The following is a 56,268-nucleotide window of genomic DNA, read 5'->3' as shown; positions in this document are numbered from 1 at the left end:
TCGAGGACGTCGACGCGGACTTCGCGCACGCGGAGGGCGAGGACGACCGGTCGCTGGAGTCGTGGCGCGTCGAGCACGAGAAGTACTTCCGTCGCGTCCTGTCGCGCGAGTTCGCGCCGGACATGCCGCTGGTGTGCGAGCGGTTCGAGCTGCGCTACCCGCGCTGAGCGCGGCGAGGATGAGCGGTGGCCGGCCGTGCCACGGTCGGCCGGCCACCGCTCGCGAGGTAGGTGAAGAGGACTACCCCGGGACGGAGGGCGCGACGACCGGGTGGTCCGGTCGTCCCGCGGCGGCGAGCAGGAGGGTGCGCACGTCCTCGGCGACGACGGAGCGCGCGCCGCGCAGGACGGCGAGCTCGGGGACGGCGCTCGCGACGACCGCTCCCGTCCGCTGGTCGGTGCCGCGCAGGACGGCGGCGGTCGCCTCGGCGAGCGGCGCACCGCACGCGACGCCCGTGGGCCCGCCGAGCACGACGGCGTCGGGCTCGAGGATGGCGACGACGGGCTGGAGGACGATCGCGACGCGGAGCGCGAGGTCCTGCACGAGGTCGTGCACCGCGGCGCTGTCGCGGTGCGCGGCGAGGGCGGCGACGGCGTCGCCGTAGGAGGAGCCCGCCTCGGTGATGCCGGGGACCCCCGCGCGGGCGCACAGCTCGACGAGGCGGAGACCGCCGACGAGGTCCTGCACGTTGACCGAGTCGTCGATGCCGGCGGCGGGCACGGGGAGGTAGCCGATCTCACCGGCGCCACCCGCGGTGCCGTGGTGCACGCGGCCCTCGAGCCACGCGCCCATGCCGATGCCCTCGCCCAGCCACAGCAGCGCGAAGCTCTCCTCGTCGCGGCCGGCGTCGCGCTCGGCGATCGCGGCGAGGTTGACGTCGTTCTCGACGTGGACGTCGATGCCGAGCGCGTCCTCGAGGTGTGCGCGCAGCCCGCGACGCGGCCAGCCGGGGAGCTCTCCGACGAGGGCGATGTCGCCGGTGCGCGGCGCGACGGCGGCCTGCACGCCGACGACCGCGGTCGCGACACGGGAGACGGGGATGCCGGCGTCGGCGCAGGCCTCGTCGCGCGCGGCGAGGACATCGGCGGCCGCCGAGCGCTCGGGACCGGCGGCGACGGTCGTCTCGCCGAGCGTGCGGCCGAGCGCGTCGACGACGCTGGCGCGCACCCCGCCGGGCACGACGTCGAGCGCGAGTCCCACGACGACGTCGGTCCGGGCGGCGTACTGCGTGGCCTGAGGGCCGCGCGCGCCCTGCACGGAGCCGGTGGGCTCGATGAGTCCCGACTGCTCGAGCCGTGCGACGATCTGGGAGGCGGTCGGTCGCGAGACGCCGGTGCGGTCACCGATCTGGGACCGGGTCAGCGGCCCGACGTCGAGGAGGAGCTCCAGGGCCGCGCGGTCGTTGATGGTGCGCAGGAGCCCCGGGGTGCCGGGAACCCTCGACGTGGCGGGCGCGGTCATGGTCGGTCCTTCGACGGGCTTTAGGAAAGTTTACTAATAGTGGACCGGCTGCGCGCGGAACGCAACTCGACGCCCGTCCGAGACGTGAGACCACCGTCCCGAAGGGTGGCGGCGCGGCGTAGGCTCGCCGGCATGACGCGCACCATTGATCTGGCAGTCGTGGCCGGCGACGGCATCGGGACCGAGGTCGTCGAGCAGGGGCTCGCCGTGCTCGAGGCCGCCGTGGCCGGCTCGGACGTGAAGGTCTCCACGACGCCGTTCGACCTGGGTGCGCGTCGCTGGCACGCGACGGGGGAGACGCTCACCGACGCGGACCTCGACGCGATCCGCGCGCACGACGCGATCCTCCTGGGCGCGATCGGCGACCCGAGCGTCCCGTCCGGCGTCCTCGAGCGCGGCCTGCTGCTCAAGCTGCGCTTCGCGCTCGACCACTACGTCAACCTCCGCCCGGGCAAGCTGTACCCGGGCGTCACGTCGCCGCTCGCCGACCCGGGCGAGATCGACTTCGTCGTCGTGCGCGAGGGCACCGAGGGCCCGTACGTCGGCAACGGCGGCTCGCTGCGCACCGGCACGCCGCACGAGATCGCGACCGAGGTCTCCCTCAACACGGCGTTCGGCGTCGAGCGGGTCGTGCGCGACGCGTTCGCCCGCGCCCAGGCGCGTCCGCGCAAGCACCTCACGCTCGTGCACAAGCACAACGTCCTCGTGCACGCGGGCCACCTGTGGCGCCGCACGGTGGAGGCCGTCAACGCGGAGTTCCCCGACGTCACGACCGACTACCTGCACGTCGACGCCGCGACGATCTTCCTCACGACGAAGCCCTCGCGCTTCGACGTGATCGTCACCGACAACCTGTTCGGCGACATCCTCACCGACCAGGCCGCCGCGATCACGGGCGGGATCGGCCTCGCCGCGTCCGCGAACATCAACCCCGACCGCACCGCGCCGTCGATGTTCGAGCCCGTGCACGGCTCGGCACCGGACATCGCCGGGCAGGGCAAGGCCGACCCGACCGCCACGGTGCTGTCGGTCGCGCTGCTCCTCGACCACCTGGGCCTCGGCGACGAGGCGCAGCGCGTCGAGGCGGCCGTCGCCGCCGACCTCGCCGAGCGGGGGAGCCGAGTACGCTCGACGGCCGAGGTAGGCCGCGAGCTCGCCGCTCGCGTCGCCGGCTGACACGCCGTCACGGGCCCCGCGCGGGCCCGGGCACCGGTTCGTCGCAGTCCCCGCACCTCGGTCGTCATCGCCCCAGGACCGGATCCCTCCCGTTCTGACCCGGTGGCGCCCCGCGTCGTCGTGCCCTCGCGCGGATCCCCGCACGAGCCGCACCGGCGTGGAAAACTAGGCGGAGACCACCCGGGTCGCCAGGTGAAAGGCCTCATGATGAGCACCCTCGCAGCGCAGCACCAGCCGTCCTCCTCGGCGGAGGACCTCGTCGCCCTGTTCGACGTCCGCCCCACGGACTCCCCGACGCCGCCCGCCGAGCGCGAGGCCGCCATCGCGGCCCCGAAGTTCGGCACCGTCTTCACGGACCACATGGCGCGGATCAGCTGGAACTCGACCGACGGGTGGGTCGACCGCCGCGTCGAGAGGTACGGCCCGCTCCTCCTGGACCCGGCGACCGCCGTCCTGCACTACGCGCAGGAGATCTTCGAGGGCATGAAGGCGTACCGCCACGCCGACGGGTCGGTGTGGACGTTCCGGCCCGAGGCCAACGCCGCGCGCTTCGCCCGCTCGGCGCACCGCCTCGCGCTGCCCGCGCTGTCGGTGGACGACTTCGTCGGCTCGATCACCGCGCTCGTGCGCACGGACGTGGACTGGGTCCCGTCGGGCGAGGAGGCGAGCCTCTACCTGCGCCCGTTCATGTACGCCTCGGAGGCGTTCCTCGGCGTGCGCCCGTCGCTCGAGGCGGAGTACCTCGTCATCGCGTCGCCCGTCGGCCCGTACTTCTCGGGCGGCGTGAAGCCCGTGTCCATCTGGGTGGACCGCGAGTACAGCCGCGCCGGCGCGGGCGGCACCGGCGACGCGAAGTGCGGCGGCAACTACGCCTCGAGCCTGCTCCCGCAGGTGGTCGCGCAGCAGCACGGGTGCGAGCAGGTGTGCTTCCTCGACTCCGCGACGCGCACGTTCCTCGAGGAGCTCGGCGGCATGAACGTGTTCGTCGTCAAGGCGGACGGCTCGGTCGAGACGCCGGAGCTCAGCGGCTCGATCCTCGAGGGCGTGACGCGCTCGTCGATCATCCGCCTCCTCACCGACCGCGGGCACGAGGTCGTCGAGCGCCGCATCCCGCTGACCGACGTCCTCGCCGGGATCCGGGACGGCTCCGTGACGGAGGTCTTCGCGTGCGGCACGGCCGCCGTGATCACGCCGATCGGCCGGCTCGCCGGCTCGGACTTCGACCACACGATCGGCACCGGCGAGGCGGGCTCGCTGACCATGACGATCCGCACCGAGCTCACGGACATCCAGACCGGTCGCGCCGCCGACCGCCACGGCTGGCTGCGCCGGCTCGCCTGAGCGCCGGCTGCGTCGGCTCGCCTGAGCCGGCCCGCACGACACGGGGCGCCCCTCCCGCGGGAGGGGCGCCCCGTCGTCGTACGGACTGCGGCGCGGTGGGTCTGCCCGGGTGCTCCGGGTCAGACGACGGGCGCGGGCCGCGCGACGATCGTCCGCCCCGCGACGCCCGCGAGCAGCGACCACACCGCGACGCCGATGAGCAGGTTGATGAGCCCGGACAGCGCCGCCGCGGTGACGTCGCTCGACCACGCGAACGGCAGGACGGCGATCGCCACCACGACGAGCGCCATGATCCAGCCGAAGAACGCGCGCGGCCGGGGCGTGCTGAGGATGAGCAGGTGCAGCACCCCGGCGGCGAGCAGCGCGAGGATCGCGCCGTCGATCGCCCACGCCGCCTGGCGCGACCCCGTGGCGAAGAGGTCGGGCGGCGGGACGAGGGTGATCGCGAAGATGCGCTCGAAGATGATCACGCCGAGCAGCCCGATGAGGGCGGCGACGAGCGCGGTCGCGGCGGCTCCCGCCCAGAACCGGCCGGCCTCGACCGTGAGGCGCGGGTCCGCCGGGCTCACGGGGGTGCGGGGCTCGGGGAACTGGGCCTGCGGGTCCGTCGGGCGGATCGCCGGGGGCGGGGACTGCGGGGGGACCGGCGGCTGGCCGTAGCGCCGCGTCGGAGGGTTCTGCGGGTCGTAACCGCCCGGGGTCGGGTCGCTCATCGTCACTCCTCGCTCGGTCGCCGTCGCGCCGACGGGCGGCGGGCGGCTCAGTGGATGGACGCTCTGGTCCATCCTGGCGGAACCTGTGGCACCATGTGCCCTGTGACACACCTCGTCTCCCAGCTCATTATCGAGTAGCGCGCCCGGTAGCACCCACCGGACGCGCAGACCTCCCGCACCCTCGGGGGGTTTTTTTGTTGCCGGGCACCACCTCCGCCCGGCGGCACGGACGCCGGGCCCACCGCCTCACGAGGGCCCCGCCCGGCGTCGGGAGACGCACCGCAGGGGCGGGCGCAGCGACGCCCGCGACACGACGAACGGCAGGAAGAGGCACCATGACCTCGGCGACGACCCCCGTGACCGGCCCCCACGAGCCCCGGGTCTTCCACGTCTACGACACGACCCTGCGCGACGGCGCGCAGCAGGAGGGCATGAACCTCTCCGTCGCCGACAAGCTCGCCATCGCCCCGCTGCTCGACGAGCTCGGCGTCGGCTTCATCGAGGGCGGCTGGCCGGGCGCCGTGCCCAAGGACACCGAGTTCTTCCGTCGCGCGGCGAAGGAGCTCGACCTGCGGCGGGCGGTGCTCGCGGCGTTCGGCGCGACGCGCAAGGCCGGGCTGCGCGCGTGGGACGACCCGCAGGTGCGGGCGCTCGTCGACTCCGAGGCGCCGGTGGTCACGCTGGTCGCGAAGTCCGACGTCCGGCACGTCGAGCGCGCGCTGCGCACGACGCCCGACGAGGGACTCGCGATGATCACCGACACGGTCTCGTTCCTCGTGGGCGAGGGGCGCCGGGTCGTCGTCGACGCCGAGCACTTCTTCGACGGCTACCGGTACGATGCCGCGTTCACGCGCGCGGCCGTGCAGGCCGCGTTCGAGGCGGGCGCCGAGGTCGTCGCGCTGTGCGACACCAACGGCGGCATGCTCCCCACGTGGGTCGCCGAGACCGTCGCGGAGCTGCGCGACGCCGTCGGGCTCCCGCACGGGCGCGACGCGCTGCCGGGGGACGCGCTGCTCGGGATGCACGCGCACAACGACTCGGGCTGCGCCGTCGCGAACACGCTCGCCGCCGTCGAGGCGGGCGCCGCGCACGTGCAGGGCACGGTGAACGGGTACGGGGAGCGCACGGGCAACGTCGACCTGCTCACGGTCGTGGCGAACCTCGAGCTCAAGCACGGGGTGCGCACGCTCACGGGCGAGGGCCTGGAGGAGGCGACGCGCATCTCGCACGCGATCAGCGAGATCACGAACATCTCCCCGTACGCGCGCCAGCCGTACGTCGGTGCGAGCGCGTTCGCGCACAAGGCGGGCCTGCACGCGAGCGCCATCAAGGTCGACCCGGACCTGTACCAGCACATCGACCCGACGGCGGTGGGCAACGACATCCGCATGCTCGTCTCCGACATGGCGGGCCGGGCGTCGATCGAGCTCAAGGGCCGCGAGCTCGGGTTCGACCTGTCGGGCCAGGGCGACCTCCTCACCCGCGTGACGAACCGCGTCAAGGACGACGAGGCGCGCGGCTACACGTACGAGGCCGCCGACGCGTCGTTCGAGCTGCTGCTGCGCGAGGAGATCGCGGGGGAGCGCCCGCCGTACTTCCGGGTCGAGAGCTGGCGCACGATCGTCGAGCGCGCCGGGTCGCGCGGCACCGAGGCGACGGCGGAGGCGACCGTCAAGCTGCACGCCGGGGGCGAGCGCATCGTCTCCACGGGCGAGGGCAACGGCCCCGTCAACGCGCTCGACCACGCGCTGCGGCTCGCGCTCGGGCGCGTCTACCCGGAGATCGAGGTGTTCGAGCTCATCGACTTCAAGGTGCGCATCCTCGACACCGAGCAGGGCACGGACGCCGTCACGCGCGTGCTCATCGAGACGACCGACGGCTCGACGTCGTGGTCGACGGTCGGCGTCGGGCCCAACCTCATCGAGGCGGCCTGGGAGGCGCTCACCGACTCGGCGATCTACGGGCTGGTCCACGCGGGCGTCGAGCCGCGCTGAGCCGGAGGTGCGCGCGTCGGGCTTAGGGTGGACGCGTGCGTGGTGAGTACAAGGTCCCCGGTGGCAAGCTCGTGGCGGTCGACGTCGAGGTGGAGGCCGGGCGGCTCGCCCGGGTCGCGGTCAGCGGCGACTTCTTCCTCGAGCCGGACGACGCGCTCGAGGACATCGACGGCGCCCTGACGGGCATGCCGGAGACGGCGACGGTGGCGCAGCTCGCGAGCGCCGTGCAGGCCGCGCTCGGCCCTGACGTGACGATGGTCGGGTTCTCGCCCGAGGCGGTCGCGATCGCGGTGCGCCGGGCGCTCGGCCGGGCGACGGGGTGGGGCGACCACACGTTCGAGATCGTGCACGAGGGGCCCGAGGAGCCCGCGATGCACCTCGCGCTCGACCAGGTGCTCACGGAGGAGCTCGACGAGGGCCGTCGTGGCCCCACGCTGCGGATCTGGGAGTGGGCGTCGCCCGCGGTGATCATCGGCTCGTTCCAGTCGCTGCGCAACGAGGTCGACCCGGAGGGCGCGGAGCGGCACGGGGTGACGGTCGTGCGGCGCATCTCGGGCGGGGGCGCGATGTTCGTCGAGCCGGGGAACACCATCACCTACTCGCTGTACGTGCCGGGGTCGCTCGTCGAAGGGCTCAGCTTCGAGCGCTCGTACGCGTTCCTCGACGACTGGGTGCTGGGCGCCCTCGCCGACCTGGGCGTGGAGGCGACGTACAAGCCGCTCAACGACATCGCGTCGCCGGCCGGCAAGATCGCGGGCGCGGCGCAGAAGCGGCTGCGCGGGGGAGCGGTGCTCCACCACGTGACCATGGCGTACGACATCGACGCCGACAAGATGACCGAGGTGCTGCGCATCGGGCGCGAGAAGCTCTCGGACAAGGGCACCACGAGCGCCAACAAGCGCGTCGACCCGGTGCGCTCGCAGACGGGCATGGCGCGCGAGGACGTCATCGAGGCGTTCAAGGACCACTTCCGCTCGCGGTACCGCACGGTCGAGGGTGCGGTCACCCCCGAGGAGCGCGAGCGCGCGCAGGAGCTCGCGCGGACGAAGTTCTCCACGCCGGAGTGGACCGCGCGCGTCCCGTGACGCGCGGGGTGCTGCGCGGGGACGTGCGCGGCCGGCGCGGGATTGTGACGCCCGCCCGCGGGCAGGGCCCCGCGGCCTGAGCGGTCGCCAGAGCCGGGCGACGCCCGGCGATTGTTAAGAACGTGCAACGTCTGCCGTCGTGGCTTCCGTTCGCGCGCGCGTGGCAGTAATCTCCACGCATACGTCCACTGATGGAAGTAAGTTTCACACCGCGGGAGCCGACCGGCCGCGCGGGACCGTCAGGACACACGACACGGCCGTTCCCCCGACGGCCGACCAGAAAGGAAGTGTCACGGCATGCAGCGACGCAGCACGGTGGCCGTCACGGGCACCCTCGTCCTCGCGCTCGGCCTGGCCGCGTGCAGCTCCGGCGGCGGGTCCGGCTCCGAGGGGACCGGTGGCGACGACGCGACCGACTTCTCGGGCGAGACCCTCACCGTCTGGATCATGGAGGGCACCAACCCCGACGCGGACGCGTTCTTCGACGAGGTGACGACCGCGTTCAAGGACGAGACCGGCGCCGACCTCCAGATCGAGTTCCAGCCGTGGGCCAGCGCCCACGACAAGTTCACGACCGCCATCGCCGGCGGCACGACGCCGGACGTCGCCGAGGTGGGCACCACCTGGACGGGCGAGTTCGCGGACGTCGGCGCGCTCGCCGACCTCTCCGACCGCATCGCGGACGCCGGCCTCGAGGACGACCTCGTCCCCGGGCTCGTCGAGTCCGCGACCCTCGACGGCGGCGTCTACGGCATGCCGTGGTACGCGGGCGTGCGCTCTGTCGTCTACCGCGCCGACCTCTTCGAGGCCGCGGGCATCGAGACCCCGACGTCGTGGGACGAGCTCGTCGCCGCGGCGGACGCGCTCAAGGCGGCGAACCCGGAGATCATCCCGTTCCCCGTCGCGGGCGACAGCCAGTACGGCGCCATGCCGTTCGTCTGGGGCGCGGGCGGTGACCTCGCGGTGAAGGACGGCGACACCTGGACGTCGGAGATCAGCTCGCCGGAGTCGGTCGAGGGCCTCGAGTTCTACACCGGCCTCGCGACCGAGCACGGCTTCTCGACCGCCGCCGCGACGACGTGGAAGGAGACGGACCTCCTCGCCGCGTTCGAGCAGGGCCAGGTCGGCATGATGATCTCCGGCAGCTGGACGCCGGGCAAGATCCTCGCCGACGTCCCGGACATGGAGGGCAAGATCGGCGCCTTCCCGATCCCCGGCCAGACCGAGGGGCTGTCCGACTCGTTCCTCGGCGGCTCGCACCTCGGCGTCTTCGAGGCCAGCGAGAAGCAGGACCTCGCGTGGAAGTTCGTCGAGATGATGACGACCGGCGAGTTCGCGCAGGCGTGGGGCGAGCAGTCCGGCTACTTCCCGGGCCAGACGTCGCTCCTCGAGAAGGTCATCGAGGAGGACGACCCGATCGTCGCGCCGTTCGCCCAGCAGATGGTCGAGGCCGGCCGCTCGGTCCCGGTCACGCCGCTCTACGGCCAGATCCAGGGCAAGAAGACGCTGGAGACGATGCTCCAGTCCGTCCTGTCGGGCAGCGCGACCGTCCAGGAGGCCGCCGACACCGCGGCCGCCGACATGGACGAGACGTTCGGCTCCTGACCTGACGCGTCCGGCCGCGGGCAGCACGCCCGCGGCCGGACGCCGCCCTCCGTCGGCACCCCGACCGCCGGCGCCCGCACCACGCCCCGCACCCCGCGACAGGACCTCTCCCATGGCAGACCTTCGAGCCGCGCCCGGCGCCTCGCCGGCCCCGGCCACCCCGGCCGACCGGCCGCCGTCGAGCACCGTGCCGACCGCCGCACGACGGCGCCGCACGGGCCTCGGCCACCGTTCCCCCCTGCGCCCCTGGCTGCTGCTGGCCCCGGGACTCGTCGTCCTCGGCGTCCTGCTCCTGTGGCCGCTCGTGCGCGTCGTGCTGCTCTCGCTGCAGGACTACGGCCTGCGGCAGATCGCGAGCGGCGAGTCGAACTGGATCGGGCTCCAGAACTACGCCGACCTGCTCGGCGACAGCTATCTGTGGACCACGGTCCTGCCCAACACCGTGCTGTTCGCCCTCGCGTGCGTCGTGCTCACGGTCGCGCTCGGGACGGCGGTCGCGCTGTTCCTCAACACGCTCGGCGGGTTCTGGCGGGGCGTCGGCGCGACGGCGATCATGGTCGCCTGGGCGGTCCCGGCGATCACGGGCACGTACGTGTGGGTGTGGATCTTCGACCCGCTGAACGGCCTCGTCGCCTCGGTGCTGGAGGGCGTGGGCGCGATCGAGCCCGGCACGGTCAACTGGTTCACGGAGCGCCTGTCGTTCTACGCGATCGCGACGCTCAACGTGGTGCACCACGGGTTCCCGTTCGTCGCGATCACCGTGCTCGCGGGGCTCATGACGATCCCGCACGAGCTGCAGGAGGCCGCCAAGGTCGACGGCGCGACGGCGTGGCGCCGGTTCTGGGCCATCACCGCGCCCATCCTGCGCCCCGTGTTCGCGGTCGTGACGATCCTGTCGACCATCTGGGATTTCAAGGTCTTCACGCAGATCTACCTCATGCCCGGCGGCAACGGCGGGAACAAGGACGTCTTCAACCTCGGCGTGTGGTCGTACATCCAGTCGTTCGCGCAGGGCAAGTACGGCATGGGCGCGGCGATCGCGGTCCTGCTCACGCTCATCCTGCTCGGCATCACGCTCGTGTACATGCGCACCCTGTTCAAGGAGGAGGAGCTGTGAGCGCCGCCGTCGTCGACACCCGCGCCACCCCCGGGCCCGGCGCCCGCACCGAGCAGGTGCTGCGCGCCCGCCGCCGCCGACCTGGCGTCGCGGCGGCCAAGACCCTGGGGATCGTCGCCCTCCTCGTCTTCTCGCTCTTCCCCGCCTACTGGATGTTCTCCTCGGCGATCGACCCGGAGGCCGCGACGCGCGGCGCCCGGCTCCTTCCCGCCGGCGTCACGTGGGACAACTTCGTCACCGTGATCGACGACGGCGGGTTCGGCCACTACCTGCGCAACTCGGTGCTCGTCGCGCTCGGCACGGTGCTCGCGTCGTCGGTCGTGGCGCTGCTCGCCGCCGTCGCGGTGAGCCGGTTCCGCTTCCGGTTCCGCAAGTCGATGCTCGTGCTCATCCTCATGGTGCAGATGGTGCCGCTCGAGGCGCTCGTCATCCCGCTGTTCATCCAGATGCGCAACCTCAACATGCTCAACTCGCTCCTGGGCCTGGCGGTCGTGTACCTCGCGTTCGCGCTGCCCTTCGCGATCTGGACGCTGCGCGGCTTCGTCGCCGCGGTCCCGGTCGAGCTCGAGGAGGCGGCGTTCCTCGACGGCGCGTCGTGGGGGCGCATGTTCTGGAAGGTCCTGGTGCCGCTCGTCGCGCCCGGGGTCGTCGCGACGAGCGTCTTCTCCTTCATCACCGCGTGGAACGAGTTCATCTTCGCGCTGACGTTCCTCCAGCAGTCGAGCAAGTACACCGTGCCGATCGGGCTGCAGAAGTTCTTCGGCGAGAACACGACCGACTGGGGCGCCGTCATGGCCGCGTCGACGATCATCACGCTGCCCGTGCTCGTGTTCTTCGTCCTCGTGCAGCGCAACCTGTCCTCGGGCCTCACCGCCGGGTCGGTGAAGGGATGAGCGGCGCGACGCCTCCGGCCGCGGCCCCGACCGGGGCGCAGCGCGCGGCCGACGTGGTGCGCTCCGTGAACGGCGTGCTCCTGCCCGGGTTCACCGGCACGGACGACCTGCCGGCGTGGCTCGTCGACGCGGCGCGCGACGGCCTGGCCGGGGTCGTGCTGTTCGGGCACAACACGCCCGACGTCGCGACCACCGCGCGGCTCACCGCGCGCCTGCGCGGCGCGTCGCCCGACCTGCTCGTCGCGGTCGACGAGGAGGGCGGGGACGTGTCCCGGCTCGAGGCCGCGACCGGCTCGAGCCTGCCCGGCAACGCGGCCCTCGGGCTGGTCGACGACGTCGCGGTCACCGAGGAGGTCGGCGCCGCGCTCGGTCGTCTGCTCACCGCGACCGGTGTCGACCTCGACCTCGCGCCCGACCTCGACGTGAACTCCGACCCCGACAACCCCGTGATCGGCGTGCGCTCGTTCGGCGCGGACCCCGCGCTCGTCGCCCGCCACGGCGCGGCGTTCGTCCGCGGACTGCACGCGGGCGGCGCGGGTGCGTGCGGCAAGCACTTCCCAGGGCACGGCGCGACAAACGTCGACTCGCACCTCGCCCTCCCGGTCGTGGACGCGAGCCTCGACGAGCTCCGCGCGCGCGACCTGCCCCCGTTCGTCGCGACCATGGCCCCGGACGCCGGACCCGGCGACGTGCTGCTCGACGCCGTGATGACGGCGCACGTCGTCGTCGCCGCGCTCGGCGCGCTGCCCGCGACGCTCGAGCCCGCCGTCGGCGCGCTCGTGCGCGAGCTCGGGTTCGACGGCCCGATCGTCACCGACGCGCTCGACATGGGCGCGGTCGCGACGTTCGCGGCGGACGGCGCGGGCTCCTCGTCCCGTGCCGACGACGCCGCGCCGCACGGCATCGGCGAGGTCGCGGTCCGCGCGGTGGAGGCCGGCGCCGACCTGCTGTGCCTGGGCACGACCGTCGGTCGCGACGACGAGGTCCTGTTCCGCCAGGCGCAGCGCGCGCTCGTGGACGCCGTCGCGTCCGGCCGGGTCACGGTCGAGCGCCTGCACGCGTCCGCCGCGCGCACGGCGCGCACCCTCGCCGCGGTGCGCGCGCGCCAGGCCGCGAGCGGCGTCGTCCCCTCGCCGGAGTCCGCGCGCGCCGCGCTCGACGCCCTCGACCAGGTGGGTGCCCGCGTCGCGGCGCGCGCCGTCCGGTTCGCCGGGCCCGCGCCGCAGGATCCGCCCGTCCCCACGGCACCCGACGTCGTCGACCTGCGCCTGCGGTTCGACCACGCCGCGGGCCGCACCGCGCAGCACGTCCAGCGCGCGCTCGACGACGCGTTCGGCCCCGACGTGCGGCACCTGCGCCCGGCCGACGCCGAGGCGTGGGCGCGCACGCTCGACGCCGTGCGCGCGGCCGACCGCCCGCTCGTCGTCCTCACGCGCGAGCCGGTCCCCGGCTCGGGCGAGCACGAGCGGCTCACCGAGCTGCTCGCCGCGCGGCCCCACGCCGCCGTCGTGCACACCGGGTTCCCCGGTGCCGTCGGCGCGTGGTTCGGCGCGGACCGCACGGTCGTGGTCGCGTGCGGGACGGGGCGCGCCAACGCGCGCGCCGCCGTCGCGCTCCTGCAGGGGGCCGCGGGCCCGCGCACGAGCCCGGACCCGGAGACGCGTGGCGCCGACCTGACCGTCGGCGCGGCGGGGGAGGGAGAGCGATGATCGTCCTCGGACTGTCCTCCGGCACGTCGGTCGACGCGATCGACGCGGCCGCGGCCGACCTCACGCTCGGCGACGACGGCGTGCTGCGCATGCGGCCCCTCGGCCACACGGAGTACGCGTGGCCGCGCGCCCTGCGCGAGCGCATCCTCAAGGCGTTGCCGCCCGCCGCCGTCGACGTGGCCGAGGTGGCCCAGCTCGACACCCTCATCGGGCAGGAGCTCGGCCGCGCCGGTCGGCGCGCGATCGACGACGTCGCCGGCGGTGACGTCGACCTCGTCGCGTCCCACGGCCAGACGATCTACCACTGGGTCGTCGGGGCGCGGGCCCGCGGCACGCTCCAGCTCGGCAACGCCGCGTGGGTCGCCGAGCACGTCAAGCGCCCGGTCATCAGCGACTTCCGCGTGGCCGACGTCGCGGCGGGCGGCCACGGCGCGCCGCTCGTCAGCGTGCTCGACGCGCTCTGGCTCGGGCGCGAGGACGCGGGCGCCGACGCGACCGCGGACGCCGGGCTCACCGCGGCGCTCAACATCGGGGGGATCGCGAACGTGTCCCTCGTGGGGCGCGTCGACGACCCGGTCACCGGCTGGGACACGGGCCCGGGCAACTGCCTGCTCGACGTCGCGGTCGCGGCGCTCACCGACGGCCGTCTCGCGTACGACAAGGACGGCGAGCTCGCCGCGCAGGGCACGGTCGACCCGGTGGCGCTCGCCGCCCTGCTCGACGACCCGTACTTCGCCGCGCCGGCCCCGAAGTCGACGGGCCGCGAGCTCTTCGACACGACGTACACGGCCCGCCGGCTCGCGTCCGTGCGCCCGGGGCTCACCGGCCCCGACCTCGTCGCGACGCTCACCGAGCTCACCGCGGTCAGTGTCGCCGACGCGCTCGCGGGCCGCGACGTGCGCCGCGTCGTCGCGTCCGGCGGGGGAGCACGCAACCCCGTGCTCCTCGACCGGCTGCGCGCGGCGCTCGCCGAGCGCGTGCCGCACGCGTGCGACGTCGTGACGTCCGAGGCGCTCGGCCTGCCGGTCGACGCGAAGGAGGCGTACCTCTTCGCGCTCCTCGGCTTCCTGTCGGCCCACGGGCTGCCGGGCACCGCCGCCGGCGAGCACCGCCGTCGGGCGACGGGGGCCCGCCGCGCGGTCGTCCTCGGCTCGCTCACCCCGCCCACGCCGCTGCCGTGGCCCGCCGCGAGCGGCCCGGTGCGCCGTCTGGCGCTCGCCAACACCCCGCACGGCCTGCACCCGGGCCCGCGCACCCAGGGTCCGCTGCCGGACCCGACGAAGGGAACCTCCCGATGACCGACCCGACCGTCGCCACGAGCGGCACTCCGAGCGGGGCTGCGAGCACCACCTCGAGCCCCGACGAGTGGCAGGAGCTGGTGCGCCTCGCCTCGCCGACCGAGGAGCGCAACCCGCGCACGACCGACGTCGACCTGCTCCCGACGGCGGACGTCGTCCGGCTCATCACCGAGGAGGACGCCGTCGTCGCTGACGCGGTGCGGGCCCAGCGCGGCCGCATCGCGCAGGCCGTCGACCTCGCCGTGGAGGCGCTGGGCTCCGGCGGCCGCGTGCACTACGTGGGGTCGGGCACGTCGGGCCGCCTCGGCGTGCTCGACGCCGTCGAGCTCCTGCCGACGTACGGCGTGGGCGAGGAGTGGTTCGTCGCGCACCTCGCGGGCGGCGTGGGCGCGATGATGCTGGCCGTCGAGGGGGCGGAGGACGACGTGGCGCTCGGGCGCGCCGACGTCGACGCGGTCGGCCCGCGCGACGTCGTCGTCGGGCTCGCGGCGAGCGGCCGCACCCCGTACGTGCGCGGGGCACTCGACGTCGCGCGCGAGCGCGGGGCGCGCACGGTGCTCGTCTCGGCCAACCCCGACGCGCCGCTCGCGGCCGGGGTGGACGTCGCGATCCTCGTCGACACGGGCCCCGAGGTCGTCACGGGCTCCACGCGCATGAAGGCGGCGACGGCCCAGAAGCTCGTGCTCAACACGTTCTCGACCGCGACGATGATCCGCCTCGGCAAGACGTACTCGAACCTCATGATCGACGTGCGCCCGACCAACCAGAAGCTGCGCGCACGCATCGTCCGGATGCTCGTGCAGGCGACCGGGCTGGGCTCGGCGGAGTGCGAGGACGTGCTGCGCGCGGCCGACGGCGAGGTGCACGTCGCGCTCGTGATGCTCCTCGCGGGCGTCGAGGCCGACGCCGCGCGCGAGTCGCTGGCCGGCGACGGCGTGGCCGGCGTCCGCGGCGCGCTCGCCCGGCTGGGCGCACTCCCCGCGCGATGACCACCCTGCCGAGGGAGAGGCCGGGTACCGCGAGGTAGAGCCGTGGTCGCGACCAGGCCTCTACCTCGGTCTACCTGGCCTCTACCTCGGCGTGCCGGGGCTCTCCCTCGGCGGGGTGGGGCGGGGGCCGAAGACGGCGGTGCCGACGCGGACGATCGTCGCGCCCTCGGCGACCGCGAGCTCCAGGTCGCCGCTCATGCCCATGGACAGCGCGCGGGCGTCCGCGGTCCCGGGCGCGCCCGACCCCACGACGGCGTCGCGCACCGCGCGCAGGCGCGCGAAGCCCGCGCGCACCACGGCCTCGTCGGGCGAGTTCGCACCGATCGTCATGAAGCCTGCGAGCCGCAGCCCGTCGAGCGCGGCGACCGCCGTCGCGAGGGCGGGCGCGTCGTCGGGCCGCACGCCCGACTTCGACTCCTCGCCCGAGACGTTGACCTGCACCAGGACGTCGAGCGCGCGGCCGTCGCGCGCGCAGCGCGCCGCGAGCGCCTCGGCGAGCGCGAGCGAGTCCACGCTCTCGACCCCGGTCGCGGTGCCGAGGACCTGGTTGACCTTGTTGCGCTGGAGGTGGCCGATCATGTGGACCTCGACCCGCCCCGCCGCCACGAGGTCGGCGAGGTCAGGCGCCTTCGCGACGAGCTCCTGCACGCGGTTCTCGCCGATCAGGTCCGCACCGGCCTCCACGACCGCGCGCACGGCGTCGGCGGGCTGGGTCTTCGTCGCCACGAGCAGCCGCACGTCCGACGCCGCACGCCCGGCCGCGCGCGCGGCGTCGTCCACCCGGGTCCGCACCCGGGCGAGGTTCTGCGCGATCTGCGCGGGCAGCACGGACGACGGCTCGGGGAGGGGCATGCGGCCAGTCTAGGTAGCCACTCCTCGTGCATCGCCAAGCGACTGGATCGAGCCCTCCTCCCTCCACGCGCCGAGAGAGATGGTGAGTATGGGTAGCTGTCGAGAGGCCGCTACGTCCGCACACAGCGCTCCGCCGAGTGCATGGCAGACGTTCTCCCATGTCCCGTCCCGCGTCCAGTCGGCGAAGTGGTGGGACGCGGTGCTCGTCGAGCCGTAGGCGGCGCGCAGCGTCGGCCAGGAGGCGCCCGTGCGGACCTTGGCAAAGATCGCGTCAACGCTCCTGCGGGCGCGGTCTCCTCGCCCTCGGGAGAACAGAGGAGCGATGGCCCCCCACTCCTCATCCGACAGATCCCGGGGCAATACGCCGATTCCGTGCTCTCTGTGCCACACCTCGGCGGCACACGGGGCTCCTCCGCGACGGGCTTCGCGGTCCTCGAGGACCGCCACGGTGGCGTCCAGTACGTTCAACGCGACGTGGCGGAGCTCGGGCCGCTTGACCGCGCGCAAGGACCCGAGCGTCCCGTCGTCAGCTGCAAGACTCGACACGTGCTCAACAAGGTCGTCGGCACCACGAGCTTCCACCATGTCGCAGACTGAGAGCCAGACGTGGTCTTCCACGAGGTCGGCATCGAGTGACGCGCATGCGCACGGAGGAACGTCGGCCTGGTAGCGGCCCCTGCAGCGATATCCACGGTAGCCCCAGGAGAGTGTGCTCGAGTCGGCGCCCGTGTACGTCCTGCCGCACGGAGAGGTCATCCTCCCGGAGAGTGGGTACGCCGAGCGCCTTCGCGACGGGGTTGTTCGACGAAAGCGTGCTACGAGCGCGTCCGCGTCGCTCTCGCTGACGATTCTCGGTAGAGAGATCCTGACGCTCTCGCCCCAGAGCGGCTCGCCGTCCCGTCCACGGAGAGCATGCCGCCCCCGGAAGTGGATGACGGCGTCGATGGTCGCGGTGGAGAGGACCCTGCTCCGCAGGTTGCCCTCGGTCCAGGGGCGTCCCGAACGGGTTGGTCGACCCTCGATGTTGAGCCTGGCTGCCGCCGCGGCGAACGACACGCCGTCGCGGAGAACGAGGTCGACCGTCTCGGTGATCGTCCGAGCCTCCGACTGGTCGATCTCGAGGTGCGGTGACGAGAGCTGGTCTCTGGCGACGCGGTACCCGAAAGGCGGTCTTCCGCCGATGTGAGGGGCGCCGGTCGATTGCGCCTTTGCCTGAAGTCCACCTTGCGTCCGACGGCGGATGTCATCCACCTCGGCAGCAGCGCGTGCAGCGAGGACCTCCACCACCGCGCGCCCCAACCGGCACAGATCGTCGACCCTCAGCGACGACACGGCGAGCGCGACCCCAGCGGCGGCCAACGCGTCCACGGTGTCCCAGATGTCTCGTCCTGAACCGAGCCGGTCGATGCTGTCGATCACCACGACCTCGAAGTCGTGTCGCTCGGCAGCGGTCACGAGCGCCGAGAACCCAGGCCGTCGGGAGGGCGCGGAGAGTCGTGAGACACCGAGGTCGACGAAGGATCGAAGGTAGCGCCAGGAACTGTCGTCCGCGTAGGCACGGACTGCGTTCTCCTGGCGAACGAGGCCGAAGCGAGCTGCCTGACGCCTCTGACTGACTCGTTGATACCCGACCGCGCGCGAGCCCGCTGACACGTTGGATGAAGACTCCACGGTGCACCCCTGCTGCTCCTGAACGGCCGACCATCGGCACATGTGTTGGTCGGGAGAGTAGCCATCGCCCCCGACACGCGCGGTGAGCCGCAGGAGTGCTGTACTACCTCGCGATCGGGGCGGCCGTGCCCGCGGTGAGGCGCAGCAGGTCCGCGGGCGCCAGGCCCAGGTCGAGCCCGCGGCGCCCGCCCGAGACGTAGACGGCGTCGAACGCGAGCGCGCTGTCGTCGAGGAACGTGCGGTGGGGCTGCTTCTGGCCCAGCGGCGAGATCCCGCCGACGACGTAGCCCGTCGCGCGCTCGGCGGCGGCAGGCTCGGCCATGCTCGCCTTCTTGCCGCCTGCGGCCTTGGCGAGCGCCTTCAGGTCGAGCTGTCGGTCGACCGGCACGATCCCCACCACGAGCGGGCCGCCGTCGACCACGGCGAGCAGCGTCTTGAACACCTGCTCCGCGGGCACCCCGATGGCCGCGGCCGCCTCGAGCCCGAAGGACAGCTCGCTCGACGGGTCGTGCTCGTACGGGTGGAGCGTGTGCGCGACCCCCTCGCGCTCGAGGAGGGCGACCGCGGGCGTGCCGGCGTGCGCGGAGGACTTCGACTTCTTGGCCACGGCCCGATTCTGCCGCAGCGGCGAGCTAGACGTTCACGTCGAGCAGCGAGCCGATCGCGTACGTCACGCCCATCGCGACCGCGCCGCCGACGACGGTTCTCACCGTCGCGCGGCGCGTCGGCGCGTTGCCCAGGCGCGCCGACCCCCAGCCGGTGAGGACGAGCGCGAGCACGACGGCGACGAAGGTGAGCGGGATGCGGATGGTCGCCGGGGCGAGGAGGATCGCCGCGAGCGGCAGCAGCCCGCCGACGGTGAACGACACGATCGAGGCGACCGCGGCCTCCCACGGGCTCGTGAGCTCGTCGGGGTCGATGTGCAGCTCGGCGTCGGCGTGCGCGGCGAGCGGGTCGCGCTCGGTGAGCTGGACGGCGACCTGGCGTGCGAGGTCGGGCGTCAGGCCCTTCGCCTCGTAGATGCCGGCGAGCTCGTCGAGCTCCGCGTCCGGCATCTCCGCGAGCTCGCGGCGCTCGGTCGCCAGCAGAGCCTTCTCGGTGTCGCGCTGCGTGCTCACCGAGACGTACTCGCCCGCCGCCATGGACAGCGCGCCCGCGAGCAGCGCCGCGCCGCCCGCCGTCGCGATGACGGGGATCGACGTGCTCGTCGCCGCGACGCCCACGACGACGCCCGCCGTCGAGACGATGCCGTCGTTCGCGCCGAGCACCCCCGCCCGGAGCCGGTTGAGCCGCGAGCCCGTGCTCTCCGGGTGGTGGGGCTCGCCGGGGTGCCGACCGGTACGGGGCGTGTCGCTCATGGTCTCACCGTAGGGTGCCGCCGCCGAAGCGCGACCGGTGGCGCGAGACCGTCGACCGCGACCGCCGCGCGTCCTCTACCCTGCTCCGCGTGACGCAGGGGAACTCCACGGACGACCGGCCGACGACGCGCGCGGAGCGCTACGAGCACGGGCGGGCGGTGTTCGGCGCGGTCAACGAGGCGGCGCCCGGCGCCATCGCCGAGGCGCTCGCCGACGTCTCGCCCGAGCTCGAGCACCAGATCTCGGCGTGGGCGTACGGCGAGATGTACGCGCGCCCGCACCTGGAACCGCGGGACCGCCAGCTCGTCACGCTCGGGATGCTCGCCGCGCTCGGCGGGTGCGAGGCGCAGCTCGACATCCACGTGGGGACCGCGCTCGACGTCGGGCTGACGCCCCGGGAGATCGTCGAGGCGCTCCTCCAGTCGGCGGTGTACTGCGGCTTCCCGCGCGCGCTCAACGCGACCGCGGTCGCGAAGGACGTCTTCGCGCGGCGCGGGCTCCTGCCGGTCGAGTGAGGGCGGCGGGGCGCGGTCTCGCCCGGCCTACAGCGGCCCGACGGCGAGCACCGTCACCACGGGCTCGCCCGCCTCGTCGCTCGCCGCGAGGTCGACGCTCGCCGTGATCGCCCAGTCGTGGTCGCCCGCCGGGTCGTCGAGCACCTGCCGCACGAGCCACGTGCCCGCGGGCACGACGCCGCCGGGGGCGTGCTCCGCCGTCGGGCCCTCGTGGCCCGCGGGCAGCTCGGCGCCCGCCTCGACGACGCGGAACAGCGCCGCGGAGCGGGCCCCGGGCCCGATGCCGATCGCGTCGTCGCCCTGGTCCTCGAAGAGCGGGTCGAGCGCGTCCCCCCACGCGTCCGCGTCCCAGCCCGCGCCGCCGTCGAGCGCGCCGAGCGCGCGGTAGTCCTCACGCGCGGCGAGCTCCACGCGCTTGAACAGCGCGTTGCGCACGAGGCGGCGGAACGCGCGCGGGTTGCCTGTGACGGGACGCGACGGCGCCTCGGCCCCCGCCCCGGAGAGCGGGCCGTCGCCCACCTCGGTGTCCGCGTCGTCGTCGACCGGGTGCGCCAGGCGCTCCCACTCGTCGAGGAGCGACGAGTCGACGCCGCGCACCAGCTCGCCGAGCCACTCGACGATCTCCTGCACCTCCTCGGTGCGGTGCTCCTCGGGGACGACCTGGCGCAGCGCGCGGTAGGCGTCCGCGAGGTAGCGCAGCACCACGCCCTCCGTGCGCTCGAGCCCGTAGACGGACACGAACTCCGCGAACGTCATGGCGCGCTCGACCATGTCACGGACCACGGACTTGGGGGAGAGCTCGGCGTCCGCGACCCACGGGTTGGACCGCTTGTACATCGCGAACGCGGGCGCGAGCAGCTCCTCGAGCGGCTTGGGCCACGTGATCTCCTCGAGCAGCGCCATGCGCTCCTCGTACTCGTACCCCTCGGCCTTCATCGCGGCGACGGCCTCGCCCTTGGCGGCGCTCTGCTGGGCGTAGAGGACCTGGCGCGGGTCGTCGAGCGTCGCCTCGATGACGGAGACGACGTCGAGCGCGTGGGTCGCGCCCTCGACGTCGAGCAGGTCCAGGGCCGCGAGCGCGAACGGCGACAGCGGCTGGTTGAGCGCGAACTCGCGCGGCAGGTCGCCGACGAGGCGCACGCTCGGGCGGTAGCCCGCGGGGCGCGACGGGTCGGGGACGCGCACGCGCTCGACGATTCCCGCCACGCGCAGCGAGCGGTAGATGCGGAACGTCTGGCGCACGTGCTCGCGGCGCTGCGACTCGGTGTCGTGGTTCGCGAGGAGCAGGTGGCGCATGGCCTCGACCGGGTCGCGACGCGGGTCGCTCGCGTCGGCCTGGCCGCCGCGACCGTGCTGCGCGGTGCGCGCGAGGACGTTGAGCACCATGGCGTGCGTGACGGTGAAGTGGCTCGTCAGCGGCTCGGGCTCGGCGTCGCGCAGGCGCTCGAACGTCGCGTCGGTCCAGTTGACCGAGCCCTGCGGCGCCTTCTTGCGGACGATCTTCTTGAGCTTCTTCGGGTCGTCGCCCGCCTTGGCGAGCATCTTGCGGTTCTCGATGACGTGCTCGGGCGCCATGACGAGCACCTCGCCCACGGTGTCGTACCCGGCGCGGCCCGCGCGCCCCGCGATCTGGTGGAACTCGCGTGCCGTGAGGTGGCGCATGCGCTCGCCGTCGAACTTCACGAGGCTCGTGAGCAGCACGGTGCGGATCGGCACGTTGATGCCGACGCCGAGCGTGTCCGTGCCGCACACGACCTTGAGCAGGCCCGCCTGCGTGAGGCGCTCGACGACGCGCCGGTACTTGGGCAGCATGCCCGCGTGGTGCACGCCGACGCCGTGGCGCAGGAACTTGCTGAGCGTCTTGCCGAACCCGGTGCCGAAGCGGAAGTCGCCGAGCTCGGCGGCGATCGCCTCCTTCTCGGACTTCGTCGCGACGTTCATCGACAGCAGGGACTGCGCGCGCTCGACCGCGTCCTTCTGCGTGAAGTGCACGACGTACACGGGCGCGCGGCGCGTGCTGACGAGCTCCTCGATGACCTCGGTCAGCGGCTCGACGACGTAGCTGAAGTGCAGGGGGACCGGCCGCTGCGCGGTGGTCACCGCGGCGACGGGCCGGCCGGTGCGCTCCTCGAGCTCCTCGACGAACCGGGTCGTGTCGCCGAGCGTGGCGGACATGAGCAGGAACTGGGTGTTCGGCAGCTCGAGCAGCGGCACCTGCCACGCCCAGCCGCGCTGCGGGTCGGCGTAGAAGTGGAACTCGTCCATGACGACCTGGGAGATCGCGTCCTCGTCGTCCGCACCGGCGTTCTCGCCGCCGCGGCGCAGCGCGATGTTCGCGAGGATCTCGGCCGTGCAGCAGATGATCGGCGCGTCGGGGTTCACGGCGGAGTCGCCCGTCGTCATGCCCACGTTCTTGGAGCCGAACGCCGCGACGAGCGCGAAGAACTTCTCGCTGACGAGCGCCTTGAGCGGCGCGGTGTAGTAGGTGCGGCCGCCGCGGCCCGAGCGGTGCGCGGCGAGCGCCGCGAACTGGGCGCCCATCGCGACGAGCGACTTCCCCGACCCGGTGGGCGTCGAGAGGATGACGTGCGAGCCGGTGACCAGCTCGATGAGCGCCTCGCTCTGGTGCGGGTAGAGCTCGAGGCCCTGCTCCGTCGCCCACGTGGTGAACCCCTCGTAGAGCGCGTCCGGGTCGGGGGCCTTGCCCGTCGGGGCGGGCACGTGCGCGAGGAGAGCCGGGGTGCGGCCGGTCGTGGTGGTCACTGGACGAGTCTGTCAGGTGTCGCGCAGGCGGGTCGCCTGGCCGCAGCCCGGGGCGATAGGCGAGGAGCGAGACGGGGGTTGATAGCGCTGTCAACGTGTGCGAGGGTAGCCCCGGACGTGCACGGGACGCGCGTCCGGCCTCCGCGTCACCGACGACCACCGAGCCCACGCCGCCGTGGGACGGAGGGAGCACCCCTTGCGGTCACCCGCAGATCACCCGCTCGTCACCTGCCCCTGACAGGGTTGCGCGGGCCCGCCCCGGCCCTCCGCGCCATCCCACCCCCTGACCGACCCTGCCGCCCCGGCGCCCCCGCCGGCGGCCCCTGCCTGAGGACACCATGGCCCCCAGCCTGCCGACCCCCCGATCCCTGCACCCCAGACCCGTGACCCCCGCGACCCCGGACCGCCCGCGCCGACCCGCCCCGCGGCTGGTCGCGGGCGCGCTCGCCGTGGCGCTCGCCGTCGTCGGCCTCGCGCCCGCGACCGCCGCGAGCGCCGCCCCCGAGCCGCCGTCGGCCGACTACGCGTCCCTGGTCGACGTCTTCGTCGGCACCGAGGGCGACTACGGCAACGACATGCCCGCCGCGCAGGCGCCGAACGGCCTCGCGAAGGTCAACCCGCGCACGACCCCGGGCCGCAACAACACCGGGTACGACTACGCGCAGTCGAAGATCTCGGGCTTCACGCACACCAACCTCGACGGGGTCGGGGGCTCCGGCGGCGGTGGTGACCTCCTCGTGGTGCCGACGTCCGGGTCGTACACGGCGCGCCCCGGCACGGGCACGTACGCGCACCCGTTCTCGCACGACGACGAGCAGGCGGGTCCTGGCTTCTACTCCGTCGGGCTCGGCAACGTCGCGGGCAGGGACGGCGCGATCACCGGCGCGCCGGGCACGATCGAGGCCGAGGTCGCCGCGACCACACGCTCGGGCGTGCACCGCTACGCGTTCCCCGCGGGCTCGACGCCGAGCCTCGTCGTGGACCTCGAGACGAACAACACGAGCCGCCGGTCGTCGTCGGTGCAGGCCGAGACGCGCGCGGACGGCACCGTGGAGCTGTCCGGACAGGTCACGGGGTACTTCTACAACGCGGCCTACACGCTGTACTACACCGCGCGCACGCTGCAGCCTGCGACCGTGCAGACGTGGGGCGACGACGACAAGCTCGTCGACGCGACGTCCCAGGACGGCGTCGACACCGGCGCGATCCTCACGTTCGACCCGGCCGACGCCGAGGAGATCGGGCTTCAGGTCACCCTGTCGCCGGTGAGCGTCGAGCAGGCGCGGATCGACCAGCAGGTCGAGCTCGGCGACCTGTCGTTCGACGCGATCCGCGACCGCACGCGCGCGGAGTGGAACGCGACGCTCGGGCGGGTCGCGATCGACGCGTCGACGGCGACGGACCCGACGGGCGAGCTCCAGCAGCTCTTCTACACGCACCTCTACCGCATGTTCGCCATGCCGATGAACGCGACGAGCACCTCGGGCACGTACCGCGGCGTCGACGGCGCGGTGCACGCCGCGCAGGGCTTCACGTACTACGACTCGTGGGCCACGTGGGACGACTTCCGCAAGTTCTCCGTCATCGCGTACATCGACCCGGCGCTGTACCGGGACATGGTGCAGTCGCTGATCTACCTGTTCGCGGACGCCGAGGCGACGGGCACCGGCGGCGATCTCGGCGGGTTCGTGCACTCCGTCCCGACGGTGCGCTGGGAGCGGTCGTCGGTCGTGGTCGCGGACGCGATCGCCAAGGGCTTCGACGGGTTCGACCGCCTCGACGAGGCGTACCCCGCGCTCCAGCGCCTCGTGGGGCAGTACAGCGCGGACGAGCTCCGGCGCGGCTACGTGGCGGGCAACCCCGGCGCGTCGGTGCAGCGGGGCTACGACCAGTACGGCCTGTCCGTGATCGCGGACGAGCTGGGGCTGACCGACGAGGCCGAGACGCTGCGCGAGCAGGCGTCGTGGCCGATCGAGAAGCTCACGAAGCCGGGCGCGTGGACCGCGGCCGACGGCACCCCGGTCGGCCTCCTCACCCCGCGTGCTGCCGACGGCTCGTGGCAGAGCGCGGACCACGAGCGCTTCGAGGCCGCGAGCCTCTACCAGGGCACGCTCTGGCAGTACCACTGGTACGACGCGTACGACATGGACGCGCTCGTCGAGGCGATGGGCGGCCCCGAGGCGGCCCGCCTCGCGATGCGTCACATGTTCGGGGAGCACGCACCGGACGACGGCAAGGCCATGCTCCACTCGAACGCCAACGAGATCGACCTGCAGGCGCCGTACCTGTTCAACTACACGGGTGAGCCGAGCCTCACGCAGAAGTGGGCGCGCGCGATCTACACGAAGGAGACCTGGAACCGGTACATCGCGACGGGCTCCTCGAGCGCCGTCCCGAGCGGCGGCGGCGAGTTCACGCCGCCCGTGAGGACGAAGGTCTACCGGCTCGACCCGCGCGGGATGCTCCCCACGATGGACAACGACGCGGGCACGATGTCGACGATGTTCGTCGCCGCGGCCGTCGGGCTGTTCCCGGTGACCGCGGGCTCGTCCCAGTTCCAGGTCGGGTCACCGTTCTTCGACTCGACGACCATCACCTACGACGACGGCAGCGCCTTCACGGTCACGGCCGACGGCGTCTCGGAGGACGCGTTCTACGTCCAGTCCGCGACGCTCGACGGCGCGACGTTCGGCAACACGTGGGTCGACTACGCGACCGTGGTCGGGGGCGCGGACCTCGCGTTCCGCATGGGCGAGCAGCCGAGCGACTGGGGCACGGACACCGCGCCCGCGTTCTCGATGAGCACCGCGACCGACGAGCCGGCCGAGGGACCGCGCGTCAGCGCCGAACCGACCACCGTGCAGACCGGCGACGGCGGCGCGCTCGACGCGACCGTGACGCTCACGCTCGACGGCGCCCGCCTCGCCGCGCCCGCCGGTACGGACCTCGTCACGAGCGGGGCGGCGAGCGTCGTCGGGCTGCCCGACGGCGTCACGGCGGCCGTGACGGTCGCGTCGCCGACCGCGCTGACCGTCTCCCTGACGGGGACGGCGTCCGCCGACGCGCGCTTCTTCGTCCACCTGGGCGACGCCGCGCTCGCCGACGGCGTCGCCGCGGCGTCGCTCCGAGGGCAGGGCGTCTCGGTGCGCTCGCCCCTGCGGCTGTCCGTGGCGTCCGCCGAGCGTGACGCGCTCGCCGCGCTCGTCGACGACGCCGTGCTCGTGCGGCACGGGAACTACTCCTCGGTGACGTTCGACCGGTTCTCCACCGCGCTGACGAAGGCGCAGGAGGCCCTCGGTGACGAGGCCGCGACGAGCATCGCGCTGCGGTTCGCGGCCGACCGGCTCGGTGCGGCGGCAGACGCGCTCGACCTCACGGGCGGCGGGTACCGCACGCTCGAGGCCGAGCAGTCCGAGGCGTGGTCGGGCGGGGAGCTGAAGAACGAGGCGAACAGCTCGTCCGGCAACCTCGGCGGCGTGCGTTCCGGGTCGTGGGTGCAGTACCGCGACATGACCTTCGAGACCGCGGCCGGGGACACCTCGCCGCGCTTCCTCACGGTCCGGTACGACACGAGCTTCGCCCCGACGGACACGCCGAGCACCGTGCGCGTGCACGCGGGCGACGTAAGCGGCCCCGTGGTCGCGACCGTCGACCTCAAGGGCACGAGCGGCTGGGGCAGGTACGCCGAGGTGACGGCGGAGCTGGGCGACGTGCAGGCGCTCGTCGACGCGCAGGTCGTGACGTTCGAGCTCCTCGCGCCGTCGGGGCGGAGCTGGGTCGGCAACTTCGACTGGTTCCGGTTCAGCGCCGAGGACCCGGCGACCCCGGGCCAGCCGGGCGAGTCGCCGACGGTGACGATCGAGGCCGAGGACTGGACCGCGAGCTCCGGTCGCGGGCTCAAGAAGGAGTCCTCGACCTGGACGAGCGGTCCGGTGACGAACGTCGGCGGCACCGCGGACGGCGACTGGATCGCCTACGGCGAGGTCGACCTCGGTGAGCTCCCGCTCGGCGAGCTGTCGGTCCACTACGTGCACAACGCCAACCGGTCCGGGAACAACTCCGCGCTGTCGGTGTACCTCGACGCGTTCGACCCGGCGAACCCGGGCGAGCCGTTCGTCACCGTCCCGCTGGCGACCACCGGGTCGAGCTGGACCGCGGACGGGACCGCGACCGTCATCCTGCCCGAGACGGTGCAGGGGACGCACGAGGTGTTCGTGCGCCTGTCGACCGAGCCGTACGCCGACCACCCGTACGTCGCGAACCTCGACAGCCTGACGTTCGCGCCGGGCGGCCCGACGTCGGTCGTCGTCGAGTCCGAGGCGTGGACGTCGCACTCGGGCCGGGGGCTCAAGAACGAGAGCTCGACCTGGACGAGCGGGCCGGTGACGAACGTCGGCGGCACCGCGGACGGCGACTGGCTCGCCTACGGTGAGATCGACCTCGGCTCCGCCGCGCTCGACCAGCTCTCCGTGCGCTACGTGCACAACGCGAACCGGTCCGGGAAGAACTCGGCCCTGTCGGTGTACCTCGACGCGTTCGACCCGGCCAACCCGGGCGAGCCGTTCGTCACCGTCCCGCTGGCGAACACCGGGTCGAGCTGGACCACGGACGGGACCGCCGTCGTCGACCTGCCGAGCACGGTGCGTGGCAAGCACCAGGTGTGGGTGCGCCTGTCGACCGAGGCGTACGCCGACCACCCGTACGTCGCGAACCTCGACAGCATGCGCTTCTTCACGGACGCGTACGACGTCGAGGTCCCGCCGACCGACACCGCGGCGCTCGCGGCGGTGGTCGACGCGGCCGGGACGCCCGAGGCGGAGATCGCGCGGTACGGCCGGATCGACGCGCGCGTCTTCACGCGCGAGCTCGCGGCGGCACGGTCCGTGCTCGCCGACGCCGGCGCCACCCAGGCGCAGGCCGACGAGCGGGCCCGGCGCCTCGGCCTGGCCACCGACCAGCTCGTGCCCGCCGAGCGCCGTCGGCTCGAGAACCTCGTGGCGAGCGCGGAGACCCTGACCGACGACGGGTACAGCCCCGAGTCCTGGCAGGCCTTCCGCACGGCGCTCGCCGCGGCGACCGGGACGCTCGACGACGCCGCGGCGTCCGACGGGGCGCTGCACGACGCGCGGCTCGCGCTCCAGGGCGCCGTCGACGCCCTGGAGGAGCCGGCCGACATCGTGCTCGTCGAGGTCGAGGTCAGCCCGCGCTGCCTCGCCGGCAAGCCCTACGTCGCGGTCCGCGCGGTGAACGTCTCCGACGCGGCCGTCGACGTCGAGCTCGCGTCGTCGCTCGGGACGAGGTCGTTCACCGGCGTCGCGCCGGGCGCGAGCGCGTACCAGTCGTTCGCCGCGCGGTCCGCGACGGGCGACCTGGACGTCACCGTCACGGCGACGGGAGCGGACGGGACGCAGACCGTCGAGCAGGTCGTCACCGTCCCGTCCTGCTCCTGACCGCAGGACGCACGACCGACCCGGGAGGCGCCGACGGGGCGCCTCCCGGGTCGGCACCTGGCGCCTCCGCCACGGACCGGGCACGCTGGTGCCCCGACCGAGGACGGAGGCGCCACCGTGACCGAGGAGTACCAGGGTCGGCCCGCGTTCCACGCGCAGACACCCGCGGAGTGGCGGGCGTGGCTCGCCGCGCACCACGACGACCCCGAGCCCGGGGTCTGGCTCCTCACGTGGCGCCGCGAGAGCGGCCGGCCGACGTTCGGGTACGAGCCGTGGATCGAGGAGGCGCTGTCCTACGGCTGGATCGACGGGCAGGCCGCGACCGTCGACCAGGACCGGCACGCGCTGTGGTTCACGCGCCGCCGCCCCGGCTCCCGGTGGACGCGCCTCAGCAAGGAGCGGGTCGCGCGCGTCGAGGCGGACGGACGCCTGACGGACGCGGGGCGCGCCGTCGTGGAGGCGGCCCGGGCGGACGGGTCCTGGACCCGGCACGACGACGCGGAGGCGCTCGTCGTCCCCGACGACCTCGCCACGGCGCTCGGCGAGCGGCCCGACGCGCGTGCCCGCTTCGACGCCTTCACGCCCGGCGTGCGGCGCTCGATCCTCGGCTGGATCGTCGAGGCGAAGCGGCCCGAGACCCGGGCCCGCCGGATCGCGGAGACCGCCGAGCTCGCGGCGCAGGGCGTCGCCGCCCACCAGCCGCGGCGCTGACGGCGCACGGCGGTGCGCCGCACCCCACCGTCACGACAGGTCCCAGAGCAGCCGGTAGTACGCGATGCGCTCCAGGTCGGGGTCGACGCCGTAGCCCGCGTAGACGTGGCCGTCGTACCCGGGGCCGTAGTTCCACTCCGTGCTCCACGCCGCGACGGCGAGGTCAGCCCAGCGGTCCGCGACCCCGAGCGAGCCGAGGTCGACGTGCGCGGCGAAGGTGCCGTCGTCGTGCAGGAGCGTGTTCGGCACGCACGCGTCCCCGTGGCACACGACGAGGCGGTCGACCGGGGGAGCGTCGTCGAGCCGGGCGCGTGCCTCGGCGACGGCCAGACCGCGATGCTCGGGGAACCACTCGTCGGGGCCGTGCCCGCGCGCGAGGCGGTCGTCGGCCTGCGCCACGCGCTGCGCGACGGACCAGGTGAAGGGGCACGACGCGACCGGGAGCGCCTCGTGCAGCGCACGCAGCCCGCGGCCGATCGCGGTCGCCGCGACCGCCGGGTCGCCCGCCCAGCGCGCCTCGACCGCCGACCGCCCCGCCACGGCTTGCGTCACGAGCCACGAGCCGTCGTCGTCCGCGCCCTGGTCGAGCACGCGCGGCACCGGGGTCCGGTCGCCGACCCACGCGAGCCGCTCGGCCTCCGCGGCCAGGTCGATCTCCGGGACGCCCGCCGGGACCCACTTCGCGTACCGGACCGGTCGCGCGGCCTCGCCGCCGCGGGGGTCGAGCCGGAACGTCAGCCCGCCGACGGTGTTGCGCCAGACCGGGGTGACGACGTCGTCCCCCGCGAGCGCGCGGACGACGGCGGGGACGGCCACGGGTCCGGTCGGGATCTCGGCGATGGTCTCGGCGCGGCTCACGCGGGCGATCCTCGCACGCGGTCCGTCCGCCGGTCACGGCCATTCCCGGCGCGACGTCGGCCCGGCGCGCCGGTCGTCGGTGCGTCAGCGGGGAGGGCGGGCGGCCGCGTCGCCGTCCGGCGGGAGCAGCGCGTCGCACACGGCGACGAGCCGCTCGCGCAGCACCGCCCCGCGGGCGGCGAAGGCGCGCTGGTGCCGCACGTACTCGGCCTTGCCCTCGGGAGTCTCGATCGCGACCGGCTCCAGCCCGTACGACGACACGTCGTAGGGCGACGCCTGCATGTCGACGACGCGGACGTCGCGCGCGAGCTCGAACGCGTCGAGCACGACGTCGCCGGGGACGGCCGGCGTGAGCTTGAGCGCCCACTTGTAGAGGTCCATCGTCGCGTGCAGGCACCCGGGCTGCTCCAGGGCGGGCTGCGTCTCGCGCGTGGGCCGCAGGCGGTTGAGCGGCCCGGCCTCGGGCGTGAAGAAGCGGAAGGCGTCGAAGTGGGAGCACTGCACGGGGTGGTCCTCGACGACCCGGTCGGTCCCGTCGTGCCCGAGCCGCAGGGGGAGCGGGTGCCGGTGGTCGCGCCCGGCCGCCTTGTCGCGGTAGACCATGGCCCACTCGTGGAGCCCGAAGCAGCCGAACCGGCCGGGGCGCGACGCGGTGGCGTCGAGCAGGGCGCGCAGGTACCGCACGGTGTCGCCACGGTCGGCGAGGAACGCGTCGGTGTCGAGCGCCAGGCCGTCGGGCGTGCGCCGGTACCAGCGCCATCCGGCGCGGTCGGCGTACGGGTGGGGCGCCGCGTCGGTGCCCGGCGCCGCGCCGCGCGCGGCGGTCGGGGGAGCCAGCACGACGCCCGGCCCCGGGTGCCAGCGCCGGAGCTGGGCCGGACGCGTGGGGTAGTAGGTGAAGAGGAAGTCCTCGATCGCGTGCTTCTGCCCGAGCGGCTTGCGGTGCCGCCACCCGGCCGTGAGCGCGTCCGCGCGCTCGGCGTGGGCGCGGTCGAGCTCCGCCCACTCCGCGACAGGCAGCACGACGGGGCGGACGACGGGCGTCGTCCGGTGGGTCGCGGTGGCGGTCGCAGGCACGCACCCAGGGTACGAGAGCCCACGGGGAAGCCCTAGGAGGACGCGTGCCACGGAAACGAACCGTCACCATCTCGACCCTCGTCGTCGCCGCGCTCGCGTGCGCAGGCATCGCCACGGCGCGCGACGACTTCCCAGCCCTGCTCGACGAACTCCGCGAGACGGCGGGCAGCTCCGCGCAACTGCCGGACGCCACCGCATCACCCGACCCCTCCGTCGACGTCGAGGAGGTTCGGGCGCTACTCGATGAGCTCGAGGTCAAGGGCCGCGCGCCCAAGGCCGGCTACGACCGAGACCTCTTCGGGCCTGCCTGGGCCGACACCGACCGCAACGGATGCGACACCCGCAACGACGTGCTGCGCCGCGACCTCACTGCCGTCACCTTCAAGCAGGGCACGAACGGCTGCGTCGTCCTGAGCGGGACGCTCCAGGACCCCTACACCGGGCAGTCGATCAACTTCGAGCGCGGGCAGGACACGTCCTCGGCCGTCCAGATCGACCACGTTGTCGCCCTCGCCGACGCATGGCAGAAGGGCGCCCAGAAGTGGAGTGCTGAGACCCGCGAGCAGTTCGCCAACGACCCGTTGAACCTGCGTGCGGTCGACGGACCGACGAACCAGCAGAAGGGAGCGGGCGACGCCGCCACGTGGCTCCCCCCGGCCAAGGGCTACCGATGTGAGTACGTCGCTGCGCAGGTCGCGGTGAAGAGCGCGTACGGCCTGTGGGTCACCGCGGCCGAGGCCGACGCCATCGAGCGTGTACTGGAGGGCTGCTGAATCTCGCTCAGCTTGTGCCCTCGTCATCCGGTTCTTCGGGCGGTGGTTCTTGCTCTGAGCGTTCGTGTCGGATGAAGTCTGCGTGCGTGAGCTGTTGGCGCAGCGCCCGGAGTGCCTCCGCCATCTCGGGCGTCAACGGCACCTTGTAGTGGCTGCCGAAGAGGTGACCCACCTCGTGGATCTGCGAGCTCAACCCACGGCTCGCTGCCGCGATCAGACGCTCCCGGTCGCTGTCAGAGAGGTTCCAACTGGGGCCATAGGTCCGGAGAAGATCGTTCTCGACGGCGGACGCTGCCGCGGATACGGTGAGACGGCCCCGGAAGTCGGTGATCCGTTCCAAAGCCCGCTCGGCCTCGACCGCCGCCGCGAGCTCGTCCTCCTCCTCCAGGTTCTGGGACGTGACGGAGATGGCGAGGGCGTCGTCAGCCTTCCTCAAGAGCTCGCGCGTGGAGAGCTGGTAGTACCTCTGTCCCGTCTCGCGCTGGAACTCCGACACCAGGAGCGGGTGCGGCACGTCGCGCCCGCCCGGGACCTTCTGCCACCAATCCGTCTTGGCGTCGTCGGTGATGAGGACGACGTCGGTCCCGTTCTTCCTGGCGTGGGCGAGCACCTCGCACCACAGCAGGTAGTCACCCGCCGCCGCGGACACGCCGCGGCCAGTGATCTTGTGCGCGTCGTCGAACCCCGGGGGTAGGCGCAAGGGGACGCGGACCGTCTCGAAGTCGCGGGCACGCTTCGCGACCTTCTTCGCCCGAGGGGCTCGGCCGACCTGGTCGTCGTCGAGCAGTGTTTCGAGCTCGGCGAGGACAGGGTCGTCGCTCTGGTCGATGCGGTGCGGGTCGTCCTTCTCGAGCTCATCGAGTCCGTCGACGATCGCCTTGACCAGCGGGTTGATGAGCTCCTTCACGCGGGTGGTCGTCTCGTCGTAGCGGCCTTCGCCGCCGCCGAAGGTCTTCACGGACTTCTGGAGCGCGTCCGCCGCCGCGCGGACCGTCTCGTAGGCGGTGCCGATCCCGGCCGCGACCTCGCGACGGTTGCGGTGGAACTCGATGCCCACCTGGTGGGGGAGGAAGAGCCGGGGGCCGATCGCCTTCAGTACCTTGAGTCGCGTGGCGCGCAGGTCAGGGGAGACGCGGTAGAGGCCGAGCAGCACGTTGGTGTCGAGCACGACCGTCGCCTCACGCAGGGCGGTGTTGACCTCGTCGTCGTCGGGCCGCTCGTAGTGGTGGCTGAACTGGGTTCGCACGCGCACACGCTACGCCCTCGGCGCTCGCTGTCGGTGGGGGCCGATACGCTCCCGCACGACGACGCCCCTACCGGCTACCCCCTGAGCTGGTCGGGGCTCGTCGCGTCTGGGCTCAGCGGCGCTCGACGGCGTCTGCCCAGAGCCACGCCCAGCCCTCGCTTCCCTCGCGCGAGACGTATTCCCCGGCTATTCGGTCCTCGTCGGGCTCATGCGTCGGTGCCACGCCCGTGCCCTCAGGCATCAGGTCGGATGTACGGCGTCACCTTGACAAGGCCCGTTGGAAGATCAGAGACCGCTCGCGCAAGGTCTGGTGTCACGAGTTTCACCTCGAGGAGGACCTGCGGCTGCACCTGCTCTGTTACCGCTTCGCCGAAGGCGCTGAGCAGTTCGTCGGGGACGTGCGCGTACAGGCCTCGGGCCGTCCCCAGCTCGGTTCGGGTCCATTGGCACCGGACGATCCGGAACTGGGTGATTGGTATGCCCTCCGCGCGCAGCACGCGTTGGGCGGTGGGGGCGTCGAACACGCACAAGTCGCCGACGAGGTCGCTCCCTGGCGTGGTGTGCGCTGCGGCGAGCAGGTCTGCGGCCGTGAGCGCGTCGAGCGCCTTTCTCAGGATGGCGTAGCGCGATGGCTCGATCGGTCTGCCGGCAGAGGCTCTCTGCTGGAGGGGCTTGGGTTCCTCGCGCGTGACGGTCACGCGGGAGACGGCGATGCCGGAGCCGTCCCAGATCCCGTGCACCTTCAGCAGCTCGTCAGGTCGAAGGGTGGGCTCGGGTGGATCGGGCCACGTGGTCCTTACCGTCCATGGCGAGTCGTAAGGGGCAGTCTGCGCATGTTCCGGGTCGAGGGCGAGGCCTGTCTCGCCCTCGACCACAATGGGGAGTCCGGCGGCCACCACTCGTGACCCCGGCTGCAGCCCTTCGATCACGGTGATGGCGCTCAGTAGTTCGTCCCCACCATGACCATCCAGTAGTAGTACCCGGTCGGGCAGCCCGGCACGTAGAACCGCTGGCACTTCCATGACTTGAAGTCCGGTGCCACCTTCTTCAGGTACGCCATACGAGACTGACAGTTCGCAGACGACGTGATGTGGAAACCGTCGTAGGGCGTCCAGGTGATGACCTGCGGCGTGACGATGACCCCGCCGTCATCAGTGTCGACAGCGCCCCGCTCATCGATGCCCTGGAGCTCGCTGGCGACGTGAAGCTGGGCAACCTCGGCCTGGGCGTTCTCAGCAGCTGCGCACGCCGCTGCTGCGGCTGCCGGGCGAGCGCCGACAAGTAGGGCAACCAGGATCGTTGCCAGCACGGCAAGGGGGATCAACCCCTTGCGTGTACGCAAAGCGATCGATTCGTTCATTTCCACGCTCCTCTCTCGTCGGGAGCGTGCGCGAACTCCTGCAGCCCCCTGCTGGTGCCTGGGACGGTACGCCCGAACGTGTTCCTTGTCTCGGGATACCTCGGCCCGCCCGGCTCTGCAGCAGTCGCTACGGGCAACTCGAGGCTCCACTCAACTACCTGACCTGCACAAACAGATCCGATAGCCGGTTAACAGGTAGCGCACGTGGACCTGGCGGCCCGCCCATGCGACGGCCTCGCCGTCGACGCGGGCCTCGCCGCTCTGGCGCTGCGTGACCCAGGCGCGCACCGGGATGCCCTCGGCCGGTCGCACGATCCGCTCGCCGCGCCGCGCGAGCTCGGGCGCTTCATCGGCGTGGTCGCGCATCGGGACCGTCTCGATGCCGGACGGTCAGCCGCCCGGAGGCGGACGTCGACGAGTACCCACGACACAATCGTATTCGAACACCAGTTCTATTGGGTTCTCGCCAAGGCGTCGTCGACGTAGGCGACGCAACTGCTGAGCCCGCACATCTCGTCGCACCCGGATGTTCTCCAGGGTGTTGTTGTCGACGCGGGCCTGACGAGGAGGAGAGGAGCCCGCGGCCAGCGGCGCGTAGCGGGGGTACGAGGCCGGAAGACGGCCTGAAGGCCATTCAGCCCCGAACGGGTGACAAAGGTCCTCGATCTTGTGTCTGGGCGAGCACCTGGCCGAGGTGACTGCCACGGTGGGGCGCGTCGGCCCGCAGGGGGCCAGACGCTTCAGTCGAAGGAGACCGCCAGGCATGAAGCAGCAGATGAGGCGCTCGACCACAGCACTCGTCACCGTGATGGCGCTCTGCGCCGCATCCATTCCCACGGCTGCCGCGCAGGAATCGAGCACCGCCACACAAGACCCGACCACGGACGTGGCCGTGCTTGATGGCCTCGATCCTCAGGCCGAGGTCCTAGTGATCGACGTCGGTGAGGGGCCCGGAGACCTGAGCACCCTTGTCGTCGACGTCAACGACCTGACCGAACGTGAGCAGCACGAGGTGGCGAGCGACCTTGAGATCATGCTCGACGCTGACGCCACCGCACAGGTGCTGCCCGCCGGTGAGGCTGAGAGCCAGCTCGCGCTCGACACAACAGTCGGGGCGGCGCTGCGCGAGGCGGGCGCACCCCAGGGCGGCGGGGGTGTCGTCACCGCGATGAAGACCGCGGCGACAGTCTCGATCAAGTGCAAGGCTGACCGCGAGTTCGTCGACGCCAACAATCGGCTCAGCATCCAGAACAACTGCCCCGTCAAGAAGGTCCACTGGGGGCTGCGTCTGAGCGACGGCTTGAAGAGCATCATCAACTCAACCGTCACTGAGCGTGGTGCCAAGGGCTGGCGTAACGGGATCTCCCTCGGCATGAACGCCCGCCACGCCAACGTGGGCAAGACCTACTGGTTCCACGGCGGGTTCTCGATGAACAGCGTGCCTGCGACATTCAAGTTCGATGACCAGTTCACGTTCACCATCCGCTCGGGAGGCAAGACCCTGCCTGCCTCGCTCTACGTCTGCAAGACCGTCAGGCTGACCGCATGAGCGCCAGCGACAAGCCCCCTGCCGCGGACCTCGCCACCATCACGACCTGGCTCCCCGAGGAGTCCCATGGGGTCGCCACGACCGACACCGATCGCCATGAGGTCTGGATCTTCTTCCCGATGCTCCGCGGCGGATTGCGCACCGACCAGCTCTACGTCGGTAAGCGAGTGCACCTCACCTACGAGCCGACCCCCGACCAAGACGGCTACAAGTGGATCGGGATCGAGGTAACGCCGCTACCCCGATAGTGTCCGGCGCGGGCCCGCAGACACGGGCCCGCGCCCTCGCACTGCCTGCCGCGTGACAGACACCGTCCACGATGCAGAAAGCCAGCATTCCCAACGATCTCTCGCGTCTCGCTCAGGGGAATACGTGTTCGAACAGCGGCGTAGCCTGGACGGGTGACGACGACCGCGCTCGACCCGCTCGAGGTGGCTCGCGCGACCTTGCGTCGCGCCGAGCTACGCACGGGCGTGCGCGCGTCGACGCCGGGCGTCGTCGACCTCGACGACGGCCCGCGGCCGCTCGGCGCGATTCTCGACGACGGGCGCCTGCCGCGTGGCACAGCGAGCGTCGTGACGGGCTCGACGTCGCTCCTGCTCGCGCTACTCGCGACCTCCCAGGGCACCTCGGACTGGCTCGCCGTCGTCGGCGCGCCCGACGTCGGGATGCTCGCGGCCAACGACGCGGGCGTGGCGCTCGACCGCGTCGCCCTGGTCCCCAAGGTAGGGGAGGACCCTGCGGGCGTCGTCGCGGCCCTCCTGGGTCGTCGCGGCCCTCCTGGACGGTATGACCTACGTCGTAGTAGGCCCCGACGCCCACCTCAGCCCATCCGAGCGACGCCGCTTGCTCGCCCGCGCGCGAGAACGCGGCTCGGGGCTGGTGAGTGTCTCACCGTGGGATCAGGCCGCGGTGCGTCTCGACGTCGTCGAGCGCCGCTGGGCGGGGCCGGACCGTGGGGCCGGCTACCTGCGTCGTTGCGAACTCGACGTCGCTCGCACGGCACGCGGCATGACGGACCGCTGGACACTCACCCTGCCCATGCCGGGAAGCCCGCTCGTCGACGCCGTCGACGGCCAAGCGCGCCCGGCAGCGTCGACGCGCCGCACGCGGCTGCGCCTCGTCGGGTAGGGCCTCGCCGCTCGGCGCTCGCGGCCCCGGGTCAGCGGTTGTTGTACGCCTCGACGACGGCGGCCGAGATGCGGCCGCGGTCAGACACCTCGTGCCCGTTCTCGCGCGCCCACTGACGGATCGCTGCCCGGTCGTCGCCACTGGCGGCGGGCACGGTGCGCCGTCCAGCGCGTCGTCCGGCGTCGATGAAGGGCTGGAGCGCGCGCAGGAGCTCGTCGCGGTGCTCGTCGTTGAGGTCGATCTCGTAGACGGTGTTCTGCCACGCGAACCGGTAGGGCTTCGCACCCTCCGTGCCGTCCAAGTCGTCGGTCACGATCACGCGCTTCTGCTGCACCATGCGCCCCATGATCGGGCATCGGCGCCCATGGACGCACCAGAACGGTGCTGGCCCCGTCCCAGCGCTTCGCAAGTGGCCCTCAGGCAGAGGCTCGGGTGATTTCCTGCGCGCTGGCGTCGTCCGGCGTTGAGCCCTCGGGCGGGGGCTGGCTATGGTCAAGCATGAGCAACCAACCGGAGGACCCGCGTGACCCTGACTACGAGGGTCGACGGTTCGCTAGCGACGAAGAAGCCGCCGCGGCATTGCCTGAACCGAGTCTCGACGACCCAGTCGCCGTGGGCATCTTGTTCCTCAAAGCGCTGCGAGACCCGGTGCAGTACTCGAATGCGCTCCACAATCTTGTCACTCCGGAGTCGCTCGACGCCTGGGGAGATTTTTCAGAGGCCGCGAAAGGCCTCGAGGCTATTCAGAACCCGGGCTTTGGAAGCAGGGCAAACAGGGCTCACGATGCCTCGGACGTTGCGTACGTCAAGATTCTCTCCAACATCGAACAATCGTACGAGGTAACAGAGGAGCAGGTGGTCCTCGCAGCAGCGGTGGTGACGCTTGTCTGGAGGCCTGAGTTCGGGCAATGGATGGTACATGGGCTCGGCGACCACATTCGCCCCGAAGACCTGCCACGTACCTCTCCCAACGATGCGCCAGAGGAGAGTCCGGAACCGTAGATTTTTACTCGGCCACTTCAGGGGATGGAAGTTCTATGCCATCCGGTCGTGAGAGCCAGTACGTTCGGTACTCCCGTTGAACGATGAGGCTCGGTGAGCCGGGACTGCTTCGGCCGGGCGAAGGCTCGGCCGAAATGAGGCGGTAGCGCCCGGGCTCTGAATCGTGCGTTTGGTAGATCGGGGCATGGCTGATCGCAAACGACCAGCTGATGCTCCCCCCACTGTCGAGCTGATCAGAGTAGGAGACTCCAGGTGGCTGCCCCTCCAATGACCGCGTTGCGGCATCCTCTTGGGTCACCCAGTGTTCGATCCAGGTCCAGGCGAGAAACTCAATCGAGTGATCTGCACCTGGGGCCAGCGTGACGACCCGGTCGTAGACCCTCTCTCCACCGTCCATCGGCAGGTAGTCGACTCGCAGTTGGACGACTCTCTGGCTGCCGTTGTAGATCCCAATGCGGCCCTGGACACCGAGCGCCTTGCGTGCGTCGGCGGGGAGCGTGAAAGACGCGTCCAGTGGGCAGCGTTCCCAGGAGTTGGCCTGGTAGGGATTCGGCGAGAGCGTCGGTGGCCAGAAGATCGTCTGCTGAGGGATGACCGAGATAGCTGGAAGTGTCGCGTCGATGCGAGCTCGATGAGCCTCTACGACGAGTGCCCTGCTATGGCCTTCCTCCTGCCGCGCGATCTCGAGCGCGTCATTCGCGGTTTCTAGACCTGCTGCTGCTGCCTGGGCCGCCTCGCGCGAGGCATTCGCACTCTTCCGCGTCTCCCACGACTGCCAAGCGACGATTGCTGCTGCGACGCAGGCAGCAGTAGCAGCGACGACCTCGGCTCCATCCGGCATGTCCCGAAGGTAGCCCCGAAAGGGCCCGCAGTACGGGTGAATCTGGAGCAGGGCGCGACGCTACGGTCCGACGTGCTCCACCATGCGCGCCATGGTGATCGCAGATCAGGTTCAGCAGGTAGGGGAGCGCGCGCGTGGCCGCGTTCCGGAGGATCACGGCCTGGGTGGCGCTCGCGGCCCGGGAGGGGCCTCAGAGGGCCCGTGGGAGACGTGGGAGCCGTGGGAGCCCTCGTGGGAGGAGCCTGGGGGCACTGATCCTTGGTGGCCCGGTTGGGGGCCTCCTGACGCGGAGCGCGTGCGGGTGAGCGCGCGGGGCCCGCGGCGCTCGTGGACCTGGACGCGCACGGCCGCGGGGGACGAGTTCGAGCAGGTCGTCGAGGAAGGCGCCGTGCTCGCGGTCGAGGTCGACCGCGGCGGCGGCCCTCGCTCGCAGACCGTCCGCGGCGGGTCGCAGGTCCAAGACGGGGGAGACAGCCGGGCGCTCGCGGTGCTCCAGCTCGTCGTCGACGTCGTGGGGGTCGTCGTGACGGTCGGCGGGCTCGTGGCGACGGTCGCTGCGTTGGGGTGACCCGGCCGTCCCGCGGGGTCGGGCGTCGGAGCTTCGCCGGCTGGGGTCTGGGGGACGGTATGTCCTGGCTCTGGCCCTGGCCCGCGCGGTCCCCGGGTGAGCTGCTCGTCGAGCTAGCCCCCAGGCAGACATACCGCCGTGGGATCTCCTCGAGCTGAGCCGGCGGTGGTATGTCCGGGGGCTCGTGGTCGTCGAGCTGGGCGGCGAGCTCGTCGAGCTAGGGGGAGACATGCCGTCGCGCTGGTCTGGCTCGAGCTCTCCTCGAGCTCGAGCGCGCGCCCGGGTTGTCGGGCTGCTGCTGGGGGCCCGCGTCGACGCGGGGCTTCGGTGGGGGCGACGTCGTCGTGCTCCGGGTCTCGTCGCGGTCGTCGTGCGCGGGCTGGTGGGGCGCTCGCGGCCGCGGCGGTCGCTCGTCGACGTCGGCGCTCGCGGCTGGTGGGGCGCTCGCGGGCGGCCGTCGGGGTGGGGGCTCGTCGGGCCGGGGCCCGGGCGGTATGTCTGGGGGGGGTGGCCGCGGTCGTCGAGCTGCTGGTCGGGCTCGAGCTGCTCGTCGACGGGGAGCTGGTGGGACATACCGTCGGGCGTGAGCTGCGTGAGCTGCGTGAGCTCGGGGGTGTGGGGATCTCGGTGGGCTGGTCGTCGAGGGGGTGCTCGTCGACGTCGGGCGTGGGGTCACGGGCGTGGGCTACCAGGGCCAGTGGTGGGCGAGGGCGATCAGGGCGAGGCGTAGGGCGGTGGTCGCGGCTTCTCGGTGCCACCAGGGGCGTCCTTGGTGGCGGGCGCGTCGTCGGGGGCTGTGGTGCTCGGGCATGGTCGTCCTCTCGGGTCGTGGGGCCCCGGTCGGGGCCCTCGCTTCGAGGGTGCGGGGGCTGTCGAGCCACCCCCGCGGCGCTCGCGGCCGGGAGCCGGCTCCGGGTCGGGGGCGGTATGTCTGGGCGCGGAGGCCGCGGCTGGGTCGGGGGCGAGCTGCGTGAGCTCGCGGGGGACTACCGTCGTCGCGGTCGGAGCTGGAGGAGATCTCGGCGGCCTGGCTATGGGGCGTCGGCGCGGCGGACTTTCACTCGCCGCGCGGTTTTCCCGATGTGGGCGCGACCGGGAAGAATGGCCGTGAACGTGCTGTGAAGACCCGGCGCGTCCGGCCGGCCGACCGCGCGTCGGCCGGCCACCCCGACCCGAACGACCGATCTCGCGGCGAGGCCGCGGAGGAGCACCATGTCGCAGCCGCCCACGGCACCGCAGGACCCCTACCAGTTCGACCCCTACCGGCCGCAGGGCTCCGACCCGGCGCAGGAGGGGCACGGACAGGGGCAGGACGCGTGGGCGCCGCAGGGAGAGCCGCAGCCCCAGCCGTACGGCTCGCCCGACGCCGCGTACGGCGCGCCCGGCTACGGCAGCACGCCGGAGCAGGCGCCCTACGGAGACCCCGGCAACCCGCCTTACGGTGCCGATCCTCAGGCCGCGTACGGGCAGCAGGGCTACGGCCAGCCTGCCGGGTCCCCGGCGCAGGGGTACGCGCAGCCCTACCCCGACGCCGGCGCGCAGCAGCCGTACGGCCAGCCCTACGGCGACCCCGCCCAGCAGCCCTACGGCGCCGCGCAGCAGCCCTACGGGAGCCCGTTCGGGAACGGCTACGCCCCGTACACCGCGCCCGCGTCGTCGACCGGGACGATGGCGATCGTCGGCTTCGTGCTCGCGATCCTCGGCTTTCTCGGCAGCTGGATCCCGTTCGTCAACATCTTCGCCGCAGTCATGGGCATCGCGGGCGTGGTGCTCGGCTTCGTCGGGCTGTCGCAGGCGAAGCGGGGCCGGTCGGGCAAGGGCTTCTCCATCGCGGCGATCGTGCTGGGCGTCGTGTCCGTGCTCGTGACGATCCTCGTGTGGGTCCTCTTCGTCATCGCGGCGAACGAGGCCTCGTCGCAGTACGAGCAGTCGCTGGCGGAGATCCAGGAGGACTCCGACCGTGCGCTCGGCGAGTCGACGGACGAGATCCTCGCGAACGACCTCGAGGTCGAGATCGGCACGTTCGAGGGCACCGCCGACGAGTTCGGCTGGGTGGAGTCCGCGCTGCCGGTCACGCTGACCAACACCTCCGACGAGCCGCTGACGTTCGACCTCGACATCGACGCCGTCGCGGCCGACGGCACGGTCGTCGAGTCCGACTTCGCCTACACCGACGAGCTCGCGCCGGGCGAGTCGACGACCGTCGAGGCCTTCGACTTCATCGACTCCGAGAACCTGGAGGCCATGAAGACGGCGACCTTCGAGGTCACCCGCGTGAGCGCGTACTGACCGGCGCACGGGACCGAGGGACGGACCGGTGAGCACGAGCGACCCCAGGACCCCGCCCGACGACGCGGCGCCCGCACCCGTGTGGGGCACGGCGCCCGGTACGGCGGGGGAGCGCGAGCCCGCGCCCTCGGCGCCGGACCCTGTGCAGGCCAGCGCGCCTGCGGACGGCGGCGAACGCCCGGCCCCGGGCGACCCCGAGCCCGGACCGGCCGCGCAGCCCGCGCGCGCCCGGCCGCCGGGTACGGGCGTCCTCGTCACGGCGTGCCTCGGCGTCCTGCTCGTCGGGGCCGTCCTCGTCACCGAGGCCATGACGGCGCGCTGGGGCTGGGCGCACGTGGGCTGGCTCTACCCCGTCGCCGGAGCCGTCGTGCTGACGGTCGGCGCCGTCGCCTGGCGTCGGGGCACGCGCGGCGTGCCCGGGGCGACGCGCGCGCTCGTCGCGCTGCTCGCGGGGACGGTCGTCGTCACGACCTGGGTGGCTGTCGACCTCGTGCCCGCGTCCGGTCCCGGCTACGGCGTCGGCAGCTCGCTGCGCGGGTACCCGCTCGGCGGCGGGTCCGACGACGGCCCGGAGATCACGGCCGTGTCCGACCGCGTCTGGTTCGGTGACTCGGTCCGGTACGCCGACGGACTCGTCGTCGTGGTCTCGGCGCCGCAGGCGTACACGCCGAGCGAGCACGCGGCGGTGCGCGACGGCGACCCGCCGGACTCCGTGCGTGTCCGGGTGCGCCTGACGAACGGCACGGGCCGCGCCGTCGACCCCGGGAGCATCGACGTGCAGCCGGTGTCGGGCGGCCTCGTGGCCCGCCGGGTGTACGACTACGCGCCGGACGTCCTGCTCGAGCGTCCGGACCTCGTCGCGCGGGGGTCGAGCGGCGAGTGGGACCTCGTGTACGCCGTCCACGACCCGGATGACGTCACGGTGGCGCTGGAGCCGACGTGGGCGAACTACGCGGTGGCGGTCTTCTCCTGGTGACGACACTTCTGAGAGAGCGCGGGCGTCACTCCGTGCGCCGCAGGTACTCCTGCGCGAGCCGGTGCGGGGCGCGGGCGAGCCACGCGTCCTGGACGAGCTCCTCGAGCTCCGGCACAGGGACCCGGTCGAGCCGCGCGAGCACGATCGGGTACCCGTCGAAGTGGCTCGTCGTGAAGAACGTGCCGGGGTCGTCCTGGACCAGCGCGGCCTTCTCGCCCTCGTCCGCGACGCGGAGCGCGACGGGCGGCTCCGCCGGGGCCGCGTCGCCCAGCTCCTCGAGGTCGCGGCGGCGCAGGGGACGCTCCCACACGAAGAGCTTGCCGTGCACCGTCCACCGGCGCGCGTCCTTGAGGTCCGTACCCGGCAGCACCGCCACGACCCGTCCGACGTCCTCCCACGAGGCCATGCCTCCACGGTAGGCACCCGGTCGCGGGCGGGCCACACGGCCGCCGCCCGGCTCGACGCGGCGGGTCAGAAGGGCGCGACCTTCCCGAGCGGAGGGAAGATCTCGTCGAGCTCGGCGAGGTCCTCGTCCGTGGGCCGCCACGCGCCGGCGGCGGCGTTCTGCCGCACCTGCTCGGGCTTCGTCGCACCCGCGATCACGCTCGACACCTGGGGCCGGGAGAGCAACCACCCGAACGCGACCTGCACCTCGGTGATGCCGCGCACCTGGCAGAACGCGCCGAGCCGCGCGAGCGCCTCCCAGGGCGCGGACTCGAGCAGGTGCGGCTTGGTGCGCACGAGCCGGCCGTCGTCGGGCCGCGCGCCGTGCGCGTACTTGCCGGTGAGCAGGCCGTTCGCGAGCGGGAAGTACGGCAGGACGCCGAGCCCGTACGCCGCCGCGGCGGGCAGCACCTCGAGCTCGGCCGCGCGGTCGACGAGGTTGTACTGGTTCTGCGCGGACACGAACCGCACGGTGCCCGCCGCGCGCGCGACGAGCTCTGCCTCCGCGATCTGCCACCCGGCCCGGTTGGAGTGACCCACGTAGAGCACCTTGCCCGCGCGCACGAGGTCGTCGAGCGCCGCGAGCGTCTCGTCGATCGGCGTCTGCGGGTCGGGGGTGTGGAACTGGTAGAGGTCGATGCGGTCGGTGCCGAGGCGGCGCAGCGAGCCCTCGACCGCCCGCACGACGTAGCGGCGCGAGCCGCGCGCGTCGAAGTCCGCCCCCGCGGCCCCGCGCATCGACATGCCGAACTTCGTCGCCACGACGACGTCGTCGCGCCGCGACCCGAGCGCCTGGCCGAGCAGCTCCTCGCTCAGGCCCGGGCGGCCGCCGTACGTGTCGGCCGTGTCGAAGAACGTCACGCCCGCGTCGAGGGCGGCGTCGACGACGGCGCGCGTGCCCTCCAGGGTCTCCGTCGCCGTCGCGGGGCGCCCGAAGTTGTTGCACCCCAGCCCGACGGCGGACACCGCCAGGCCGGACCGGCCCAGGCGGCGCAGGGCGGGGCGGGGTGCGGGGTCGTCGCTCGTGGTGGTCATGCGGCCGACCTTACGTCGGCCCGCGCGACGACGTGACGGCGGAGGCGCGCGCCGCGACGGACGCGACGAGCCGTTCCAGCGGGCCGCGGCCGATCGCCCAGCGCCACAGGGTCGCGACCACCAGCGTCGCGAGCACGAGCGCGAGGAGCGGCCCGTTCGTCGTCTGCTCGTACGCCGCGTCGCCCCACGCCCACAGGACGACGATCTGGGCCGAGTAGACCGTGAGCGCCATGGCGCCGACCGCGGCGACGGGGGCGAGCGCCCAGCGACCGACCCGGCCCGCGAACAGGCACAGCCCGAGCACCGCGACGGCGAACCCGCCCGACCCCACGACCTCCAGGAGCGTGTCCGTGTGCGGCCCCGCGAGCCAGAGGTACGCGCTCGTCGGCCACGGGTCCGCCCACCCGAGCGGCTCCGGCCGGTACGCGCTCGACCACACGGCGGCCGCGTCCTCCACGGCCTGCGTCCCGCCGAGCGGACCCGTCACCAGTGCCGAGACGCCGTACCCGAGCCCGGCCGCCAGGAGCCCGCCGCCGACCAGCGCGACGCGCGTCGTCCTCGCGCCGAGGTCGGACCGACCGATCGCGATCCCGACGAGCACGTACGCCATCCACACGACCGCCGGGTAGTGCCCCGAGACGAGGAAGTCCGTGAGCGCACCCGACCCGTCGTCGGGCAGGTGGAGCCCGCCGCGCGCGAGCACCTCCGGGAGCCACAGGGCGAGCACCGGGCCGACGACGGCGACCACGCCCGCGAGGACCAGGAGGTCCCGGCGCCGCCAGCGCAGGAACGGCAGCGCGAGCACGAAGTAGGCGGCGTAGAAGCCGAGGATGAGCAGCACGCGCGTGCCGAGCAGGTCCAGCAGCCCGGCCAGGGCGAGCAGGAGCACCGCGCGCACGAGGACCCGGGTGCGGTTCTGGAGCGCGGGCAGCCCGTCGAGCGGGGTGCGTCCGCCCGAGACGAGGGCGAGCGACACCCCGGCCACGAGCGCGAAGAGGACCGACGAGCGGCCGTGCGACAGCGAGAGCCAGCCGGAGACCTCGCCGAAGTCGTCCGTCGTGAAGCCCACGTGCGCCGCGAACATCCCGAGGACCGCGACCCCGCGCGCGACGTCGAGCCCCGTGACGCGGCCCGGCCCGCCGAGCAGGAGCGCGGCGTGGCGCCGCGCGAAGCCGGCGGAGGGTCGAGCGCGGTCGCCCGGGGCGGAGGTCGTGCCGGTCGCGGCCGTCATGGGGGGATTGTCCGTGCGCGGGTGCGCTCCCACCCCGCCGCCACGCCGGGGACGAGCCGCGCGGGGACCGCGCGCCCAGAGTGTGAGAACGGGGTCGAGAACGCCGCACCCGCGGCCTACGGTGCGGGTATGACGCACACCCCCCACGGCGCCGACGAGGCCGCCGAGCACCACGCCGACGCCCCCACCGGGGCAGGCAGCGACCCCGCGCAGGAGTCCGAGTCGTACACCCACGGCCACCACGAGTCCGTGCTGCGCTCGCACCGCTGGCGCACGGCCGAGAACTCGGCCGGCTTCCTCCTGCCGCACCTGCGCCCCGGCATGAGCCTCCTCGACGTCGGCTGCGGCCCGGCCACGGTCACCGTCGACCTCGCCGACCGCGTCGGCGACGGGCGGGTCGTCGGCGTCGACGCGTCCGAGGCCGTCCTCGACAGCGCGCGCGAGCTCGCCGCCCAGCGCGGCACCGCGAACATCTCGTTCCAGCACGCGAACGCCTACGAGCTGCCGTTCGCCGACGGCACGTTCGACGTCGTCTACGCGCACCAGCTCCTGCAGCACCTGTCCGACCCGATCGGCGCGCTGCGCGAGATGCGGCGCGTCACGAAGCCGGGCGGCCTCGTCGCCGTGCGCGACGCCGACTACGCCGCCATGACCTGGTACCCCGAGTCGCCGGGGCTCACCGAGTGGAACACGCTCTACCACGAGGTCACCCACGCCTACGGGTACGAGGCCGACGCCGGCCGTCGCCTCTTCTCCTGGGTGCAGGACGCCGGGTTCCCGCTCGACGGGATCGAGCCCAGCGCGAGCACGTGGTGCTACGCCACCCCCGCCGACCGCACGTGGTGGGGCGGCCTGTGGGCCGAGCGGTGCGTCGCGTCGAACTTCGCCGTCCAGGCGAAGGAGTCGGCGCTCGCGGACGACGTCGCGCTCGAGCAGCTCGCGCAGGACTGGCTGCGCTGGGCCGAGGAGCCCGCGGGCTGGTTCGCCGTCCTCAACGGCGAGGTCCTCGCCCGCGCGTGATCGACCGGGCACGGCCGGATAGCCTGGGCCCGTGCGCATCGCGAGATTCACCACCGGAGACGACCCCCGCTACGCCCTCGTCCAGCAGGAGGGGGACCGCACGTACCTCGCGGTCCTCACGGGCGACCCGCTCTACATGCCCGTCACGCCGACGGGCGAGCGCGTCGAGCTGGGCGACGGCGTCCGGCTCCTCGCGCCGGTGATCCCGCGCTCCAAGGTGGTCGCCGTGGGCCGCAACTACGCGGACCACGCGAAGGAGATGGGCAACGACGTCCCGACGAGCCCGCTGCTGTTCCTCAAGCCGAACACGTCGGTCGTCGGCCCGGACGACCCGATCGTCCTGCCCGACTTCTCGCAGGAGGTCTCGTACGAGGCCGAGCTCGCGGTCGTCATCGGGCGCCTCGCGAAGGACGTGTCGCCCGAGGCCGCACCGGCGTACGTGCTCGGGTACACGGTCGCGAACGACGTCACCGCGCGCGACGCGCAGCGCACCGACGGCCAGTGGGCGCGCGCCAAGGGCTTCGACTCCGCGTGCCCCCTCGGGCCGTGGATCGACACCGACCTGAACCCCGAGGACGTCGGCGTCCGCAGCCGCGTCAACGGCGAGGTCAAGCAGGACGGCCGCACGAGCGACATGATCTTCGACATCCCGTTCCTCGTGTCCTACGTCTCCGAGGCGATGACCCTGCTGCCCGGCGACGTCATCCTCACCGGCACGCCCGCGGGCGTCGGGCTGATCGACGTCGGCGACCGCGTCGAGTGCGAGGTCGAGGGGCTGGGCGTCCTGAGCAACCCGGTCGTCCGGCGCGGCTGACCGTGGGACGCGGTCCGGGCCGCGTCGTCGCGCGGTGGGCAGGCTGGGGCGCCGTCGTCCCGTGCGTGGTCGTGGTCGTGCTCGCGGTCCTCGCGATCGCCTCCGGGAACGTCCCCCTGGGCGAGGTGCTGGCGTACGCCGTCGTGCTGGCGATCGTCCTGGTCCCGGGGTGCGCGCTCGCGGGCGCCGCCCTCGGCGCGGCGGTCGCCGCGACGCGGTCGTGGCGGGCCGGGCGCGCGGGAGGCGCGGCGGGGACCGTCCCGGACTGAGACGAGGACGGGCCCGGCGCCGGACGCCCGGGCGGGGGGCGGCGTCGGGCAACTAGGCTGGGAGCCGTGATCCCCGCACCTGGTTCCTCGCCCGTCCGCGTCCGCTTCTGCCCGTCCCCGACCGGGACGCCGCACGTCGGGCTCATCCGCACCGCGCTGTTCAACTGGGCCTACGCGCGGCACACGGGCGGCACGTTCGTGTTCCGCATCGAGGACACCGACGCCGCGCGCGACAGCGAGGAGAGCTACCAGCAGCTCCTCGACGCGCTGCGCTGGCTCGGGCTCGACTGGGACGAGGGCGTCGAGGTGGGCGGCCCGCACGAGCCGTACCGGCAGTCGCAGCGCGCGGACATCTACCAGGACGTCATCGCGCGGCTCGTCGAGGGCGGGTACGTCTACGAGTCGTTCTCGACCCCGGAGGAGTCCGACGCGCGCAACGCCGCCGCGGGGCTCAAGACGAAGGGCTACGACAACTTCGACCGCACCCTCACGGACGAGCAGAAGGCCGCCTTCCGCGCCGAGGGCCGCGAGCCGGTGCTGCGTCTGCGGATGCCGGACGAGGACATCACGTTCACCGACGTCGTGCGCGGGGAGATCACGTTCAAGGCGGGCTCGGTCCCGGACTACGCGCTCGTGCGCGCGAACGGGCAGCCGCTCTACACGCTCGTGAACCCGGTGGACGACGCGCTCATGGGCATCACGCACGTGCTGCGCGGCGAGGACCTGCTCTCCTCGACGCCGCGCCAGATCGCGCTCTACCGGGCGCTGCTGGAGATCGGCGTCGCGCACGTGATGCCGGAGTTCGGGCACCTCCCGTACGTCATGGGGGAGGGCAACAAGAAGCTCTCCAAGCGCGATCCCGAGTCGAACCTGTTCCTGCACCGTGAGCGCGGGTTCACGCCCGAGGGCCTGCTCAACTACCTCGCGCTGCTCGGCTGGTCGATCTCGCCGGACCACGACATCTTCACCGTCACCGAGATGGTCGAGGCGTTCGACGTGCACGACGTGCTGCCGAACCCGGCGCGCTTCGACCTCAAGAAGGCCGAGGCGATCAACGCGACGCACGTGCGGATGCTCGCGCCGCAGGACTTCCGCGACCGCCTGGTCCCGTACCTGCACGCGGGCGGGCTCGTCCCGGCGGACTCGTTCGCCGACCTGTCGCCCCGCAACCAGGAGATCCTCGCGGCGGCCGCGCCGCTCGTCCAGGAGCGCATGGTGCTGCTGGGCGAGTCGGTCGGGATGCTGGGCTTCCTCTTCACGGCCGACGACGCGCTCACGGTCGAGGGGGATGCGCGCGGCGCCCTGCGCGACGACGCGAAGGACATCCTCGCGGCGGCGATCGCCGCGCTCGACGTGCTGCAGGACGACGAGTTCGTCACCGCGGCCATCGAGGAGCGTCTGCGCGACGCGATCGTCGAGGGCATGGGCGTCAAGCCGCGGTTCGCGTTCACGCCGCTGCGCGTCGCGCTCACGGGCCGCCGCGTCTCCCCGCCGCTGTTCGAGTCGATGGAGCTGCTCGGCAAGGGCTCGACGCTGGAGCGCCTCGTGCGCCTGCGGGACGCGCTGTGACCGACGCCGCGGCCTCGGCGGGCGCGCCGCTCGAGGGCGTCCTGTTCGACGTCGACGACACGCTCGTCGACACGCGCGCCGCGTTCGCGCAGGCCATCGCCGCCGCGTCGCGCGTGTGGCTGCCGCACCTGCCCGAGGAGCGCTACGACGAGGTCCTCGCCCTGTGGCGCGCCGACCCCAACGGGCACTACCGCGCGTACACGCGCGGTGAGGTCGACTTCGACGCCCAGCGGATGGCGCGCGCCAACGAGCTCCAGGCGGCGTTCGGCGGCGAGCTGCTCGACGACGCGGCGTACGTCGACTGGAAGGACCTCTTCTGGGGCACGTTCGAGGCGTCGTGGGCGGCGTTCGCCGACTCCCGCGGCGTCGTCGACGCGCTCGCGGGCGCCGGGGTGCGCGTCGGGTCGCTGACCAACGCGCGCGTCGAGCTCCAGACCCGCAAGCTCGCGGCCGCGGGCCTGGCCGACGTGCCGCTGCTCGTCGGGGTGGACACGCTCGGCTTCGGCAAGCCCGACCCGCGCGTGTTCGCCGAGGCGTGCCGTCGTCTCGGCACCGACCCGGCCCGCACCGCGTACGTCGGCGACGAGCTCGACGTCGACGCGCGCGGCGCGCTCGCCGCGGGCCTCGTCGGGGTGTGGCTCGACCGCCCCGGCACCCGTCGCGGCGGCCCGCACCCGGAGGACCCGACGTCGGCCCGCGCGTCGGGCGTGCACGTCGTCCACGGCCTCGACGACCTCCCCGCGACGCTCGGCGTCGCGGCCGCGCAGACCCCCGCGCCGAGGTAACCCCCGGCCCTGCGAGGCACAGCCCCCGCTCCGCGAGGTAGAGCCCCGGTCCCGCGAGGTAGAGCCCTGGTCCCGTGAGGTAGAACCTTGGTTCCGCGAGGTAGAGGTCTGGTCATGACCAGACCTCTACCTCGGCCCACCATGCCTCTACCTCGGGGGACCGGGCCGCTTCCTCGCGGGGCGGTCAGGCGAGGAGCAGGACGCCCACGAGGGCCGTCGCGGTGACGAGCACCGCGGAGAGGGCGCCCAGCACGAGCGACCGCCGCCCGGTGCGCACGAGCGTCGGCACGTCCACGCCGAGCCCGAGGGCGAACATCGCCGCGACGAACGCGAGCGTCGAGGCCGTGACGAGGACGGCGAGCACCGGCGCGGGCACCACCCCGAGGCTGCGGAGCGCCACCGCCGCGACGAACCCGACGACGAACCACGGCACCGGGGCGACGCGTCGCTTCTTGGCCTCCGCACCCGCGCCCACGCCGCGGGACACGCCGTCCTCCGCACCGGTCGACGGCGCAGCGCCCGGCGCCCCGAGCGCGCTCGTGGTCGCGAGCGCCGACGCCGCGCGTCGGGCCCCGCGGGCCACGACGACCCCGGCGACGGCGACGAGCGGCGCGAGCAGGGCCACGCGCGCGAGCTTCGCGACCGTCGCGGTGGCGAGCGCCGGCGCGGAGATCGTCCCGGCCGCGGTGACGACCTGCGCGACCTCCTGGACGCTCGCGCCGATCCAGAGCCCGGCCCGGTCGTCGGTGAGCCCGAGCAGCCCTGCGAGCCAGGGCAGCACGACGATCGCGAGGGTGCCGTAGACGGTGACGAGCGCGAGCGCGGTGGCGACGCCGTCGTCGTCCTCGCGCACCTCGTCGGGCGTGCGACCCGGCCGGTCCACGACGCCCTGCATCGCGGAGATCGCGGCGGCCCCGCACACGGAGAAGCCGGTCGCGACGAGCAGTGTCGTCACGCGCGGCACGCGCAGCACGCGGCCGAGCGCGAGCGTGCCCGCGAAGGTGACGGCGAGCGTCGTCGTGACGACGACGAGCCCGCGCCAGCCCAGCCCCAGCACCTCCGGGAGCGAGAGCTGGAAGCCGAGAAGCACGACGCCCACCCGGAGCACGACGCGCGACGTCCACGCGACGCCGGGACGCGTGGCGGCGACCGTTGCCCCGCCCCGCCGGGTCGTCGCGAGCCGGCCGAGCGCCGGGGCGACGAGCGCGCCCAGGACGAGCGCGACGACGAGCGGGGACACCGTCGGGACCAGGCGCGCGCCCGCGAGCACGAGGAGCGTCGCCGCGCCCACGAGGACGAGCCCGGGGACGAGCGCGCGCGGTCCGCGCGGTCCGCGCGGTGCGTCGGGGCGCTGGTCGGGTGCGGGCGCCGGGGGAGCGGCCGTGACCGCCGGGACGCCTCGGGTCGCGAGGGCCTCCGTGCGGGCCGAGGGAGGTGCAGGCTGGGTCATGCTTCCAGCGTGCTGCGGCCGGTGCGGCGGCAGAAGAGCGACTTCCCTCGCGAGGCATAGAGTGGGTCTATGGCCTCGACCGCCCGCGACAGGACGTCCCTCTCCGCGCTCGAGCTGCTCGTCGCGACCGACTCGCACGGGTCGATCAGCGCGGCGGCCCGCGCGCTCGGCGTCGCCCAGCCCACGGCGTCGGCAGGCCTGCGCGCGCTGGAGCGCCGCCTCGGCCTCGACCTCCTCGAGCGCACGACGCGCGGGTCCCGGCTCACCGAGACCGGCCGCGCGACGGCGGCGTGGGCGCGCGAGGTGATCGAGGCCTCCGACCGCTTCGAGACCTCCGTCGCGGCGCTGCGCGACGCCCCGGCGGCCCGGGTGCGCGTCGCGGCCAGCCTCACGGTCGCGGAGTACCTGGCGCCGCGCTGGCTCGCGCGGCTCGCGCTCGAGGGGGCGCCGGGCGGCGGGGCTCCCGACGTCGAGCTCGTCGTCCGCAACTCCCGCGAGGTGACCGACCTCGTGCTCGACGGCGGCGTGGAGCTCGGGTTCGTCGAGAGCGCGACGCTGCGGCGCGGGCTGCGCAGCCGCACCGTCGCGCACGACCGGCTCGTCGTGGTCGTCGGCCCCGCACATCCCTGGGCGCGCCGCAGCGCCGTGCGCGTCGACGAGCTGCTGTCCGGGGGGCTCGTCGTGCGCGAGCGCGGCTCGGGCACGCGCGAGACGCTCGAGCGCGGCCTCGCGGCGCTCGGCGAGCGCCTGCCGGACCACCTGCCCTACCTCGGCTCCACCGCGGCGCTGAAGACGGCCGTGCAGCACGGCGGGGGGGTCGCCGTGCTGTCGAGCCTCGCCGTCGCCGACGACGTCGCGCGGGGCGCTCTCGTGCGGGTCGCGGTGCCGGGGCTCGAGCTGGACCGCCGGCTGCGGATGGTCTGGAAGGACGGCACGGCGCTCTCCTCGGCCGCGCGCCGCATCGCGGCGGCTGCGGCCGCGGCGTCGGGCTGACGGGCCGGCTCAGCCCGGCGTGTCCGCGCGCACGCTCGCGTCCCAGCGCCAGCGCGTGCGCCGGGGCCGACCCGGGAGCTCGTCCCGGCCGGTCGCCCAGAGGAGCACAGCGTCGGGGCCCTCGTCCGGACCCGTCTCGACGTCGGGAAACAGGCGCGTCAGCGCCCGGGCCGCCAGACCCGGGGGGAACGGGGTGGGTGCGTCCGTGAGCCCGAGCAGGACGTCGTGGCCGTGCACGAGGACCTCGACGACCCCCATCGCCGCGAAGCCGTCGGCGTCCGAGACCCCGTACGGGTGGAAGGCGCGCGCGCCCGCGGGCCGCGTCTCGGCGAGCGTCGCGAGCAGCTCCCCGCCGCCGACGAGCGCCTCGACGAGCCCCGCCGTCCCGGCCGCGCGGTCGACGTGCGCGATCTCGCCCTCGCCCTTGGGCCCGACGAGCGGCACGTACGCGAGCGCGGGGAGCGCCGCGAGCTGGAGCGCGTAGGCGAGGAGGTCGTCCACGACGTGCTCCGTCGTCGTCCAGCACGACCAGCGGACCGGACCGGCCTGCGCGTCGAACGCCGACACGGGCTGGTCCACGAGGCGGTCGGCGAGCCATCGGACGGCCACCCGGACGTCGTCGCCCGTGATCGTGCCGCGTGCGCCCGTGCCGCTCATGCTGCGCCCGGTGCGTCGGGGCGCACGTCCGCGCGCCAGCACTGGGCGAGGTAGGGGAGATCCACCTCGGTGCGGCCGGCGAGGTCGGGGTGGGTCGCGACGAGCCGGTCGATCTCGTCCAGCAGCTCCTCGCGCCGCGCCGGCGGGAGGGTCAGGAGGTAGCTGCGCGACGCGGCGAGCGGGCGCAGCGAGGACGTGGTGACCCGGTCGGCCCACGGCACCGTGCGGTGCTCGGGCGTCGTGAAGAGGCGCTCGGAGAGCGCGGGCTCCCGGTAGCTGTGCTCGAGCGTGTCACCCCGGTGGATGATCTCGGTGAACCGGCCCACCCAGTCCACCGAGCTGTCCCGGACGTTCCACACGATGCCGAGCCGGCCGCCGGGCCGCAGCACGCGCGCGATCTCCGGCTGGGCCGCGGGGGAGAACCAGTGCCACGCCTGGGCGACCAGCACGGCGTCGACGCTCGCGTCCGGCAGCGGGACGGCCTCCGCCGATCCGGGGAGCGCCTCGGCCTCGGGGACGGTCTCCGCGAGACGGCCCCGCATCGCGTCCGACGGCTCCACGGCGACGACCTCGAGGCCGCGCGCGACGAGCCGCTCCGTGAGCTTCCCGGTGCCGGCGGCGAGGTCCAGGACGCGGTGCGCGCCGTCGGGCACGAGCCAGTCGACGGCCGCGTCCGGGTAGGACGGCCGGGTGGAGGCGTACTGCGCGGCACCGTGCTCGAACGACGCGGCCCGGTCGGCGCGCGAACCGGGGTCGAGGGAGTCTCCAGGGCTCATGCCCCGACGGTGCCAGACGGCGGCCGTGCCCGTCGACCGCAGGACGCGCGCGTCGCCGGGCCGCTCGGGCGCGCGGAGCGCATTTGGTCCGCGTCGGCATGTCCGGTAATGTTCTCGGCCGGTGGGACCTCCACGGGAGGGAGCCAGGGGACGGGTCTATGACTCGTCGTCCCGGCTTCCCGACGCGGATCGGTTACCCCCTTGGGGTATGGTGTAATTGGCAGCACGAGTGATTCTGGTTCACTTAGTCTAGGTTCGAGTCCTGGTACCCCAGCGAAGAGCTCCGGCTCTGGAGCTCGCGGTCAAGACCGCGAGAAACATGAGGTAGAGTTCTCACCGGAGAAACGGACCGGAAACGGTACGAAGCTCCACAGGCCCCCATCGTCTAGCGGCCTAGGACGTCGCCCTCTCACGGCGGTAACACGGGTTCAAATCCCGTTGGGGGTACAGAAGAAGGCCCGGTCACCATCACGGTGACCGGGCCTTCGTCGTTTCTTCTTGATGCCCGACGCCCGATGCCCGCGCGTCGATCGACGACGGGCCGTGGCCGATGCCCGGTGTGACGCACGTCGCGTGGCGCGCGAGACCCCGCGGGGTCGGCGTCGGAGCCTGTGCTGTCGGGTGGTGGGTGGTGCAGTCGGGTCACGGAGCGCCGTCGCGCCCGGGTCCGGGCTCGTACGGCTTCGGGATGGGCGTCGACGACGGCCGTGGGGGCGTGACCGGCACGTACGTCGCGCGGTGCTCGCCGGAGACCGTCCAGCCCTGCTCGTCCTCGCCAGGGCCCGCCTGCCGGCCGGCGGGACGCACGGTGTCCCGCGCCGCGTGAGCGTCGCCGGTCACGGGGATCGGCTGGGTGGGCCCGCTCGACGCGCCGGCGGACCGGCCAGGCACGACGACGACCCGCGGGTCCGTCGGGAGCGGTGCCGGGGGAGGCGGGGTCGTGGCGGCCGGGCTGCGCCCGTCCCACGCGGGCGCGGGCTCGACCGGAGGCGGCTCGGCAGGCTGCGGCGGGCGTGGCGCGGGCGGCGGCACGGTCGCGGGCAGCGCACCACCCGTCGTCGCGGCGGCCCCGCCCGGGCCGACCGGCGCTCCGCCCGGTCGGACGCCCGGGATGAACAGCGTGTCGCACAGCAGGCGATAGGTCCGATCCGGGTGCGCGACCCAGTCGATCTGGCGCAGCGCCTGGTCCTGCCCGGCGGACTCGAGCAGGAACTGGCCGTAGCCCAGCACGCGCCCGACGAGCGAGCGCCCGTAGTTCATGTCCGTCACCTTGGTCAGCGGCATCATCGCCACCTTGTGCGTGATGAGGCCGTAGAGCAGGAGCAGGCGCTTGTCCGTGGCGACGAACCACTCGTTGCGCCACTCGAAGACCTTCCACACCAGGCGGGCGGCGAGGATCAGCCACAGCCACCACAGCACCAGCACGCCGTCGCCGACCGCGGGGCCGGCCTGCACGACGAGCCAGGCGATCACGACCGCGCCCGCGACCGTCGTCGCGACGGGCTCGACGAGCATCCCCCAGTGGTGGCGCGTCGCGATGACGACCCGCTCGCCGTTGAGCACGTAGCGGTCCAGGATCCTGCTGCGAGGTCCGCCGCGGGCCACGGTCAGTCCAGGAGCGAGCTGAAGAACTGGCCGATCGAGCGGAACGCCCCGACGATCACGTCCCAGATGCCCTCGACGATGTCGGCCGCGCGGTCCGGGCTCGTGACGATCGCGTACACGGCGAAGATCACGAGGACCCAGATCAGGGCGGCCTTCAGCTTCGGGTGCATCGGAACTCCTCGTGTCTCGGGATCGGACGGTCAGCGGTCGCCCCCGCGACCGCTGCGCTGTCCGGGCGTCGGGCACGCACAGCATGGCAGCAGCCGGGGACATTTTGACAGGGCGCGTCCCGTTTGCGGCCCGCGGCACGCCGACGCCGGCCCGGTGCGGGCCGGCGTCGGTCGGCTCACTCGCCGGCGCGGCGGAGGACCTCGGTGAGGCGGTTCGCGGCGGCGACGACCGAGCCGGAGTGCAGCCGCCCGGGCTGGCGGCTCAGGCGCTCGACCGGGCCCGAGATGGAGACGGCGGCCACGACCCGGCCGGACGGGCCGCGCACGGGCGCGGAGACCGACGCGACGCCGAGCTCGCGCTCGGAGACGGACTGGGCCCACCCGCGGCGTCGGACGCCGGAGAGGATCGTGGCGGTGAAGACGGCCTCGCGCAGCCCGCGGTGCAGCCGGTCCGGCTCCTCCCACGCGAGGAGGACCTGGGCGGCGGAGCCCGCGTTCATGGTGAGCGTCGCGCCGACGGGGATCGAGTCGCGCAGGCCGACGGGGCGCTCGGCGGCCGCGACGCAGATGCGGTGGTCGCCCTGGCGGCGGTAGAGCTGGGCACTCTCGCCCGTGTGGTCGCGCAGCGCCGTCAGCACGGGGTTCGCGGCGGCGAGCAGGCGGTCCTCGCCGGCCGCGGTCGCGAGCTCGTTGAGCCGGGGGCCGAGGACGAACCGGCCCTGCATGTCGCGCGCGACCATGCGGTGGTGCTCGAGGGCGACGGCGAGGCGGTGCGCCGTCGGGCGGGCCAGGCCCGTGGCCGTGACGAGCTGGGCGAGGGTGGCAGGTCCGGACTCCAGGGCGCCCAGGACGGAGGCCGCCTTGTCCAGCACTCCGACTCCGCTAGTATTGTCCATAGGTCGATATTGACGTCTCACGCACTGAGATGCAAGTCCGGCACGGATGTTCCACCCGCTGGACGTCTTCACCGGCAGGATGCCGGACGGCGGACCATCGACCCAGGCGGCTCTCCGTACCCCCCAGGAGGACCGTGACAGACGACGAGGAGATGAGCTACATGGCCGGCACGCTGGCGGAGA

The 56,268-nt window shown here is 73.4% G+C and carries 53 protein-coding genes and 2 tRNA genes (2 of these 55 cut by a window edge); 31 read left to right on the top strand and 24 right to left on the bottom strand.

Features of this window, described 5'->3' with window-relative positions:
- Positions 1-167, top strand: the 3' portion of a protein-coding gene (locus RSE42_RS12810) for an ASCH domain-containing protein (protein WP_175008252.1). Its footprint begins 373 nt before the window's first position; the window shows 167 of its 540 coding nt (coding positions 374-540); its start codon lies beyond the left edge, outside the window; it ends in the stop codon at positions 165-167.
- A 73-nt stretch (positions 168-240) separates the two neighbouring features.
- On the opposite strand, the gene RSE42_RS12805 is transcribed toward RSE42_RS12810, so the two are convergent.
- The gene (locus RSE42_RS12805) at positions 241-1,461 is read right to left on the bottom strand and encodes an ROK family transcriptional regulator (protein WP_415296500.1); all 1,221 of its coding nucleotides are present in this window, start codon (positions 1,459-1,461) and stop codon (positions 241-243) included.
- 132 nt (positions 1,462-1,593) lie between these two features.
- On the opposite strand from RSE42_RS12805, the gene RSE42_RS12800 reads away from it, so the two are divergent.
- Positions 1,594-2,637 carry a 3-isopropylmalate dehydrogenase gene (locus RSE42_RS12800; RefSeq protein WP_415296498.1) on the top strand — a complete coding sequence of 348 codons (1,044 nt, stop codon included), beginning with the start codon at positions 1,594-1,596 and terminating at the stop codon, positions 2,635-2,637.
- A 207-nt stretch (positions 2,638-2,844) separates the two neighbouring features.
- On the top strand, positions 2,845-3,978 hold the full coding sequence (locus RSE42_RS12795; RefSeq protein ID WP_034654423.1) for a branched-chain amino acid aminotransferase: 1,134 nt from the start codon (positions 2,845-2,847) through the stop codon (positions 3,976-3,978).
- Positions 3,979-4,097: 119 nt separating this feature from the next.
- Here the strand turns inward: RSE42_RS12795 and RSE42_RS12790 are convergent, their stop codons facing one another.
- Positions 4,098-4,691 (bottom strand): hypothetical protein, encoded by a 594-nt coding sequence (locus RSE42_RS12790; protein ID WP_051028087.1) that lies wholly within the window; start codon positions 4,689-4,691, stop codon positions 4,098-4,100.
- A 335-nt stretch (positions 4,692-5,026) separates the two neighbouring features.
- Between RSE42_RS12790 and cimA the strand changes: the two genes are divergently transcribed.
- From cimA to RSE42_RS12750, 8 genes are all read left to right on the top strand, one after another.
- Positions 5,027-6,685, top strand: coding sequence for a citramalate synthase (gene cimA / locus RSE42_RS12785; RefSeq protein WP_415296496.1), 1,659 nt, complete (start codon positions 5,027-5,029; stop codon positions 6,683-6,685).
- Positions 6,686-6,720: 35 nt separating this feature from the next.
- A complete protein-coding gene (locus tag RSE42_RS12780) occupies positions 6,721-7,770 on the top strand; it encodes a biotin/lipoate A/B protein ligase family protein (RefSeq protein ID WP_034654406.1) in 1,050 nt (349 codons plus the stop codon).
- A 297-nt stretch (positions 7,771-8,067) separates the two neighbouring features.
- The gene (locus tag RSE42_RS12775) at positions 8,068-9,375 is read left to right on the top strand and encodes a sugar ABC transporter substrate-binding protein (protein WP_034654404.1); all 1,308 of its coding nucleotides are present in this window, start codon (positions 8,068-8,070) and stop codon (positions 9,373-9,375) included.
- Between the two features lie 112 nt (positions 9,376-9,487).
- Positions 9,488-10,492, top strand: a complete 1,005-nt coding sequence (locus tag RSE42_RS12770; protein ID WP_415296494.1) for a carbohydrate ABC transporter permease — start codon at positions 9,488-9,490, stop codon at positions 10,490-10,492.
- 56 nt (positions 10,493-10,548) lie between these two features.
- A complete protein-coding gene (locus tag RSE42_RS12765; protein ID WP_371810625.1) occupies positions 10,549-11,385 on the top strand; it encodes a carbohydrate ABC transporter permease in 837 nt (278 codons plus the stop codon).
- Positions 11,382-13,094, top strand: coding sequence for a glycoside hydrolase family 3 N-terminal domain-containing protein (locus tag RSE42_RS12760; RefSeq protein ID WP_415296492.1), 1,713 nt, complete (start codon positions 11,382-11,384; stop codon positions 13,092-13,094). The genes RSE42_RS12765 and RSE42_RS12760 overlap by 4 nt, the downstream gene beginning before the upstream one ends.
- A complete protein-coding gene (locus RSE42_RS12755; protein WP_415296491.1) occupies positions 13,091-14,392 on the top strand; it encodes an anhydro-N-acetylmuramic acid kinase in 1,302 nt (433 codons plus the stop codon). Before RSE42_RS12760 ends, RSE42_RS12755 begins: the two co-directional genes overlap by 4 nt.
- Entirely contained in the window at positions 14,389-15,381 is a 993-nt protein-coding gene (locus RSE42_RS12750) for an N-acetylmuramic acid 6-phosphate etherase (RefSeq protein ID WP_415296489.1), read from the top strand. The genes RSE42_RS12755 and RSE42_RS12750 overlap by 4 nt, the downstream gene beginning before the upstream one ends.
- An 81-nt stretch (positions 15,382-15,462) precedes the next feature.
- Here RSE42_RS12750 and RSE42_RS12745 read toward each other — a convergent pair whose 3' ends face one another.
- From RSE42_RS12745 to RSE42_RS12730, 4 genes are all read right to left on the bottom strand, one after another.
- Entirely contained in the window at positions 15,463-16,233 is a 771-nt protein-coding gene (locus RSE42_RS12745) for a YggS family pyridoxal phosphate-dependent enzyme (protein WP_194216697.1), read from the bottom strand.
- Positions 16,234-16,242: 9 nt separating this feature from the next.
- A complete protein-coding gene (locus tag RSE42_RS12740) occupies positions 16,243-17,946 on the bottom strand; it encodes a recombinase family protein (RefSeq protein WP_415296487.1) in 1,704 nt (567 codons plus the stop codon).
- A gap of 61 nt (positions 17,947-18,007) precedes the next feature.
- A complete protein-coding gene (ybaK, locus tag RSE42_RS12735; protein WP_034650359.1) occupies positions 18,008-18,511 on the bottom strand; it encodes a Cys-tRNA(Pro) deacylase in 504 nt (167 codons plus the stop codon).
- A gap of 25 nt (positions 18,512-18,536) precedes the next feature.
- Positions 18,537-19,262 carry a VIT family protein gene (locus tag RSE42_RS12730; RefSeq protein WP_031316729.1) on the bottom strand — a complete coding sequence of 242 codons (726 nt, stop codon included), beginning with the start codon at positions 19,260-19,262 and terminating at the stop codon, positions 18,537-18,539.
- An 89-nt stretch (positions 19,263-19,351) separates the two neighbouring features.
- On the opposite strand from RSE42_RS12730, the gene RSE42_RS12725 reads away from it, so the two are divergent.
- Positions 19,352-19,777: a carboxymuconolactone decarboxylase family protein gene (locus tag RSE42_RS12725; protein WP_114553341.1), complete on the top strand. Its 426-nt coding sequence runs from the start codon at positions 19,352-19,354 to the stop codon at positions 19,775-19,777.
- Positions 19,778-19,804: 27 nt separating this feature from the next.
- On the opposite strand, the gene RSE42_RS12720 is transcribed toward RSE42_RS12725, so the two are convergent.
- Entirely contained in the window at positions 19,805-22,540 is a 2,736-nt protein-coding gene (locus RSE42_RS12720) for a DEAD/DEAH box helicase (RefSeq protein WP_415296484.1), read from the bottom strand.
- A gap of 383 nt (positions 22,541-22,923) precedes the next feature.
- Between RSE42_RS12720 and RSE42_RS12715 the strand changes: the two genes are divergently transcribed.
- Together RSE42_RS12715 and RSE42_RS12710 are read left to right on the top strand one after the other, a co-directional pair.
- The gene (locus RSE42_RS12715; protein WP_415296483.1) at positions 22,924-27,990 is read left to right on the top strand and encodes a glycoside hydrolase domain-containing protein; all 5,067 of its coding nucleotides are present in this window, start codon (positions 22,924-22,926) and stop codon (positions 27,988-27,990) included.
- 117 nt (positions 27,991-28,107) lie between these two features.
- Entirely contained in the window at positions 28,108-28,701 is a 594-nt protein-coding gene (locus RSE42_RS12710; protein ID WP_415296481.1) for a YdeI/OmpD-associated family protein, read from the top strand.
- 30 nt (positions 28,702-28,731) lie between these two features.
- On the opposite strand, the gene RSE42_RS12705 is transcribed toward RSE42_RS12710, so the two are convergent.
- Together RSE42_RS12705 and RSE42_RS12700 are read right to left on the bottom strand one after the other, a co-directional pair.
- Positions 28,732-29,559 carry an aminoglycoside 3'-phosphotransferase gene (locus tag RSE42_RS12705; protein ID WP_415296480.1) on the bottom strand — a complete coding sequence of 276 codons (828 nt, stop codon included), beginning with the start codon at positions 29,557-29,559 and terminating at the stop codon, positions 28,732-28,734.
- A gap of 84 nt (positions 29,560-29,643) precedes the next feature.
- Positions 29,644-30,636 (bottom strand): 3-methyladenine DNA glycosylase, encoded by a 993-nt coding sequence (locus tag RSE42_RS12700; protein WP_415296478.1) that lies wholly within the window; start codon positions 30,634-30,636, stop codon positions 29,644-29,646.
- Between the two features lie 44 nt (positions 30,637-30,680).
- On the opposite strand from RSE42_RS12700, the gene RSE42_RS12695 reads away from it, so the two are divergent.
- Positions 30,681-31,409 (top strand): HNH endonuclease family protein, encoded by a 729-nt coding sequence (locus RSE42_RS12695; protein WP_081895958.1) that lies wholly within the window; start codon positions 30,681-30,683, stop codon positions 31,407-31,409.
- 7 nt (positions 31,410-31,416) lie between these two features.
- Here RSE42_RS12695 and RSE42_RS12690 read toward each other — a convergent pair whose 3' ends face one another.
- The 4 genes from RSE42_RS12690 to RSE42_RS12675 all read right to left on the bottom strand — a co-directional run bounded on the left by RSE42_RS12690 (position 31,417) and on the right by RSE42_RS12675 (position 34,381).
- Positions 31,417-32,655, bottom strand: coding sequence for a PIN-like domain-containing protein (locus RSE42_RS12690; protein WP_128082835.1), 1,239 nt, complete (start codon positions 32,653-32,655; stop codon positions 31,417-31,419).
- A 233-nt stretch (positions 32,656-32,888) separates the two neighbouring features.
- Entirely contained in the window at positions 32,889-33,584 is a 696-nt protein-coding gene (locus tag RSE42_RS12685) for a hypothetical protein (protein ID WP_085387631.1), read from the bottom strand.
- Positions 33,585-33,595: 11 nt separating this feature from the next.
- Positions 33,596-34,015 carry a hypothetical protein gene (locus RSE42_RS12680; RefSeq protein WP_034654486.1) on the bottom strand — a complete coding sequence of 140 codons (420 nt, stop codon included), beginning with the start codon at positions 34,013-34,015 and terminating at the stop codon, positions 33,596-33,598.
- Positions 34,016-34,165: 150 nt separating this feature from the next.
- Positions 34,166-34,381, bottom strand: coding sequence for a hypothetical protein (locus RSE42_RS12675; protein WP_043655110.1), 216 nt, complete (start codon positions 34,379-34,381; stop codon positions 34,166-34,168).
- A 397-nt stretch (positions 34,382-34,778) separates the two neighbouring features.
- Between RSE42_RS12675 and RSE42_RS12670 the strand changes: the two genes are divergently transcribed.
- The 3 genes from RSE42_RS12670 (at position 34,779) to RSE42_RS12660 (ending at position 36,695) form a co-directional block, all read left to right on the top strand.
- Positions 34,779-35,564, top strand: a complete 786-nt coding sequence (locus RSE42_RS12670; RefSeq protein WP_034654492.1) for a hypothetical protein — start codon at positions 34,779-34,781, stop codon at positions 35,562-35,564.
- On the top strand, positions 35,561-35,812 hold the full coding sequence (locus tag RSE42_RS12665; RefSeq protein WP_034654493.1) for a hypothetical protein: 252 nt from the start codon (positions 35,561-35,563) through the stop codon (positions 35,810-35,812). Before RSE42_RS12670 ends, RSE42_RS12665 begins: the two co-directional genes overlap by 4 nt.
- A gap of 541 nt (positions 35,813-36,353) precedes the next feature.
- Complete coding sequence (locus RSE42_RS12660) at positions 36,354-36,695, top strand: hypothetical protein (RefSeq protein WP_137281009.1); 342 nt, start codon at positions 36,354-36,356, stop codon at positions 36,693-36,695.
- A 31-nt stretch (positions 36,696-36,726) separates the two neighbouring features.
- Here RSE42_RS12660 and RSE42_RS12655 read toward each other — a convergent pair whose 3' ends face one another.
- Positions 36,727-37,032 carry a histone-like nucleoid-structuring protein Lsr2 gene (locus RSE42_RS12655; RefSeq protein ID WP_034654496.1) on the bottom strand — a complete coding sequence of 102 codons (306 nt, stop codon included), beginning with the start codon at positions 37,030-37,032 and terminating at the stop codon, positions 36,727-36,729.
- A 161-nt stretch (positions 37,033-37,193) separates the two neighbouring features.
- Between RSE42_RS12655 and RSE42_RS12650 the strand changes: the two genes are divergently transcribed.
- On the top strand, positions 37,194-37,697 hold the full coding sequence (locus RSE42_RS12650; RefSeq protein WP_128082837.1) for a hypothetical protein: 504 nt from the start codon (positions 37,194-37,196) through the stop codon (positions 37,695-37,697).
- A 4-nt stretch (positions 37,698-37,701) separates the two neighbouring features.
- Here the strand turns inward: RSE42_RS12650 and RSE42_RS12645 are convergent, their stop codons facing one another.
- A complete protein-coding gene (locus RSE42_RS12645) occupies positions 37,702-38,538 on the bottom strand; it encodes a hypothetical protein (protein ID WP_137281010.1) in 837 nt (278 codons plus the stop codon).
- A gap of 301 nt (positions 38,539-38,839) precedes the next feature.
- On the opposite strand from RSE42_RS12645, the gene RSE42_RS12640 reads away from it, so the two are divergent.
- From RSE42_RS12640 to RSE42_RS12630, 3 genes are all read left to right on the top strand, one after another.
- Positions 38,840-39,106, top strand: a complete 267-nt coding sequence (locus RSE42_RS12640) for a hypothetical protein (protein WP_085387632.1) — start codon at positions 38,840-38,842, stop codon at positions 39,104-39,106.
- A 1,212-nt stretch (positions 39,107-40,318) separates the two neighbouring features.
- On the top strand, positions 40,319-41,395 hold the full coding sequence (locus RSE42_RS12635; RefSeq protein WP_415296474.1) for a DUF4190 domain-containing protein: 1,077 nt from the start codon (positions 40,319-40,321) through the stop codon (positions 41,393-41,395).
- 28 nt (positions 41,396-41,423) lie between these two features.
- Positions 41,424-42,371 (top strand): hypothetical protein, encoded by a 948-nt coding sequence (locus RSE42_RS12630; protein ID WP_415296472.1) that lies wholly within the window; start codon positions 41,424-41,426, stop codon positions 42,369-42,371.
- Between the two features lie 25 nt (positions 42,372-42,396).
- Here RSE42_RS12630 and RSE42_RS12625 read toward each other — a convergent pair whose 3' ends face one another.
- The 3 genes from RSE42_RS12625 to RSE42_RS12615 form a co-directional block, all read right to left on the bottom strand.
- The gene (locus RSE42_RS12625; RefSeq protein WP_114553906.1) at positions 42,397-42,777 is read right to left on the bottom strand and encodes an MmcQ/YjbR family DNA-binding protein; all 381 of its coding nucleotides are present in this window, start codon (positions 42,775-42,777) and stop codon (positions 42,397-42,399) included.
- A gap of 65 nt (positions 42,778-42,842) precedes the next feature.
- A complete protein-coding gene (locus RSE42_RS12620; RefSeq protein ID WP_114553907.1) occupies positions 42,843-43,850 on the bottom strand; it encodes an aldo/keto reductase in 1,008 nt (335 codons plus the stop codon).
- Positions 43,851-43,860: 10 nt separating this feature from the next.
- Entirely contained in the window at positions 43,861-45,081 is a 1,221-nt protein-coding gene (locus tag RSE42_RS12615; RefSeq protein WP_415296470.1) for a heparan-alpha-glucosaminide N-acetyltransferase domain-containing protein, read from the bottom strand.
- Positions 45,082-45,210: 129 nt separating this feature from the next.
- Between RSE42_RS12615 and RSE42_RS12610 the strand changes: the two genes are divergently transcribed.
- The 5 genes from RSE42_RS12610 to RSE42_RS12590 all read left to right on the top strand — a co-directional run bounded on the left by RSE42_RS12610 (position 45,211) and on the right by RSE42_RS12590 (position 49,538).
- The gene (locus RSE42_RS12610) at positions 45,211-46,101 is read left to right on the top strand and encodes a methyltransferase domain-containing protein (protein ID WP_043656661.1); all 891 of its coding nucleotides are present in this window, start codon (positions 45,211-45,213) and stop codon (positions 46,099-46,101) included.
- A 31-nt stretch (positions 46,102-46,132) separates the two neighbouring features.
- Positions 46,133-46,915 (top strand): fumarylacetoacetate hydrolase family protein, encoded by a 783-nt coding sequence (locus tag RSE42_RS12605; protein ID WP_034654511.1) that lies wholly within the window; start codon positions 46,133-46,135, stop codon positions 46,913-46,915.
- A 2-nt stretch (positions 46,916-46,917) separates the two neighbouring features.
- Positions 46,918-47,184: a hypothetical protein gene (locus tag RSE42_RS12600; protein ID WP_137281016.1), complete on the top strand. Its 267-nt coding sequence runs from the start codon at positions 46,918-46,920 to the stop codon at positions 47,182-47,184.
- 66 nt (positions 47,185-47,250) lie between these two features.
- Positions 47,251-48,753, top strand: coding sequence for a glutamate--tRNA ligase (gltX, locus tag RSE42_RS12595; RefSeq protein WP_415296467.1), 1,503 nt, complete (start codon positions 47,251-47,253; stop codon positions 48,751-48,753).
- On the top strand, positions 48,750-49,538 hold the full coding sequence (locus tag RSE42_RS12590) for an HAD family hydrolase (protein ID WP_415296466.1): 789 nt from the start codon (positions 48,750-48,752) through the stop codon (positions 49,536-49,538). The genes gltX and RSE42_RS12590 overlap by 4 nt, the downstream gene beginning before the upstream one ends.
- A gap of 184 nt (positions 49,539-49,722) precedes the next feature.
- On the opposite strand, the gene RSE42_RS12585 is transcribed toward RSE42_RS12590, so the two are convergent.
- Complete coding sequence (locus tag RSE42_RS12585) at positions 49,723-50,988, bottom strand: YeiH family protein (RefSeq protein ID WP_415296464.1); 1,266 nt, start codon at positions 50,986-50,988, stop codon at positions 49,723-49,725.
- A gap of 69 nt (positions 50,989-51,057) precedes the next feature.
- Here RSE42_RS12585 and RSE42_RS12580 point away from each other — a divergent pair, with 69 nt between their 5' ends.
- Positions 51,058-51,981, top strand: coding sequence for a LysR family transcriptional regulator (locus tag RSE42_RS12580; RefSeq protein ID WP_415296462.1), 924 nt, complete (start codon positions 51,058-51,060; stop codon positions 51,979-51,981).
- 9 nt (positions 51,982-51,990) lie between these two features.
- Here the strand turns inward: RSE42_RS12580 and RSE42_RS12575 are convergent, their stop codons facing one another.
- Positions 51,991-52,638 (bottom strand): hypothetical protein, encoded by a 648-nt coding sequence (locus RSE42_RS12575; RefSeq protein WP_043656671.1) that lies wholly within the window; start codon positions 52,636-52,638, stop codon positions 51,991-51,993.
- Complete coding sequence (locus tag RSE42_RS12570; RefSeq protein ID WP_043656645.1) at positions 52,635-53,414, bottom strand: class I SAM-dependent methyltransferase; 780 nt, start codon at positions 53,412-53,414, stop codon at positions 52,635-52,637. Before RSE42_RS12570 ends, RSE42_RS12575 begins: the two co-directional genes overlap by 4 nt.
- 202 nt (positions 53,415-53,616) lie before the next feature.
- On the opposite strand from RSE42_RS12570, the gene RSE42_RS12565 reads away from it, so the two are divergent.
- Positions 53,617-53,688: transfer RNA gene (locus tag RSE42_RS12565), tRNA-Gln, on the top strand.
- Between the two features lie 100 nt (positions 53,689-53,788).
- Positions 53,789-53,861: transfer RNA gene (locus tag RSE42_RS12560), tRNA-Glu, on the top strand.
- 195 nt (positions 53,862-54,056) lie between these two features.
- On the opposite strand, the gene RSE42_RS12555 is transcribed toward RSE42_RS12560, so the two are convergent.
- From RSE42_RS12555 to RSE42_RS12545, 3 genes are all read right to left on the bottom strand, one after another.
- Positions 54,057-55,019 (bottom strand): PH domain-containing protein, encoded by a 963-nt coding sequence (locus RSE42_RS12555; RefSeq protein WP_415296459.1) that lies wholly within the window; start codon positions 55,017-55,019, stop codon positions 54,057-54,059.
- A 2-nt stretch (positions 55,020-55,021) separates the two neighbouring features.
- Complete coding sequence (locus RSE42_RS12550) at positions 55,022-55,189, bottom strand: hypothetical protein (protein WP_163187158.1); 168 nt, start codon at positions 55,187-55,189, stop codon at positions 55,022-55,024.
- A gap of 176 nt (positions 55,190-55,365) precedes the next feature.
- Entirely contained in the window at positions 55,366-56,085 is a 720-nt protein-coding gene (locus RSE42_RS12545; protein ID WP_034654517.1) for an IclR family transcriptional regulator, read from the bottom strand.
- A gap of 161 nt (positions 56,086-56,246) precedes the next feature.
- On the opposite strand from RSE42_RS12545, the gene leuC reads away from it, so the two are divergent.
- Positions 56,247-56,268, top strand: the 5' portion of a protein-coding gene (gene leuC, locus RSE42_RS12540; protein ID WP_074809932.1) for a 3-isopropylmalate dehydratase large subunit. The gene runs 1,460 nt beyond the window's last position; 22 of the gene's 1,482 nt are visible here — the first part of the coding sequence; the start codon lies at positions 56,247-56,249; its stop codon lies beyond the right edge, outside the window.

Origin of the sequence: Cellulosimicrobium sp. SJTW-1 (genome assembly GCF_047716875.1) — a bacterium.
Lineage (GTDB): Bacteria > Actinomycetota > Actinomycetes > Actinomycetales > Cellulomonadaceae > Cellulosimicrobium > Cellulosimicrobium funkei.
Note: the sequence above shows the minus strand (reverse complement) of the source record. Positions and strands in the feature narration are given on the sequence as shown.

Excerpts from the sequence above, each read along its gene's own strand:
- RSE42_RS12805 (WP_415296500.1), bottom strand. The coding sequence starts at position 1,461 with ATGACCGCGCCCGCCACGTCGAGGGTTCCCGGCACCCCGGGGCTCCTG.
- RSE42_RS12800 (WP_415296498.1), top strand. The coding sequence starts at position 1,594 with ATGACGCGCACCATTGATCTGGCAGTCGTGGCCGGCGACGGCATCGGG.
- RSE42_RS12795 (WP_034654423.1), top strand. The coding sequence starts at position 2,845 with ATGAGCACCCTCGCAGCGCAGCACCAGCCGTCCTCCTCGGCGGAGGAC.
- RSE42_RS12790 (WP_051028087.1), bottom strand. The coding sequence starts at position 4,691 with ATGAGCGACCCGACCCCGGGCGGTTACGACCCGCAGAACCCTCCGACG.
- cimA (WP_415296496.1), top strand. The coding sequence starts at position 5,027 with ATGACCTCGGCGACGACCCCCGTGACCGGCCCCCACGAGCCCCGGGTC.
- RSE42_RS12775 (WP_034654404.1), top strand. The coding sequence starts at position 8,068 with ATGCAGCGACGCAGCACGGTGGCCGTCACGGGCACCCTCGTCCTCGCG.
- RSE42_RS12770 (WP_415296494.1), top strand. The coding sequence starts at position 9,488 with ATGGCAGACCTTCGAGCCGCGCCCGGCGCCTCGCCGGCCCCGGCCACC.
- RSE42_RS12760 (WP_415296492.1), top strand. The coding sequence starts at position 11,382 with ATGAGCGGCGCGACGCCTCCGGCCGCGGCCCCGACCGGGGCGCAGCGC.
- RSE42_RS12755 (WP_415296491.1), top strand. The coding sequence starts at position 13,091 with ATGATCGTCCTCGGACTGTCCTCCGGCACGTCGGTCGACGCGATCGAC.
- RSE42_RS12750 (WP_415296489.1), top strand. The coding sequence starts at position 14,389 with ATGACCGACCCGACCGTCGCCACGAGCGGCACTCCGAGCGGGGCTGCG.
- RSE42_RS12745 (WP_194216697.1), bottom strand. The coding sequence starts at position 16,233 with ATGCCCCTCCCCGAGCCGTCGTCCGTGCTGCCCGCGCAGATCGCGCAG.
- RSE42_RS12740 (WP_415296487.1), bottom strand. The coding sequence starts at position 17,946 with ATGTGCCGATGGTCGGCCGTTCAGGAGCAGCAGGGGTGCACCGTGGAG.
- RSE42_RS12730 (WP_031316729.1), bottom strand. The coding sequence starts at position 19,262 with ATGAGCGACACGCCCCGTACCGGTCGGCACCCCGGCGAGCCCCACCAC.
- RSE42_RS12680 (WP_034654486.1), bottom strand. The coding sequence starts at position 34,015 with ATGAACGAATCGATCGCTTTGCGTACACGCAAGGGGTTGATCCCCCTT.
- RSE42_RS12675 (WP_043655110.1), bottom strand. The coding sequence starts at position 34,381 with ATGCGCGACCACGCCGATGAAGCGCCCGAGCTCGCGCGGCGCGGCGAG.
- RSE42_RS12670 (WP_034654492.1), top strand. The coding sequence starts at position 34,779 with ATGAAGCAGCAGATGAGGCGCTCGACCACAGCACTCGTCACCGTGATG.
- RSE42_RS12665 (WP_034654493.1), top strand. The coding sequence starts at position 35,561 with ATGAGCGCCAGCGACAAGCCCCCTGCCGCGGACCTCGCCACCATCACG.
- RSE42_RS12660 (WP_137281009.1), top strand. The coding sequence starts at position 36,354 with ATGACCTACGTCGTAGTAGGCCCCGACGCCCACCTCAGCCCATCCGAG.
- RSE42_RS12655 (WP_034654496.1), bottom strand. The coding sequence starts at position 37,032 with ATGGTGCAGCAGAAGCGCGTGATCGTGACCGACGACTTGGACGGCACG.
- RSE42_RS12650 (WP_128082837.1), top strand. The coding sequence starts at position 37,194 with ATGAGCAACCAACCGGAGGACCCGCGTGACCCTGACTACGAGGGTCGA.
- RSE42_RS12645 (WP_137281010.1), bottom strand. The coding sequence starts at position 38,538 with ATGCCGGATGGAGCCGAGGTCGTCGCTGCTACTGCTGCCTGCGTCGCA.
- RSE42_RS12635 (WP_415296474.1), top strand. The coding sequence starts at position 40,319 with ATGTCGCAGCCGCCCACGGCACCGCAGGACCCCTACCAGTTCGACCCC.
- RSE42_RS12625 (WP_114553906.1), bottom strand. The coding sequence starts at position 42,777 with ATGGCCTCGTGGGAGGACGTCGGACGGGTCGTGGCGGTGCTGCCGGGT.
- RSE42_RS12620 (WP_114553907.1), bottom strand. The coding sequence starts at position 43,850 with ATGACCACCACGAGCGACGACCCCGCACCCCGCCCCGCCCTGCGCCGC.
- RSE42_RS12615 (WP_415296470.1), bottom strand. The coding sequence starts at position 45,081 with ATGACGGCCGCGACCGGCACGACCTCCGCCCCGGGCGACCGCGCTCGA.
- RSE42_RS12610 (WP_043656661.1), top strand. The coding sequence starts at position 45,211 with ATGACGCACACCCCCCACGGCGCCGACGAGGCCGCCGAGCACCACGCC.
- RSE42_RS12585 (WP_415296464.1), bottom strand. The coding sequence starts at position 50,988 with ATGACCCAGCCTGCACCTCCCTCGGCCCGCACGGAGGCCCTCGCGACC.
- RSE42_RS12580 (WP_415296462.1), top strand. The coding sequence starts at position 51,058 with ATGGCCTCGACCGCCCGCGACAGGACGTCCCTCTCCGCGCTCGAGCTG.
- RSE42_RS12575 (WP_043656671.1), bottom strand. The coding sequence starts at position 52,638 with ATGAGCGGCACGGGCGCACGCGGCACGATCACGGGCGACGACGTCCGG.
- RSE42_RS12570 (WP_043656645.1), bottom strand. The coding sequence starts at position 53,414 with ATGAGCCCTGGAGACTCCCTCGACCCCGGTTCGCGCGCCGACCGGGCC.
- RSE42_RS12550 (WP_163187158.1), bottom strand. The coding sequence starts at position 55,189 with ATGCACCCGAAGCTGAAGGCCGCCCTGATCTGGGTCCTCGTGATCTTC.
- RSE42_RS12545 (WP_034654517.1), bottom strand. The coding sequence starts at position 56,085 with ATGGACAATACTAGCGGAGTCGGAGTGCTGGACAAGGCGGCCTCCGTC.